Consider the following 44,148-nt stretch of genomic DNA (forward strand, 5'->3'; position numbering starts at 1 on the left):
GGCCCGATGGCTGGAACGCCACACTGCAAGGCTGGGACGCGGCCCCACCCGGCCCCCGCCATGTGGCCGAGTTGTTTGGCACCGTCGTCGCCGAAGCGGCGGCGCGTGTGGACCAGGCCCAGCAGTTCGCTGCCCGCGAGCGCGAACGGCAGCTGCAGGCGCGGCTGGCCGAGCTGGGTTCGCTGGCGGCCACCGTGGCACATGACATCCGCAACCCGCTGAACATCATCTCCATGGCCCTGGTCATGGCACCCAGCGACACCCGGCGCGAGGTGGCAGACCAGGTGGGCCGCATATCGAACCTGACCCACGACCTGCTGGACTACGCCAAGCCGTGGAAGCTCGCCACCACACGCATGGACCTGGCCGCCCAGGTGCGCGCCGCCGCGCTGCGCCTGCCCGACGTGGACCTGGGCGCCGGGCTGGACCAGCCCCTGCCGCTGGACGCCGACCCGCGTCGTGTGGAGCAGGTGCTGACCAATCTGTTCGAGAACGCGCGTATTGCCATCGCGTCGTCAACAGCGGATGGCGGCGCAGTATCCACCACGCATAGCCCCATGCACATCGACGCAGAGACCGTGGAGGGCGCCGTGCTGCTGCACATCTGCGACAACGGCCCCGGCGTGCCGGAAGAAATCCGCAGCCGATTGTTCGAACCCTTTGCCTCACGCAGCCCGGGTGGCACCGGCCTGGGCCTGGCCATCGTGGCGCGCATCATGGCCGCGCACGGCGGCTCGGTGGCGCTGACCGAACGGGCGCCCTGGCGCACCTGCTTCACGCTGCGGTTTCCGCGGACAACTCCATGACCACGATGACAGACGACTCTGCAACCACCCCTGAAACTGGCCACGTTTTGCTGGTCGACGACGAAGCCGCCTTCCAGCGCCTGGGCGGCAATTTCCTGCGTGGCATTGGCCACACCGTCACAGTAGCCGGTGATGGTGACCAGGCCCTGGCCGCCTTTGCCAAGCAACAACCCGAACTGGTGCTACTGGACCTGGCCATGCCGCCGCACATGGACCCCGAGATCGGCCTGGAGCTGATCCCGCGCTTCACCCGCGTGCCGGTCGTCGTGCTGACCGGCCATGGCGACCATGCGCTGGCGCTGCGTGCCACCGAGCTGGGTGCGTGGGATTTTTTGACCAAACCGATTGACCCCGACATGCTGCGCTTTGTCGTTGCCCGCGGCCTGCGCAAGGCGCGGCTGGACGCGGAGCTGACCGCCTTGCGCGCCGAACAGGCGGTGGACGATCTGGGCATGGTGGGCCAGGCGCCCGCCACCGTGCAACTGCGCGCGCTGGTGCGCCGCGTGGCGCAGACCACGGTCAGCGTGCTGGTGCTGGGGCCTACCGGTACCGGCAAGGAACTGGTCGCCCGCGCACTGCACGCCTGCAGCGCGCGCCACGCCGGGCCGTTTGTCGCCATCCACTGCGGCGCGCTGTCGGCCGAGCTGCTGGAAAGCGAACTCTTTGGCCACATGAAGGGCAGCTTCACTGGCGCCTACCGCGACCAGCCGGGCCTGGTGGAGGCCGCGCATGGCGGCACGCTGTTTCTGGACGAAGTGGGCGAGATGCCACCGCCGATGCAGGTCAAGCTGCTGCGCTTTTTGCAGGAGGGCGCGTTTGTGCCGGTGGGCGGCCGCGTGCAAAAACATGCCGACACCCGCGTGGTGGCCGCCACGCACCGCGACTTGGAGGCCATGGTGCGCGAGGGCACGTTTCGCGAGGATCTGTTCTACCGGCTCAAGGGCGTGGTGTTACGCACACCGGCGATTGCCGAGCGCCCTGCGGACATTCCGCTCTTGGCCACGCGCTTCTTGCACCGCGTAGCGCCGCGTGCGGGTCTGTCGGCCGGCGCCCTGGCCTGGTTGACGGCACGCGACTGGCCCGGCAATGTGCGCGAACTCAAAGCCGTGGTGGAGTCGGCTGGCGCACTATTGCTACCCGACCAGCGCGAGGTAGATGCGGAACTGCTGCGCCTGGCCAGCGGTGACATGGCCGATGCCACTGCGCCGCGCATCGAAACCGTGTCTCCTGGCGAAGGTGCCGGGCCGCTGGACGCAGCGCTGCTGGAACTAGAACTACGCCTGGTGCGCGACACGATGACGGCGGTGGGCGGCAACCAGTCCGAGGCTGCACGGCGCCTGGGCATCTCGCGCGTGGGGCTGATCAAGAAGCTGACGCGGCTGGGGCTGCGTTGAATGGCCCACGTTCGCTTGCACAACCAGCCAAGATTTCAGTCACCCACTCATTACTACACTTTTTATAGCGCACTGCATAGCATGCACGGGGGCTAGCGGTCATTTTCATTTAAGCCATAAACGCAAACCATGCAATTCAGATCCTTGCCCGAATCAACCCACCCGCTGGTGGTGCTGCGCCCCATCGCGTCCAGTGACCTCGCCGATTGGTTCAACTACCTGTCATTGCCTGTAGTCTACGAGCACACCAGCTGGGCCGTAACCTCCCCCAGCGATCTGGCGCCCTATGCGTGGTCGGCAGAGGCCGCTACGCCGTCCTCCGCCCTGCGCCTGGCCATCGCCGACCGGGTAAGTGGGCAACTGGTGGGGACTATCGGTTTTCATACCGTATCGGCGCAGAACCAAACTGCCGAGTTGGCCTATGACTTGGCACCCCCCATTTGGGGCAAGGGCATAGCAACACACCTCACCAAGGCATTCGTTGCATGGGGTCATGAACATGTGGGGCTCGTGCGGGTGCAGGCCACGGCGTTGGCGTCCAACATCCGTTCAGCCAAAGTCTTGTTGCGAAGCGGGTTTGTGCACGAGGGCCTGCTGCGCAACTACCGCATGGTGCGTGGCATACCGGGCGACTTCAACATGTATTCACACGTCCTACCCTCCGTCCACTGAACAACACACGCATCAGATGGCTATGGCCCCTCGCCCGGGCTGTAATGCGGCGCCTTGGCCCGCTCGATGAGCTGCAAGACCTGTTGCTGCGCGGCGCGGCGTTGTTCGGAGTCCAGCGTGCACCGGTAATCGCTCAAAGCCAGGGCGGTTTCTTCCAGCGCGTCGCGCAGGTCCAGCAGGCGTTGGACCAGGGCGGCGAGGTCGGGTCTTAGCGGCTTGTTCGGCTGCGGTGCATCGTCCATATTCCCTTCTCCCTCACCCCCAGGCTGGTTTACATGCCCAGGGACTTCAGTAGCTCGTCTTGGTCGGTGTTCGACTCTGGTGTGCTGGTGGCGGGGCCGGCGGCATGCCCTGCGGCGGCCTGCGCCAGCAGTGCGTCCGGGTCAATGGTCTCGTTGGCTTCGAAATCGTGGAGCTTGATGAACTCGGTACGGTCAATGGCCAATTCGAGATAGAAGATGTTGTTCTTGCCGGTGTAGAAGGTCACGCGGCGTGATTCGGGCTTGTCCAGCTGCGTGTCCACGCTCAACACCACCTGCTTGTTCAGCACCAGCATCTTGGGCTGGTTCTGCGTGATGTTGGTCTGCAACTCACGCCGTACCTTGCCGGTGAAATCCCCCACGATCTGATTCATGAGTTCTCCCATGATGTTGCTCACCTCATCGGAGGTGTGCGAGAGCGCCAATTCGCTCCGGGGCATCCCCATATTGACCATGTAGTTCTCGTAAAGTTCCATGGCCGTGGCACCGGAGAAATTGAGCACCACCAGGCCGGAAAAACCACCGTCAAACAGCACGAAACACCCGATGTCGGGCTTGAGGCAGGTCTTGCTGATGCGCTGCACCATGCCGGAGTAATGGATCTCCGACTGGGTCGCCACCGTCAGCACGCGGGTCACCGAATTGCACAAACTGGTCAGAATGTCTTCTGTCCCGTACACCACCGTCGATTCTTGCCAGGTCTTGTTGTCGCTCATAACCTACCTCGGTAGCCTAAAAGCCAAATGTACAACGGGTATGGGCTTTGTGGGGAAAACACAGCGGTGTGTGGAGCAAAAATGCGACGGGTCTTGTCAGGCCTCCGGGCGCTCCAACATGAAGGCCACAAAGGCCCGCACCTTGGCCGATAGATGCCGGTTGTGCGGGTACAGCAGCGAGAACGGCCGCGAGCGCCCACCAAAAGTCTGCAACACCTCGACCAAGCTGCCGTTGCGCACGTGCCGCTCGGCCACAAAGCGGTAGGCCTGCAGCAAACCACCACCGGCGATGGCATAGGACAGGCATCCCAGCACATCACCCTGCATGCTGGCACGGCTGCTGATGGGCAGGTCCACATCCTGCCCTTCTTGGCGAAACAGCCAGGGCAGACCGCGCCCGGTGCTGGGCATCACGAACTCGATGCAGTCGTAGCCATCGCCCAGCAGTTGCTGCGGCGTCTGCGGTGTGCCCTTGCGTGCCAGATACTCTGGCGCGGCGAAGATGCCGAACGCGGCGTCTTCCAGCTTGCGCGCCACCAGCCGTGAGTCATTGGGCGTGCCGCCGCGCAGGGCGATGTCGTAGCCGTCTTCCACGAAATCGATGTTGCGGTTGCTCAGGTCCATCTCCAACCTCAGCTTGGGGTAGCGCGCCATGAACTGCGGCAGCCGCGGCAGCACACGGTAATGGCCATAGGTGGTGGGCATGGAGATGCGCAGAACCCCCGTGGGCTCGGCCTGCCCGCCGTGGATGGCACGCTCCGCGCTCTCGATCTGGGCCAGCGCCTGGCGGCACTGCTCAAAGTAGGCGCGCCCCTCATCGGTCAGCCGCATCAGGCGTGTGGTGCGGGTGAACAGCTTGGCACCCAGGCGCTCTTCCAGCCGCCCCACCGAGCGACTGACCGCCGCCGCGGTCACGCCCAGGGCCAGGGCGGCGGCAGTAAAGCCCTGCAGCTCGGCCGCCTTGCAGAACATCTCGATGCTGCCCAGTTGCACGGGGTCAAAACTGCGAATCATAGTTACACGATGTAATTAGTAAATGTCAGCTTAGGCAGTTTATCTAATTAATTACAAGCAATACAGTCACTCCAGAGCCCAAACCCAGGCTTTGCGGCCACCAACCGCTACCCACTTTTTGAATGGAAAGAGAACCCCCGCCATGAGCACACCCAAACGCATTTTGATGATTGCCACCTCCAACACCGTGATGGGCGCCAGCGGCAAGCCCACCGGCATCTGGGCCGACGAATTGGCCGTGCCCTACTACCAACTGCGGGACGCCGGCGCCGAAGTCGTGCTGGCCTCACCCAAGGGCGGCCCGCTGACACTGGACCCCGGCAGCCTGAAACCCGTGGGCCAGAACGATCCGTTGGTGGACCGCTTCCTGACGGACCCTGCCGCGCAGGCGCAGGCCAACACCACCCACATCGCCGCGCAAATGGATGCCAACCAGTTCGACGCCGTGTTTTTCCCCGGCGGCCACGGCACCATGTGGGACCTACCCACAGACGCCGGCGTGACCCGTGCGGTAGAGACTGCATTCACCGCCGGCAAGCTCATCGCTTCGGTTTGCCACGGTGCGGCTGGCTTGGTGACTGCGCGCCGTCCGGACGGCGAATCAGTGGTCAAGGACAAGCGCATCAACTCTTTCACCGATGCCGAGGAAGACGCCGTGGGCCTGAGCAGCGTGGTGCCGTTCGCGCTGGAGTCGCGTCTGCGCGCCTTGGGCGCCCGCTTTGAAGGCGCCGACAACTGGGCCGCCTTCGCCGTGCGCGACGGCCAGTTCGTCACCGGGCAAAATCCGCAGTCGTCTGCGCTGGTGGCTCAGCACGTGCTGGAGGCCCTGGGTCTGCGCGCGGCAGAGCTGGCCCCATAAAGACCCGCGGTGCTGTTGCACCGCTGCTATGTGCCGCGCTAAGGCTAAGATGGTCCTGGCACCAGGACTCTCTCCAACAGGCGTGGCACATGGCAACCATTCTGATACCGCTCCCCAGCACCGATTTCGACCCCACCGAATCCGCCGTGCCCTGGCGCGTGCTGACGGATGCCGGCCACACGGTGCGCTTCGCCACGCCGGACGGCGCGCCCGGTGCGTGCGACCCCATCATGCGCACCGGCAAAGGCCTGGGTTTGCTGGCGCCGCTGCTGATGGCCGACGCCAACGGGCGCGCAGCCTACGACGCCACGGTACAAAGCCCGGCCTTCCAAAAACCGCTGCGCTACAGCGATCTGCAGTGCGCCGATTTCGACGCGCTGCTATTGCCCGGCGGGCACGCGCCGGGCATGAAGACCTATCTGGAATCCACCGTGCTACAGGCCTTGGTGGCGGCGTTCTTTGCCGCCAACAAGCCGGTGGCCGCCATCTGCCACGGCGTGCTGCTGGCAGCCCGCTCGCGCCAAACCAATGGGAAGTCGGTGTTGCATGGCCGCAAGACCACGGCGCTGACCAAGACGCTGGAACTCAGCGGCTGGGCGTTGACCTGTGCATGGATGGGCCGCTACTACCGCACCTACCCGCAGCCACTGCAGGACGAAGTGCGTAGCGTATTGGCCAAGCCCGACGATTTTGTGAGCGGCCCCATGGCAACCACGCGTGACAGCCCCGGCAATCTGGCACCCGGCTTTGTGGTGCAGGACGGCAACTACCTGTCGGCCCGCTGGCCGGGCGATGCGCACCGCTTTGCGAGCAGCTTCGCCGCTATGCTCGTGACCTGACCGCGCTGCCGCCGGCCGCTGGCGCAGCGCACAGCCCGCACAGTTGCAGCGCCAACCGGTGCAAGGCCTGCCAACCCGACGTCGGCCAGTCAGGCTGCTTCAGGCCTTTGACAATGCCATCCACCACATGGGCGCTTTGCACCAGATCCGACAGAGCCGTAGCGGATAGGCGCGGCAGCACGCGTTCAAACAGCCGCTCCTTGGCGCCCCAGACACGCTGCTCGCGCAGGGCCATGGGCAAGGGCCGTCCCTGGCCCATCGCGTCTTTAACGCGCTTCAGTGCGCGTATGTCTTCACTCAGCGTGTAGTGCACCAGCACCTCGGCCTCGCCCTCGGCCTGCAGGCCATCGAGCATGCGCTGCACGCGCAAAGCCTGGCCCCCGAGCACGGCCTCGCTGAGCTTGAAGACGTCGTAGCGGGCGACGTTCATCACCGCGCCCTCCACCTGGTCGAACGTCAACACACCGCCGCCGGGACCGTCTGCAGGGAACAGCAGGCTTAACTTTTGAATCTCCTGGTGCGCAGCCAGCAGATTACCTTCCACCCGGTCGGCAAAAAATTGCAGCGTGCGCTGACCTTCTTCGCCCGCCGCCACGCGCTGGCCCTGGGCGGACAGCCGCTGGGCAATCCACTGCGGCAGCGCGGCGCGCTCCACCGGTTCCACTTGCAGCGTGATGCCATAACTCTCCAGCGCCGCAAACCAAGCGCCGGACTTCGTCATCTTGTCCAGCTTGGGCAGCATGACGATGGTCAGCGTGGAGTCGTTGCCCTGGGACATTTCTGCCAGTTGCTGCAGGGCCGTGCTGCCATCCTTGCCCGGTTTGCCCGAGGGGATGCGGATCTCGACGATCTGCTTGTCGGCAAACAGGCTCAGCGAGCCGCCGGCCGCCAGCACTTCGCTCCAGTCAAAGTGGGCGCCGGCCACGGTGTGCGAGGTGCGCTCGGTGAAGCCCTGCTGCCGGGCCACGGTGCGGATGACGTCCAGCGCCTCTTGCAGCAGCAGCGGCTCGTCCCCATGCAGCGTGTAAAGGCCTTTGAGCCCGCGCTGCAGGTGCTGGCTGAGTTGGTGGGCGGCGACTTGCATGGGCTCAGTTTAGCCTGCGCCCGCTGCTCCATATTTTTGTCAAAAAAGGAGCGTAGTATGGAGGCGTCGCGCAGACGCATTCTGTTTTACTTGCCCAGCCTGGTACCGCCGCATGCCCACACCGACCCGTCTATCTCTGTTGCGGCGCGGCCTGCACCGCGCCTTCACTGCCGGGGGCCTGGTACTGGCCTTGGGCGCAGCCCAGGCCGCGGGCATTAGCGCAGCACCGCCCATTGCGAATGTGATCATCGGGGGCGCGGAGCAGCGCTGCTCCAGCTACACCGGTGCCGGCCAGGGCCGTGGATGCTCCGCCGACTGGGACACCATACTGGCGCAAGACCCCGCGTTCAAGGGGCTGCGCCGCGACGACATCAGCTTCGAATTTGACTACGCCGTCCCCCATTTCAGCTACAGCCTGACGCAAGCCCACCTGGACGCGCTGCGCAAGATACCAGACCGGTTGTTTGACCCGCAGCGCAAATCCCTGCTGCTGGCCCACCTGGCACCGATACTGGCCGAATCCGGCCCTCAGCAGCATGTGGCCTGGCCCGTGTTTGAGCAACTGCTGCTGCCGACCTCGGCTGCCACCGGCAACCCGGTGCACTTAAGCCTGGCCGAAGGCGCCATGCTGCGCTCGGCCTTCGTGGACCCGCTACCCGACTACCGGCGCAAATGGCAGGCTCGCTCCACGCCGTTTTCGTCGAACGCCTCCACCGTGGCCATCACCCAGGCCCTGGTCGCCGCGGCGCGGGCGGTGAACAAAGGACGCACGCCGCTGATCGGGGTGGTCACCGCCTCGGCCGGCCCCCATCCCTTTGTGGACCGTGACATCAATGTGTTCATGCTGCATTCGGCTGGTGCCGACGTGGTCTACCTGCCGCTGGAAGGAGGCTTCCGCCAGGCGCTGGACGCCGATGACTGTAGCAATCTGCGTTACTACTACGACAGCTACACCAACACCCGGCCCGAGCGCGTGGTCTACCACGCCGACCTGCTGTTCCCCGATCTGGCCGAGCAACAGCGCGGCTTCTGTGCGCACCACGGCCAAGCCCTGGACGCTGTGCTCAAGCGCTTGAACGGCATCTACTTTTCGGGCGGCAACCAGGCCCGTCACCTGGAGAGCCTGGTGGCCAAAGACGCCGCGGGCGACTACACGCTGACCAGCGCGCAGTTGGCGATCTTGCAGCGCCGCCACGCACAAGGGCAATTGGTGGTGGCTGGCACCAGTGCGGGCGACCATATCCAGGGCGGCGGACTGTGGCGGGGCAAGCCCGTGCCCATGGTGGGGGGCGGCAGTTCGTATGACGCGCTGAAGGGTGGCTTTGCCAAAGGCCAGGGTGCTGCCGGCGACACCATGGAATTGGGCCAGACCGAAGCCAGCACCAGCAGCAACGCTCCAGTCATCTACCCACTGGGTGGTTTGGGGGTGTTCCGTTTTGGCCTGCTGGATTCACATTTTTCGCGGCGCGCGCGCGAAGGCCGCCTGGTGCGCGCCACCTTCGACAGCGCCATGGACTATGGCTTCGGTGTCGACGAAAACACGGCACTCCTGGTCAGCCGGCCCGACGCGGCCGGTGCCACACACTTCTCGGTGCTGGGGGCCGGTGGTGTCTTCATTGCCGACGTACGCGCGGCCCGTGCCGCATCCAACAACCCACAGCAGCCCCTGCAGATATCCGGCGTGCGGGCCCATTACCTGCTGCCCGGTGACACGGCCCACATCGATGCCTCTGGGGATTTGCAAGTCCAGCTGTCATCGGGTGCGCCGTTGCTTCCACCAGCGCCAGCGCCTGAGGTGGCGGCGCAAGACCGTTTGCTGGACACCGGCGCGTCGAATTTTCTGAACCTGGCTACCCGCATGGGGCGAACCGGCGCCTGGCTGGGCTATGGCACCACGCAGAACAGCACAGACACGCGCGGTAAGCAGAACGCGCCCTACTACAGCGCGACCTTGACACGGGATGCGCAGACGGTGTTTCGCGGCGCCGTCATCACAGATGCCAAGGCGGCATCAGCCCCGGTTTCCTATACCGGGCTCAGCGTGCGATTCGCGCCCTGCGAAGACGCCTGCCAAGCGCCGGAGCCAGGTGATATGGCATCCCAATAGGCGGCATAGCGCAAGGGGCCTGCGCCGGTAGCACTCACAACGCGGCCAGATCAGCCCCGCGCAATCCCACCAACAAGGCCCGACCATCCGGGGTCACGCGGAACTCGCCATACTTCGCCTGGGCCCAGCGCTCGGCCTCGCCTTCCTTGAAGTACCAGGCATCGGTGACCAATACCCATTCGCCGTTCTTGGGCGATAACTCCACACGCATTTCGTCCGGGGCCAGTTCCCCTCCTAGGTCGGAGCGGAACTGCGTGACCACTCCGCGCGCATCGCGCTGGGCCACGACGTGCGGCCGCTGCCCCGCTGTCAACAAACCACCGTCTGCAAGGGCCGCATCACGGGGGATGGCGAAGCGCAGCGCCATGTAGTCACCGGCCATCAGCGATCGCGGGTCCACCGGAGCCAGCTCCACGAACAGGGGCTGCCCGTGGGCGATGAGGTTTTCTTTCTGCCAGATGCCTCCATTGGCCACCAGCAGCACCAACAGCGCGGCAAAGGCCAAGCCGGCTTGGGGTTTGTCCAAGCCTGCATTCGCCTTAGGACCGTTCGCAGAGGCCGTGCGGAATGCCTGGGTTGTGCGCGCGGCCCACCAGGCCAGGCCTGCCAACACTGCGCCTGCGCCGACCAATAGCAAGGCCTTGTCCGCCAGGGACCAGCTCAATTGGTAGTAGAAGGCACCGATGATCCAGGCCGCTGCTACGCCCGCAGCACTGGCCACACGCCAGCGCCCGCCCGAAACACAGTAGGCCATGAGCAGCAACACCGCGCCCAGCGACGGCATGAAGGCCGCCAGTGCTACCAGCACCAGCGCGACAACGGCGCACCAGGTATTGCGCACGCGCGGCCATCCGTAGGCCAACCAAGCCGCTGCCGCAGCGGCCAGCACCACGGAGCCCAGCCGCAGTGCCAGCAAGTCGTCCAATGCCGAGGTCGGGTTGGAACCCAGTTCCCGCGCGATCTCACCTGCCACACGGCCACCACCGCCCAGGCTGGCACCGACCAGAAACGTCATGCCGGCCCAAAACGCCAGCCCTGCCAGGGTCATCAATAACCAGCCAACCGATAGCGACTCCCAGGCTGCAGCCACACGCGCGTCTTCACCCGCGTGGAACACCGTGTGCTGCACCCAGGCGCCGACCAGGACCAAGGCAACCAGCAGATGCAGCGCCAGCCACACGCCCGGCCACTCAGAGCGGCCAAAGAAATTGAAGCTGATGGGCGCAGCCGCCAACCCGACCAGCCCCGCGGCACCAGCCCCCAGCAACACCCGCAGCCAGGGTTTGGGCACCGCCCATACGACACCGATCACCAGGATCGCGGACATGGCCGCCGCACCACGTGGAGGCATGTCGCGGAACAGCGCAAAGCCCAACAGGCTACCACCCACGATCAGCCCCGGCACGGCCAGTTGTTCGACAAACAGCGGCAGTTCACGGGCGCGCAAGACCACCACCGCACCCGCCAGCACCAGGCCACCAATCAGGTAAGTGCCTGCACCCCGGGTGGCCACTTCGCCGACCATCATGCCCACCACCCCCAATAAGGGCACGGCGGCCAGCCAGGCTCCCAGGGCTGTCAGCAGCACAACCGGCCAGGGCCGCGTGTCTTGCTCGGGACGGCGTGCGTCGTCCGGCAAGACGCCGGCGGCTATCGCTGTCTGCAGTACTTGTTCCAGGCGGTCGGCGCTCATGCTGCGCTCCCTTGCCCTGCATGGGCACGCGACAAGCGCAGCAGCAGGCTCACCGTTCCGGCCAACAAGCCGGCTGCCGCCAAGCCCAGTAGCAGCAGAGCGCCGAACCAGCCATCGCCATGCCTGTCGTGGAACAGCAGCTTGCCCAGACCGAAGATCAGCAGCACATTGAGTGCCAGGCCCACTGCGCTCAGACCAAAAATGTCAAATACGGCATCGCTGGCCAGGCCCACCGCGGCGACAGCCAGCAACCCCAGGCCCAAGGCATAGAGCGCGCCCATCTCGCGGTCAAACAAGGCACCCAACGCGGTGGTGGTAATCATGGTGGTGGCCAGCGTGATGGCCGTGCGCATGGCCCAGGGGCCGCTACCAGTCCAGCGCTGCAGCACGGGGCTTAGCGCCAAGACCAAGGCCAGGGCTGCAACCCAGGCCGCAGCGTAGACACGCAGGTCTTGCGGCTCCACGCGCCAGCGGTGCGAGGTATGGGCATAGACCCACAAAGAGATGCCGGTGGCTACCACCAGCGCCCACGGCGTCCACACCACATCGCTGCGCACGCTCAAGGCCAGCGGCAGGGCCAGCACGGCCCACACGGCAAACAGCTGCCAGGGGTCGGCGCCAGTCTGGTAGGTCTGGCCAAAATAGGCGAAGAGTCCGCCGATGGTGAGCAGCGCCAGCAAGCCCAGGGCGGTGCGCCCGGCCGGCTTCAGCGCCGCGGCCCCGCACATCACCAAAAACAAGACTTGCAGTAAGGCAAAGCGGCCGAAGCGCCCCAGCGTCTCCCAGTTGGCGGCTATCCACAGGATGACGCCAAAGCCACCCAAGGCGGCCGCCAGCACGGCCACACCGCGTGGCAGCCAGTAGGCCAGTTGTGCGGGCTCGCGGTTGAGTCCTGCGATTTCGGTGAGTTTGCGGGTCGCGGCGGCATCCAAGCGGTGCTGGGCCGTCAGTTCATACAGTGCCAGGCGAAGATCCATGGAACAAAACCTTTCGTGGGTACCGTGCCGCCACCCGCAGAGCCCAAGCGGCGGGAGCTATGCATTGTTCAGGCCGGATCCAGCGACTTGACTGCTGCCAGGCGGCGCAGCAACTGCTGCAGGATGTCGTTCTGCATGTCGCGGAACAGCAGCACCTCTTCGGCCTCCTTGGCCAACACGGCGGATTCGTTGAAGCTGATATCGCGCTGCTGCGCAATTTCGGTGGGGCCAATCAGCTCCCGCCCGTCGGGCAGGCGCATGCGGAACAGCAGCCGCAGCCTGAGCTGGAACTCGCGCACCTGGCCCGAGGCGTTAACGCCCACCACATTCTTGTCGCGTACCTCTTGCAGGATATCGACCACCACCTGCGGCGGCTCGGAACCGCGCACGGGTACCAGGGGCACGATGGACTTGCCAAAGTAGCGGATCAAATCGGCCGCGACCAGGCCGTTGCGCTCAGGCGTGACAGCCAGGGTCTGGAAGGCAAAGGTCTGGCTGCTGCGCAGCTTGAAGCCGCAGCCAGCCAAAACCGCGGCGCCCAGGGCTGCGGCAATGGCAGTACGGCGACTTGGCATGGGCTGCGGTCTAGAGGACCACATTGACCAGGCGACCCGGCACGATGATGACGCGCTTGATCGGCGCACCCGCGGCAAACTGCACAAAGGTTTCGTTGGCCAGCGTCAGCGCCTCGATGGCCTCCTTGGAGGCTCCCGAAGGCACCATCACCGAGCCGCGCAGCTTGCCGTTGACCTGCAGCATCAACTCCACTTCGTCTTGCTGCAAAGCGGCTGCATCGGCTGCGGGCCAGGGTGCGTCCAGCAGATCACCACCGGCTTTGGCGTAACCCAGTTCGCTCCACAGCGCATGGGCGATGTGGGGTGTGGCCGGGTACAACACGCGCAGCAGGATGGATAAGCCTTCGAGCACGGCGACTTGGCCGCCTTCAGCATCCAGCGCCTTGAAGTCTTCCAGCGCGTTGATCATCTTCATCGCGCCGGAGACCACGGTGTTGTACTGCATGCGCTGGTAGTCGTAGTCGACCTGCTTGAGCACGGTGTGCATCTCGCGCCGCAGAGCCTTGGCTTCCTTGCCGAAGTTTATGGCACTCTGACCGCTAGCCCTCGTCAAATCTGCGTGAGCCGCTTCCAAATCCATAGCAGACAGCTTGACACCAAAATTCCAAACACGGCGCAGGAAGCGGTAGCTACCCTCCACGCCGGCGTCGTTCCACTCCAGCGTAGCCTCGGGCGGCGCGGTGAACATGGTGTACAGGCGGGCGGTGTCGGCACCGTATTTTTCGATCAGGTCCTGTGGGTCCACGCCATTGTTCTTGGACTTGGACATGGTACCCACACCCTCGTAGTCGATGGCGGTGCCCACGGACAGCAGACCGTCCGCGCTGTCCACGGCCTTGGTCAGCTTGGCGCCGGTGATCTTGCCGGCGTCGTCAAACACATTCTCCACATCCTGTGGCCAGAAGTACTCCTTGCCACCCTTTTCGGTGCGGCGCGAGTAGATGTGGTTGAGCACCATGCCCTGGGTCAGCAGCTTGGTGAATGGCTCGTCCATCTTCACCAGACCCAGGTCGCGCATGACCTTGGTCCAGAAGCGTGCGTACAGCAGATGCAGGATGGCATGCTCGATGCCACCGATGTACTGGTCCATGCCGCTGCCACCGGTGGCTTGCTGCTGGTCGCGCATCCAATAGGCGGTACCCGCGCCGACCATGGCCTGCTCGTTCTTGGGATCGCAGTAGCGCATGAAATACCACGAGCTGTCGACAAAGGTGTCCATGGTGTCGGTCTCGCGGCGGGCGGCCTTGCCGCAGACCGGGCAGACCACGCCTGCGTGGAAGCCTTCGTGCTTGTGCAGCGGGTTGCCCGAGCCATCGGGCACGCAGTCCTGCGGCAGCACGACCGGCAGATCCTTCTCGGGCACCGGCACGGCACCGTGCTCGCTGCAATGGATGATGGGGATGGGTGTACCCCAGTAGCGCTGGCGGCTGACGCCCCAGTCGCGCAAGCGCCAGGTGGTTTTTTTCTCGCCCAGGCCCTTGTGCAGCAGCGCGCTGGCCACGGCGTTGACCGCGTCGGTGTAGTTCAGGCCGCTGAACACGTCGGAATTGACGGTGAAGCCGCGGGTCTTGTCGCCATACCATTCCTGCCAGTGGTCATGGTCGTAGCTCAGGCCGTCGATGTGGACCACGTCGTCGATGCGCAGGCCGTATTTCTTGGCAAAGGCGAAGTCGCGCTCGTCATGCGCTGGCACACCCATGACGGCGCCATCGCCATAACCCATCAGCACATAGTTGCCAACCCACACATCGACCGGATCGCCGGTCAGCGGGTGAATGACCTGCAGGCCGGTGGGCATGCCCAGCTTTTCCTTGACGGCCAGTTCGGCTTCGGTGGTGCCACCGGCCTTGCATTCTTCGATGAAGGCGGCCAGTTGGGGGTTGGTAGTCGCCGCGTGCTGGGCCAGCGGGTGCTCGGGCGCGACCGCGCAGAAGGTGACGCCCATGATGGTGTCGGCGCGGGTGGTGAACACGTACATGCGGCCGTCGCCGATGAGTGTGCCGTCGGCGCGTTGGATGTCGTGCGTGAACGCAAAGCGCACGCCGCTGGATTTGCCAATCCAGTTTTCCTGCATCAGCTTGACGCGCTCGGGCCAGCCTGGCAGGCCGGTCTGCACTTGGTCCAGCAACTCCTGTGCGTAGTCGGTGATCTTCAGGTAGTAGCCGGGGATCTCGCGCTTCTCGACCGTGGCGCCGGTGCGCCAGCCCTTGCCGTCAATAACCTGTTCGTTGGCCAGCACGGTCTGGTCCACCGGGTCCCAGTTGACGACCTGGGTCTTGCGGTAGGCAATGCCTTTTTCCAGCATCTTCAAAAACAGCCACTGGTTCCATTTGTAGTACGACGGGTCGCAGGTGGCGACCTCGCGGCTCCAGTCGATGGCCAGGCCCATGGCCTGCATCTGGCCCTTCATGTAGGCGATGTTCTCGTAGGTCCACTTGGCGGGCGGCACCTTGTTCTTCAGCGCGGCGTTTTCGGCGGGCAGTCCAAAGGCGTCCCAGCCCATGGGCATCAGCACGTTGTGGCCGTTCATGCGCAGGTAGCGCGCCAGCATGTCGTTGATCGTGTAGTTGCGCACATGGCCCATGTGCAGCTTGCCGCTGGGGTAGGGCAGCATGGAGCAGGCGTAGAACTTCTTCTTGGGCTTGCCATCTGCGCCAAGCGCGTCTTCGTTGACGCGGTAGGCATTCTGGCCGTTCCACAAGGGTTGCGCCCAATGTGCGTGTGCCGCTTTTTCGATATCCAGATGTTGGTATTTGTCTTGCATGGGTCTGAGGCCGCGAAAGGGCCGCCGAATGGAGTGCCTAGAGGGATTTTAGGTGCAGCCGCCATAGTGCCCACAGAACTTGGCGCAATGGCAATTTGCCGCCGGGCCGCCACAAGGCAAATTAGCCCCCATGGGGGGCAGCGACCCGCACAGCGGTGGAGCGTGGGGGTGTGCTCTCGTCGGCCACGAAACCGATGCGGTGCAGGCCGGCCAGATGGGCTTGCCCCATCAGTTCGACGACGCGGCCGTAGGGAACAGCGGTATCGGCGCGCAGGCGCACCTCGGTGTCCGGGTTGCGTTCACCCGCCTGGCGCAGCGCAGCGGCCACCGCGCGGGTTTCCAGCGGCTTGTCGTCAACAAAAACCTGACCAGACTTATCCACCGTCAGCGCAATGAATTTTGGTGCTTCCAGCGAAGCCGCGCCCGCCGTCTTGGGCAAATCCACCTTGACGGCACTGACCAGTAGCGGCGCGGTGATGATGAAGATGACGACCAGTACCAGCATCACATCCACCAGCGGCGTCATATTGATGTCGCTCATGGGCTGGGGCCCCGTGGTGCGTTCCAGCCTACCGAAGCTCATAAGACCTTCTGTGTAATCAACAGCTCGCGCAAATCACGCGCAAAGCCTTCCAGGTCGGCTTCGATGCGGCCGATGTAGCGACCCAGCACGTTGTAGCCCAGTACGGCGGGAATGGCGACGGTCAGACCCGCGGCGGTCATGATCAAGGCCTCGCCCACGGGCCCGGCAATCTTGTCGATGCTGACCTGGCCCGCGCCCGAAATGCCGATCAGCGCGTGGTAGATGCCCCATACCGTGCCCAACAAGCCCACAAAGGGGGCCGTGGAGCCCACGGTGGCCAGCAGCACCTGGCCGGATTGCAACTTGAGCAGCACGGCATGCAGCGCATCGCGCAGCAGGCGGGTGAGCTGTTGGGATTTGTCGCCCGCACCGGCCAAGGTACCAGCGGTATCGACCTGGCTGGCTTCCACCAGCGGCATGACCAGGACCTCGCGGTCAAACAATTGCACCGACTTCAGACCGGCGTCCAGCGTGGGGGCTTGCCAAAAGGCGGCGGTGCTGCGGGCCACATCGCGGTGTGCCCGCAAAAGCAGCCAGGCCTTCCACAAAATCACGATCCAGCTGGTCACCGACATCACCAGCAATACCAGGGAGACGCCGTTGCTGACCGCGTCGCCCTGGCGCAGCAGCTCCCAGGCGTTCACCGCAGGCCCAGCACGTCGTACATGTCAAACAGGCCGGTCTTCTTGTCGGCCAGGAAGCGCACAGAACGCAGGCTGCCCTGGGCGTAGGTGACACGGCTGGAGGATTTGTGGCTGATCTCGATGCGCTCGCCAATACCGGCAAACAGCACGGTATGGTCGCCCACGATGTCGCCGCCGCGTATGGTGGCAAAGCCGATGGAGGACGGGTCACGTTCGCCGGTCACGCCTTCTCGGGCATAGACGGCGCAATCTTTCAGGTCGCGGCCGATGGCCCCGGCAATGACCTCTCCCATCTTCAGCGCAGTGCCGGACGGCGCGTCCACCTTGAAGCGGTGGTGGGCTTCGACAATCTCGATGTCATAGCCAGTGGCCAGGGCCTTGGCGGCCATCTCCAACAGCTTGAGCGTGACATTGACGCCCACGCTCATATTGGGCGCCAGGACGATGGCGATGTCTTTGGCGGCGGCCGCGATCTCGGCCTTTTGTGCATCGGTAAAACCGGTGGTGCCGATGACGGCGGCCACACCCAGTTCGCGGCAGACCTTGAGGTGGGCCAGCGTGCCTTCCGGGCGGGTGAAGTCGATCAGCACCTGGCTGGGCTGCAGGCCGGCGCGCAGATCGGCGGTGATCGTCACGCCCACGGGCTTGCCAGACTGTGCGCCAGCATCCTGGCCAACGGATGGGCTGTCTGCCCGATCCAGCGCGCCGGTCAGGCTGCAATCGTCAGCGGTACGGATGGCGTCGACCAACATCTGCCCCATACGGCCCGATGCGCCGGCCACAGTGATCTTGTGGGTCATGTCACGGTGTCTTTCAGCTACGGAGAATTAGGGGCGCACGGCTTCCAATGGAGGGTAGTCGGTCGTGCCGCCAAGAATGGGTGCCGTGATGGCCACGGGCTTGGGCGCAGGGAATTTCTTCAGGCTTTCTTCCGATGCTTCCAGACTGGGAATGGAGCCTGGCAGCGATGGCGATTTCAGCGTGGCCACAAATTCGGCTTCGGTAGGCAATTCGTCAGCCTCAAAGCGCTCGACGGCGTCGCCCTTGAAGAAGATGGCGACCTTGCGGGCTTGTGGTGCCACACCTTGCTGCTTCAGCGTGAACACATAGTCCCAGCGGTCGGCGTGGAACACGCTGGTCAGCAGGGCGGTGCCCAGGATGTCGCGCACCTGGGCGCGCTGCATGCCGGGCTTGATGAGTGCCATTTGCTCACGGGTCACGACATTGCCCTGCACGATGTCGACCTTGTACGGGGAGATGATGCTAGCCACGCGCGCGCTGGCGCCGTCAAAGCTGCTGCAGCCTGCGAGGCCCGCTATGCTGGCAAGGGCCAGGGCTACCAGGGGCTGAATAGGGCTACGGCAATGAATGTCGGACATGGCAGGTTACGCGAGATATGATCGTGGGATTGTAGCGGTTGAGCACCGCGCCTCCCTCTGAGCGCACCCGGCGGAAAGATGCCCATGACCAACATCGACGAACTCAAAAACACGGGTCTCAAAGCCACGATACCCCGGCTGAAAATCCTGGAGGTGTTTCAGCGCAGCGCGCAACGCCATCTGACAGCCGAAGATGTGTTCCGCGTGCTGCTGCAAGACCGCTCCGATGTGGGGCTGGCCACCGTGTACCGGGTGCTGACCCAATTCGAGCAGGCCAGTATTCTGAGCCGCAGCCATTTCGAAAGCGGCAAGGCGGTCTACGAACTGAACGAAGGCCAGCACCATGACCACCTGGTATGCCTGGATTGCGGCATGGTGGAAGAGTTTTACGACGCAGAGATTGAAAATCGCCAGCACGAGATCGCCAAGGCCAAGGGCTTTGCGATTTCCGACCATGCGCTGAGCCTGTATGCCCACTGCACCAAGGACAAATGCCCCAACCGTGCGGACCGAGACAAGCAGCGCGGCGGTGGCGGGGCCTGAGCTAGCAGCCCACCTGCTGCGTCTTTTTTAGTTGCCGTCGGCCATCGCCTTGCGGTGGCGCTCGACAAACTCCTGGTAGGTGTCGATGCCGCGCAATTGCAGGATGGTATTGCGTACCGCGGCCTCGACCAACACGGCGATATTGCGGCCAGCCACCACTTGAATGACAACCTTGCGCACCGGAATGCCCAGGATGTCCTGCGTCAGCGGTTCGTAGGGGATGCGTTCGTACTCACGCTCCAGCGTTTCACGGCGCACCAGGTGCACGATGAGTTTGAGCCGCATCTTGCGGCGCACCGCGGTTTCGCCAAAGATGCCGCGGATGTCCAAGAGGCCAATACCGCGCACTTCCAGCAGGTTTTGCAGCAACTCCGGGCAGCGCCCTTCAATGGTCGTCTGGTTGATGCGGTACAGATCGACGGCGTCATCGGCCACCAGGCCATTGCCGCGGGAGATCAGCTCCAGGCCCAGTTCGCTCTTGCCCAGGCCGGATTCGCCGGTGATCAACACGCCCAGGCCCAGGATGTCCATGAACACGCCATGCATGGACGAGCGGTCGGCGAAATGCTTGGACAAATAAGCCCGCAGCACATCGATGACAAAGGCCGAGGACTCCGCGGTCGCAAACATCGGTATCTGAGCCCGCTCGCACATCGACAGCAGGGCCTGTGGCGCCGTCTGCGCATCGGCCAAAACCAATACCGGCGGTTCCAGCGTCACGATGCGGGCAATGCGCCGGGCGCAATCCTCGGGCGTGGCACTGGTGATGTAGGCAATCTCGCGCTCACCCAGAATCTGCACGCGGTAAGGGTGGATGTAATTCAGGTAGCCCACTAGGTCGGCACCCGAGCGCGCAGCACGCACGGCCACTTCGTCAAAACGGCGCTCCGAGGCACCCAGGCCTGCGACCCATTCCCAGCGCAGGCGGCCGCGGAACTCTTCAAAGAGGACGTCGGCGCTGACTACGGTAGGTTTCACTGGGCAACGCGGCGCTTAGGGCCTGGCTTAGGCGACCTGGGCCGATTGCCAGCCCGCAATCAGGGAATGCAATTGGGCTGCGTCGCTGCTGTGGAGCATGCGCTCGCGCAGTTCTGCGTCGCTGAGCAACTCAGCAATCTCGGACAAGATTTCCAGGTGTTTCTGGGTCGCCGCTTCGGGCACCAGCAAGAAGATCAACAGGCCGACCACGACATCGTCGGGGGCGTCAAAACCAATAGGGTTGGCCAGCTGGAAAACCGCGGCCATGGGGGCCTTCAGGCCCTTGATACGACCATGGGGAATGGCGACACCATGGCCCAAACCGGTGGAACCTAGCCGTTCACGGGAGAACAGGCTGTCGGTCACCAGCGCACGGCTCAGGCCATGCAGGTTCTCGAACAACAGGCCAGCCTCTTCAAAAGCACGTTTTTTGCTGGTGACGTCAACGTGCGCGAGCACTTGCTCGGGCGACAGGATACTGGCTAGTCGGTTCATGGTGTGGGCCGATTATGCACAAAAAAACCGCCCTATGAAGGGCGGCTGCTCTAGTGCCGAATGGCGGTAAAGCGCTTACATCAGCCGCTTGGGGGCCTCGTGGTGGTGGTCTTGCATGCGATCCTTGTGGCGCACCACTTGGCGGTCGAGCTTGTCGACCAGATCATCTACAGCAGCATACAAGTCCTCGTGCGAGCTTTCAGCAAACATGTCGTTGCCCTTGACATGGATGTTGCACTCGGCACGCTGCCGTCGTTCCTTTTCCTTTTGCTTCTCAACGGTTAGAAGTACCTTGACATCGACCACTTGGTCAAAATGTCGCATGATTCGATCGAGCTTGGTCGTAACGTAACTGCGCAGGGCCGGGGTAACTTCAAGATGGTGACCGCTGATCGTCAAATTCATAAATAGCCTCCAGTTGCTCACAAGTTGAAAACCTTGCCGCTGCATTCCAAGAAAAAGCGCGACAAGAACGGCCACCAAAATGGTCTAAATCGATAACCGTTAAACCACTATGCGCCCGAACCCCGGGAAATGCAATGCCTTTTTTTCGTAACGCGTTGCAACACAAAGCCCCGAGCAAACCCTGGCTTTTTGCCTGCTTGGCGGCTGCAAACCCGGTGCGATAATTTGCGCAGTAGCGCTTTCAGCTAATTGGGGTCAGATTCCAATTAGCTGAAAACGGCAGCGACCCACAATTGTTCGCGTTGGACAATTGGAATCTGACCCCGATTGAATCGCCATGCTCAACATTTTCACGCTCGCCAACGGACGGCTGTTTCAAGAAGAGATCGAGTCGTTAGAAGAGCTGTCGCAGTTCCAGCCTATCTGGGTGGACCTCGAATCGCCGACGGTGGAAGAAAAGCGCTGGGTCAAGCAGTACTACGGCCTGTCCATCCCGGAAGATGCGATGGACGAGGACATCGAAGAATCCGCCCGCTTCTACGCCGAAGACAACGGCGAGCTGCACATCCGCAGCGACTTCTTGATTGCCGATGACCACGAGCCGCGCACGGTGCGGGTAGCCTTCATCCTGAACCAGTTCAACGAAGAGCTCAAAAGCAGGGGCGTGCTTTTCTCCATCCACGACGAAGACGTACCGGTGTTCCGTTTGCTGCGCATGCGGGCCCGCCGCGCACCCGGCCTGATCGAAGACGCCAAGGAGGTGCTGCTCAAGCTGTTCGACGCCGATGCCGAATACTCCGCCGACACACTGGAAGGCATCTACGACGAGCTGGAAAAGGTCAGTACCCAGGTGCTGTCCGGCGACGTGACCGACGCGCTGGCCAGCGAAGTGCTGGGCGCCATCGCCCGCCACGAAGACATGAATGGCCGCATCCGCCGCAACGTGATGGACACGCGCCGCGCGGTCAGCTTCATGATGCGCAGCAAGATGCTCAACGGTCAGCAGTTTGAAGAGGCGCGCCAGATCCTGCGCGACATCGACTCGCTGGATTCGCACACGGCCTTCCTGTTTGACAAAATCAACTTCTTGATGGACGCCACCGTCGGTTTCATCAACATCAACCAGAACAAGATCATCAAGATCTTCTCCGTGGCCAGCGTAGCCCTGCTGCCACCTACCTTGATTGCCAGCATTTACGGCATGAACTTCAAGGCCATGCCCGAACTGGACTGGGCTTGGGGCTACCCCTATGCATTGGCGCTGATGGTGGCCAGTGCCTTGGGACCCATGTGGTACTTCCGCAAGCGCGGCTGGCTGAAGTAGTTTCAAAAGAATTAGGCGCTAGCCCTCGTGGAATATACGCATAGCGCTACGTTTTTGATAGTGAATCGAGCAACACAGCGATGATGCGGTCGGCGTAGACGCTGGCCACATCGCGCACAAAGGCGGAGAAGTCCACATGCGCCGTGTCATCGGCCCGGTCAGAAATGGTACGCACCGCGGCAAACGCAACGCCGTAGTCGCCGCACACCTGGGCCACCGCCGCGCCCTCCATCTCGACCGCCAAGGCGCGGTGCCCGTGCGACAACAACGCGGCCTGCAAGTTAGCCACTTCCTGCGCACTATTCACAAAGCGGTCGCCCGTAGCGATCAACCCCCGGTGCACGACTGGCAAGTGCCCGGCATGGAGCTGCAGGCCCACAAGACCGGTTTCACAGGCGCGCTGCAAATGCCCCGTCCACGCCGCATCGGTGGTCCACAGCGCGCGCCCGGTCAGTGGAATCTCGTAACGCGGAAACAACGGCGATGCATCCATGTCGTGCTGCACAAAGCCCGAGGCCACCACCACATCTCCCACGTGTACGCCATCGCCCACACCACCCGCCACACCAGTGAACACTATGGCGCAAACACCAAAGTGCTCAACCAACGCAGCAGCGGTCGTAGCCGCCGCCACCTTGCCGATGCGCGACAGCGCCAGCACGACCTGCTGGCCGTGAAGCAGCCCCAACCAGAACTCCCGCCCCGCGTGGTGCACACAATGGCCGTTGTGCAATTGGGCGATCAGACCTTGCTGCTCTTCGGCAAGGGCGCTGAGGATGGCGATGGGGGATTGAGAGGTCATATGCATTCATCGATAGCCACCAACGAGGCGACCGATCACATTTCTATAGCCACCTGAAAGAAGCAAGGATTTGCTAGGCCAAATGGCGGGGCGTGTATGCATCCAAGTCTGCACAGACTCGTTTCAACACCCCAGTCCAGTCCCCATCTGTGGCTTGGCGATACAGTCGCACGGATGCATACCATGGGCTGTCCTCGCGGTCCAGCAGCCAGCGCCAATCCGGCACAAAGGGCAGCAAAATCCATGTGGGCTTGCCTAAGGCTGCACTCAGATGGGCGACACTGGTATCGACACTGACTACCACATCCATCAGTTCGCACAACGCGGCCGTGTCGCCGAAATCCCGAAGCTCATCACCAAAATGGTGGATGTTGGTGCAGGCATTCAAGGCGGGCACATCTTCGGCACGCACCTCTTTTTGCAAGCTGAACCAGTCCCAAGTGTCGGGGAGATGCTGCAATAGCGACTCCAGGGCCAAACTCCGGTTGTAATCAATGGCATGCTGCGGATTGCCACTCCAAACAAGGCCGACCCGCGGGCGACTCCGCGAACCCAAACGGGCCTCCCAGGCCCGCACCGCATCGGGACGGCTACGTATATACGATGGCGCCTGCGGGATCGTGGCCAAATCGGACCGGAAGGCCAGCGGCAAGGAAAGCAGCGGGCAATGAAAATCAAAAGCCGGCAGCGGGGCGCCGGTCACCACCATCTCGTGCACACCCTCCAGTCCGTCCAGCAGACTAGCCAGGAGCTTGGGAACCTCCAAAATGACATGCGCCCCGCGCTCAGCTACCAACTTGGCATAGCGACAGAACTGAAGCATGTCGCCCAGGCCCTGCTCCCCATGCAGCAAGATGCGCTTGCCTTCCAGCGAGGCGTCTCCCAGCCATATCGGCTGTGCAAATGGACGAATGCGGGGAATACTGTCTTCCGTCTTCCAGCGCCACTCATACAGTCTCCAGCCCTGCGCAAAGTCTCCCTGCAGCAAGCGGGCCGTTGATTTGAATAAATAGGCATCGGCATAGTTCTCGCGCAACGCAATCGCCTGGTCATACGCTGAAACTGCCTGATCAAGACGCTTCAGCGCCTGCAAGGCGCCACCTCGGTTGAAATGGGCTTCAGGGTAGTAGGGGTTGAGGGCGAGTGCTTTGTCGTAGCAACTCAGTGCCAAGTCAGGCCGCTTGGATTGCTGCCAAGCTACGCCGCGGTTGACAAGCGCCTTCACGTAATCTGGACGCAGCGCAATAGCGGCGTCCAGACTCACTACCGCTTGAGTCAATTGCTTGGCAGTCAACAGCGCACTGCCCCGGTTGAAATGGGCTTCTGCGTAATCGGGACGTAGCGCGATGGCTTGGTCATAGCTGGCGATGGCTTCGTCCAAACGCGCGAGGCGTTGCAATGCTACGCCCCGGTTGTTAAAGGTATCGGCCTGACGCGGATTAAGTGCCAGTGACTGGTCGTACGCAAGAAGCGCCTCATCCAACCGCCCCAACTCTTGCAGGGCAAACGCTAGTTGGGCATGCAACTCTGCCGGTGGCGCCGTCTGCGCCCGAATGGCTTTGTTATACCAATCAACCGCCTGCGCAAACTGCCCCGTCTGCGCAGCAACCGTCCCCAGCATTTGCATCGACAACGCATGCTGGGGTTGCACTTTCAAAATACGCTCGTACAGAGCGTTGGCTTGCGGCAACTGTCCTTGTCGGTGCAGAGCAATGGCTTGCTGCAACACGGCAGGTACCTGCGCGGGCGTAAGTGCCTGGCTAGGTTGCGTTCGGTACTGGGGAAGGAAAACGGGTTTCATGCAAGGTTTTTTGCCACGACTCGCGCCTGACACTGTATACCCACGTAGCACGCCGAATACAGGCTGAAAACAAAAAGGTCGTGGATTGCTCCACGACCTTGCCGGCAGATGGTCCAGTTGATTATGGCCTATTTGTCTCGCAACTCCCGCCGCAGAATCTTGCCAACCGGCGTTTTCGGCAATTCGGTGCGGAACTCAACAACCTTGGGCTGCTTGTAACCGGTGAGGTTTTCCTTGCAGAAGGCACGCACATCAGCTTCAGTGATGTTGGGGTCCTTCTTGACGATCACCAGCTTGACGGCTTCGCCGGACTTGGAGTCGGCCACGCCCACGCAGGCACACTCCAGCACACCCGGCATTTGCGCCAGCACGTCTTCCAGCTCGGTGGGGAAGACATTGAAGCCGCTGACCAGGATCATGTCCTTCTTGCGGTCCACAATCTTGAAATAGCCGCGCGCATCGACCACACCCACATCGCCAGTCTTGAAGTAGCCGTCGGCCGTCATGACCTTGGCGGTCTCGTCGGGGCGCTGCCAGTAGCCGGCCATGACCTGCGGACCCTTGACCGCAATCTCGCCCGACTCGCCGGCGGCGACCTCATTGCCGTCATCGTCCAGCAGCTTCACATAGGTGTTGGGCAAAGGCAGGCCAATGGTGCCGGTGTACTCGGTGGCCGTCACGACATTGCAACTCACCGAGGGTGAGGCCTCGCTCAAGCCGTAGCCTTCACAAATGGGGCAGCCGGTCTTCTCGAACCACAGCTTGGCCACGGCGCCCTGCACAGCGGTACCGCCACCGACCGACACCTTGAGGTGGCTCCAGTCCACGGTGTTGAAATCCGGGTGATTGGCCAGGCCGTTGAACAGCGTGTTGACGGCAGGGAAGGTGTGGATGGTGTGGTTGCGCAGTTCCTTGAGCACCCCCCGGATGTCTCGAGGGTCAGGGATCAAAATCAGCTTGCCACCCATACGCATGGACAGCATCATGCTGACAGTAAACGCGAAGATATGGTACAGCGGCAACGCACACACACCGGTGGCTTGTTCATTGGCGGGGATGGTGCTCATCACCGGGTTGTTCCATGCCTCGGACTGCAATACATTGGCAACCACATTACGATGCAGGAGAACTGCACCCTTGGACACGCCAGTGGTACCGCCGGTGTACTGCAACACCGCGACATCATCAGCTTTGATGTCGGGTTTCTTGAACGAGGACTTCGCGCCAATGGCAATGGCGGTGTTGAAGCGCACGGCCTCGGGCAGACTGAAGGCCGGCACCATCTTCTTGACCTTGCGCACCATGTAATTGGCAATGGCACCCTTGAGAAGGCCCAGCTGATCTCCCGCTGCGCACAGCACGATGTGCTTGACCGGCGTGGCCGACAGACACTTCTCCAGCGTGGTGGCAAAGTTCTCGATGATGACGATGGCCTTGGCGCCTGAGTCCTTGAGCTGGTGTTGCAGCTCGCGCGGCGTGTACTGCGGATTGACATTGACCACCACAAAACCGGCGCGCAGGATACCTGCCACGGCCACCGGGTACTGGGGCACATTGGGCATCATGATGGCAACGCGATCGCCCTTGACCAGGCCCAGGCCTTGCAGATAGGCCGCGAAGGACTGGCTCAGCGTGTCGGTTTTGGCATAGCTGACTTCCGTGCCCTTGAAGTTGTAAGCCGCACGATCCGCATACTTCTGGAAGCTGGCTTCCATCAAGGCCACCAAGGAGGTGTATGCCGCCACATCAATATCGGCGGGCACATCTTTGGGGTAACTATTGAGCCAAATGCGATCTGTCATGCTTGCCTATCCCAACTGTAAAGAGAGCAGCGGATATTCTGCCCGCGAATGTCTAGGGTGGGCACTCGTGATGCTCTTGGTGTTTTCCCTAGCCTCTCAATGCAGTCAGCACCTCATCCAGCATCTTCTTCGCATCGCCAAACAGCATGCGGTTGTTCTCTTTGTAGAACAGCGGGTTGTCGACCCCAGCGTAACCCGAGGCCATGCTGCGCTTCATGACGATGGAGGTCTTGGCCTTCCAGACTTCCAGCACCGGCATGCCGGCGATGGGGCTGGTGGGGTCTTCCAGGGCGCTGGGGTTCACGATGTCGTTGGCGCCAATAACCATGGCCACATCGGTGTCGGGGAAGTCGTCGTTGATCTCGTCCATTTCCATGACGATGTCGTATGGCACCTTGGCCTCGGCCAGCAGCACATTCATGTGGCCGGGCATGCGGCCCGCCACGGGGTGGATGCCGAAGCGCACGTTGACGCCTTTTTCGCGCAGGGTCTTCGTAATCTCGAACACCGTGTGCTGGGCCTGGGCCACGGCCATGCCATAACCGGGAACGATGATGACGTTCTTGGCATCGCGCAGCAGTTCGGCCGTCTCGGTCGCGCTCACGGGTACCGCTTCACCCTGGGGCTGGGCCGCCTCGCCCGATTTGGCGGGAGTGCCAGCGCCGGAGCCAAATCCGCCGGCGATCACGCTGATGAAGTTGCGGTTCATCGCATTGCACATGATGTAGGACAGGATGGCACCCGATGAGCCCACTAAGGCTCCGGTCACGATCAGCAAGTCGTTGCTCAACATGAAGCCGGTAGCCGCGGCCGCCCAACCCGAATAGCTATTGAGCATGGAGACCACGACCGGCATGTCGGCGCCGCCAATGGCCATGACCATGTGCACGCCAAACAGCAGTGCGATGGCGGTCATGACGACCAGGGGCGTCATGCCGGCAGCCACATCGTGCGCAGCCAAAAATTCACGGCCAAACCAGATGACCACCAACAGGCCCGCCAGGTTGAGCCAATGGCGGCCGGGCAGCAGCAAAGGCTTGCCACCGATCTTGCCATTGAGCTTGCCAAAGGCAATCAGGGAGCCCGAGAAGGTGACGGCGCCAATCAGGATGCCGATGTAGATCTCGACCTCGTGGATCATCTTTTCGGCGCCCTGGAACTGGATGGAGGTATCCACATAGCTGGCGAAACCCACCAGGCAGGCCGCGAGACCCACCAGGCTGTGCATCAGCGCGACCAGTTCGGGCATCTGCGTCATCTTCACCACTTTCGCGGCGTACAAGCCCACGCCGCCACCGGCCACCAGCGCGGCGACGATCCAGGCCATGCCGGACGGGCTGACGCGCGGGCCGAACACGGTGGCCAGCACGGCCAGTGCCATGCCCACCATGCCGAAGACATTGCCGCGGCGCGAGGTTTCGGGGTTGGACAGGCCACCCAGGCTCAGGATAAACAGAATGGCGGCACCCAGGTAGGACACCGTTGCGAGACTTTGGGACATGGTCATTTTTCCTTTTTTTCTCGTTGTTGTTCTTATTTGCGGAACATGGCCAGCATGCGGCGGGTGACGGCAAAGCCGCCAAACATATTGACCGCCGTCAGCGCCAGGCCCACGACCGCCAGCCAGCGGATCAGGTCGTCCGGCCGCCCGGCCATGCCGATTTCGGGCGGCGCGACCTGGACCAGCGCCCCGATAGCGATGATGCTGGAGATGGCATTGGTCACGCTCATCAGCGGCGTGTGCAAGGCCGGCGTGACATTCCACACCACCATGTAGCCAATGAAGCAGGCCAGCACAAAGACGGTGAAGTGGCCCAGGAAGGCCGTGGGCGCGTAGGCGCCAATGAACCAGAAGACCACGGCGGCCACCGCAAACACGATGGCCAGCGTCTTGGCAGCCATGGGCTCGCTGCTGCCATGTCCATGGCCGCCCTTTTTCTTCTCGACCACCGGTGCGGCGGGCTTGGGGGCCGGCACGGCGGCTGGCTTCAAGGGTGGGGCCGGCCAGGTGATGGCGCCGTCCTTGACGACCGTCAGGCCGCGGATGGCATCGTCTTCCATATTGACATTGACCACACCGTCCTTGGTTTTGCACAGCTCTTCGGTCAGGCGGAACAGGTTGGTGGCATACAGCGTGGACGACTGCTTGGACAGGCGCGAGGCCAAGTCGGTGTAGCCCACAATGGTCACGCCATGCTTGACGACGGCCTGGCCGGGCTCGGTCAGCTCGCAGTTGCCACCCTGCTCGGCCGCCATGTCCACGATCACGCTGCCGGGCTTCATGCTTTGCACCATCTCAGCGGTGATCAGCTTGGGCGCGGGCTTGCCGGGGATGAGTGCGGTGGTGATGATGATGTCCACCTCGCGGGCCTGCTGGGCATACATGGCGCGTTGCGCGGCCTGAAAGCCTTCTGACATGACCTTGGCGTAGCCACCGCCGCCCGAGCCTTCTTCTTCGTAATCGACCTTGACGAACTCACCGCCCAGTGACACCACCTGGTCCGCCACCTCGGCGCGGGTGTCGTTGGCGCGTACGATGGCGCCCAGGCTGGCGGCCGTGCCGATGGCGGCCAGACCGGCCACGCCGGCGCCGGCGATAAAGACCTTGGCGGGCGGCACCTTGCCCGCGGCCGTGATCTGGCCATTGAAGAAGCGGCCAAAGGCATTGGCCGCCTCGATAACGGCGCGGTAGCCGCTGACACCGGCCATGGAGGTCAGCGCATCCATCTTCTGCGCGCGGGAGAGTGTGCGGGGCAGTGCGTCAATGGACAGCACCGTGGCCTTCTTGGCGGCCAGCTGCTGCATCAGTTCGGGGTTTTGCGCGGGCCAGATGAAGCCGATCAGGCTGCCGCCTTCGCGCATCAAGGCGACCTCGTCCGGGCTGGGCGGGCGAACCTTGAACACGATATCGCTGGCGGCCCACAAAGCAGCTGCGCCCTCGACGATCTGGGCACCGGCAGCACGGTAGGTGTCGTCGCTGCAATTGGCCAGTGCACCGGCGCCGGATTCGACCGACACCGCAAAGCCGAGCTTGATGAGCTTCTCGACCACCTCGGGCACTGTGGCCACGCGTTTCTCGCCGGGGAAAGTTTCGCGCGGTACGCCTATGCGCTGTGCCGTCGTTGTTCCTGTAGGTCCACCAGTTTGCATGCAGCAACTCCTCAGCTAAAAATTTGCAACAGTCCAACGCGAGCACGGACAAGTTCTAAGCCCGGCAAACGGTCGGCGCCGTGCAGCTTAACTGAATTTCCCCCGCAAACCGCACGGCGAAAGCGGTTTTGCGGCAAATGGCCTGCGCGGGGCGGCTGCCCCCGGGGTTTCCCTTTGATTTCCTTCGGATAATGGGGTATGGACACACGCTGGAAACCCCATGTCACTGTCGCCGCGGTGATAGAAAACGACGGCCGCTTCCTGCTCGTAGAGGAAGAAACCGCCGACGGACTGCGCCTGAACAACCCCGCCGGCCACCTGGACTGTGGCGAAACACCCGAGCAGGCCTGCATACGCGAAACATTAGAGGAAACTGCCTACCACTTCACGCCGCAGGCCCTGGTGGGCATCTACCTGTCGCGCCAGCACGGGCCCGCCGGCCGCGACACCACCTACCTGCGCTTTGCCTTCTGCGGCAGCCTGGCCGGCTTCGATGCCCAGCGCACGCTGGATACCGGCATCGTGCGCGCGCTGTGGCTGACGGCCGACGAGATACGCGCCAGCGCGGCGCGCCACCGCAGTCCGCTGCTGGTGCAATGCCTGGACGACTACCTGCGCGGTGCACGCTATCCGCTGGCGCTGGTGCAGGCGGATGCCAGCGTCACACGCCCAGTCTAGTCACTATCAAAACAGTAGCTACATATATAGTGAATACGAGGGCTTCAGGCCCATTTTACTCACAATCCAACCAAACAAACCCATTTTAGGTTTTTAAAAGGCTTCCGCGCGTTTATCGCGTTTGCCATCGCCCAGGCTTGCGCGCATACTGCGTCCACACATACAAACCAATCAGGCCTCAGCAGAAGTGCCTCCCGGGACGGCGTTGGAATTCATAACACCGTATTTCCATCGTCCAGGGAGGATTCCATGAAGCGTTTCAAAGATCGGCCTATTGCCACGCGCATGCGTTTTGGCTTTGCGCTGCTCATCATCGTCAGCATTGCCGTGGCCCTGTTCGGCCGACTGGCACTGCAGCAGGTGGGTGCCCAGGTGCGCGAGTTGACCGACCACAACCTGGTCATCGTGACCGTGCTGGCCAATATCAAGGACAACGTCAACCTGACGGCACGCGCCGCACGCAACATCGCGCTCTTGACCGACGACAAGAGCAAGCAGGCCGAAAAGGCCACGATAGACGGCAACCGGGGCTCCACCCGCGCCCTGCTGAAGCAGTTGGAAGAGCTGCTGGCCGCCGAGGACGAGCGCGCGCAATTACAGACGGTGACCAGCGCCCGCCTGGCCTATGTCGCGCAGATGGACCAAGCCCTGGCACTGGGCATGCAAGGCCAGAACGAGGCCGCCCGCGACGCCTTGATCGGTGCGGTGGCGGGTGCGCAGACCACCTACTTCTCGGCACTGGACGCCCTCATCCACCTGCAGCGCCAGCGCATGGACCAGGCCCGCCAGAGCACCGATCTCACCGTGCGCCAGGCCGGTTGGGCCATGCTGGCTTTGCTGGGCCTGGCTGCGGTCCTGGGCGCAATGATCGCCACCTGGATGGCTCGCAGCGTGACCCGCCCGCTGCTGGCCGCCGTGCATGTGACCGAACGCATCTCCCAGGGCGACCTGAGCACCCAGGTCGTCACCGAGGCCGAGGACGAAGTGGGGCAGCTCACCAATTCGCTGCGCGCCATGCAGGAGTCCTTGCGTGAACTGGTGGGCATGGTGCGTGCCAGCAGCGATTCGGTGGCCATTGGTGCCGCAGAAATTGCCATGGGCAATGGTGACCTGTCGCAGCGCACCGAGCGCCAGGCTTCCAGCCTGCAAGAAACTGCCGCCGCGATGGAGCAAATATCGGACATGGTCCGTAACAGCGCCGAGCGCGCCCGCGAAGCCAACGACTGCGCCGTCGTGGCCAATGGCGCCGCGCAACGCGGCGGCGCGGTCGTCAGTGAAGTGGTGCAAACCATGGCGCACATCAACGAGGCCTCGCAGCGCATCTCCGACATCGTCAGCGTCATCGACGGCATTGCCTTCCAGACCAATATCCTGGCGCTGAATGCCGCGGTCGAGGCGGCGCGCGCTGGCGACCAGGGGCGCGGCTTTGCCGTGGTGGCCGCCGAGGTGCGTAGCCTGGCGCAGCGTTCGGCCACGGCTGCGCGCGAGATCAAGTCGCTGATCACCAGCAATGTCGCCAAGGTGGAGGCCGGCTCGCGCCTGGTTGGCACTGCGGGCAACAACATGGAAGACATCCGCGCCCAGGTGGCCCGCGTCGTGGCCCTGATCACCGAGTTGGGCGAGATGTCGCAGTCCCAAAGCCGCGACATCGTGCAGGTCAACCACTCGGTGTCACAACTGGACCAGGCCACACAACAAAACTCCGCCCTGGTGGAACAGTCGGCCGGCGCCGCCGACAGCCTGAGCCAGCAAGCGCGGCTGTTGGTGCAGGCCGTCAGCGCCTTCCGGCTGGAACCGCGCCTGGCCTAGGCGCTGCGCGGCGCGGCCTCCGGCGCGGCGGTGCACCGCGCTAGATGCACGGCCATGGCGCCCATCGCCAGCATGCACAGCAAGGCCACGTCGCCCAGCCAGACGGCTAGGGCCGCCAGCAGGCACAGTTGGATGCAGGCCGCCAAACCCAACCACAGCTCCTTGGCCGCCGCATAGACCAGCGGGGTTGCGGACGCCTGGATGTTGCGGTGGATGGCCGTGTTCCACGCGCTGGCAAACAGGTTGTTGCTGACTTGGAACGCCAACTGGCATGCAAACGCAGTGAGGCTGCTGCGCGCCAATACCGCATAGGCCCCATAGGCCATCGACAGCGCCCAGGTAGACCGCGCCAATGCCGCCTGGTTGCCGGCACGGTCGATATGTCGACCATGCCATAGCGTGACGATCGCTTCCACCACCAAGGCCCCACCCACCACCAGGCCCATGACGTCGAAGTGGCGGACGGTCAGGTACAGAAACAGTGGCGCAACCACAAAGCGGTTGGCCGACAGCGTGGCCTCCGCGCCGAAGGGGACCCAGTTGGCGCGGAAGTCCGCACCGGCCAAAAAGCGGTAGGGCTCGGCAAACTGCGGCACGGCCGCCGGGGCCACGGCCAAGGAGTGGCACCGCACGTACCAGGCAAAGGGCAGCGCACTGGCCAGCGAAAACGCCGCGGCCAGACTGGCGGTGACCAGGGGCCGCCCGTGCGCCAAGCCCATACCCGCGAACAGAGCGCCAAGTGCGCCGCCGACACTGGTCATCACCTGTTCCAGCGTGTGCTGCCGCCCCCGGTGGGTGTTGCGCACCAGCAGGGCGTTGAGCGCATGCTTGCACGGGTGGTAAAGCGCGCGCGACAGGGCATACAGTGCAAAGCACGCAAAGGCCGCCTGGGCGTGGTGGCCCGCCAGCGCCAAGGCCAGGAAGAACAGTGCCGACAGGGCCCCCGCCGCCAGCAAGGTGAACGCCACACCCCAGCGGGCCACAAACATTGCGCCCAGTGGCGACAGCGCGCCACGCAGCCCGTATTCGCAGGCGAAGAACAGCAGCACGCCCGGCAGTGGCACCCCCAGCGTATAGAGATAGGCCGCAACAAAGAAGGAGAACACCGCGTCACCCAGCTTGTTGAGCAGCACGGTGGCGTAGAGCACGTTGTAGGCCGTGTCGCCAAAGTAGGCCTGGGTATGCGAGGTGGAAGGGACGGCGGAAGACTGCGTGGATGGAGATGAAGACATGGATGGATTGCAAAGGCTTAGTGGTGTGCAGGCATTGAAGCCTTTGCCCATCCATTTGTAAAATGAAAATTTAGTCGCAAACTCATAACTACCTGGAATGGAATACAAGCTGCTACGCGCCTTTCTATGCGCAGCCGATACCGGGCACTTTGGCCGCGCCGCCAGCCTGCTGTGTGTCACCCAGCCCGCCCTGAGCAAGCAGGTCATGGCGCTGGAAGAGGCACTGGGCGCGCGCCTGTTCGAGCGGGGTCGGCACGGTGCGGTGCTGACCGCCTTTGGCACGCAGTTTCTGGACGACGCCCGCGCCCTGGTCGGCCAGGCAGACGCCGCCCTGCTGCGGGCCCGGCAAGCCAGCCAGGGTGCGCGCGGGCATCTGAACATCGGCTTCGGTCTGGCATCCCTGACACTGGCGCCCCAGTGGATCGCCGGGTTTCGCGCGCGCTACCCCGATGTGGGCATCACGCTGAACGACCTGCCCTCGGCCGAGCAGGCGCGGCAATTGCTGTCGGGCCAGCTGGATCTGGGCTTTTTGCGCCTGCCCACCGCGGTCGGGCTGCAGTCGCTGCCGCTGCTGCACGACCAGCTCGCTCTGGCGGCGCCCGCATCCAGCACCTGGCGCCGCCTGCCCCGCCAGTTGGAGGTGCTGAACGACGCCGGTTTTGTGGCGCTGGCCCGTGTGCGCGGGCCCGGCCTGGCGGCCCAGATCGACCGCTGGAGCACATTCCATTCTTTTGTGCCACGCATACGCCAGGTCGCCGACGACGTGCAGACCGTGCTGGCCCTGGTCGCCGCCGGCCTGGGCGTGGCCTTCGTGCCCTTGCGGTCCAGCAATCTGCAGAGCCAGGGCGTGCGTTTACTCCCTTTGGATGGCAAGGCGGCCCGTTGGCAGATCGGGCTGGCCTGGCATGCCAAACGCGAGCATGCCGTCGTGCACAATTTTGTGGATTGGGCCCGGCAGGCAGGTCCCTTGGCCTGACGGTGTGCGCAAGGGCCACCGTAAACTTGCGCCATGCACACCACGCCATTGCAAACCCAGTCTCCCGCCTTCCGCATCGTTGACCTGCTGCAGGAGGACGAACTGTCGGCCATGCGCGACGCCATCCACGAGACCATCGACAACGTGGCCCGCGCGCTGCGCACACCCTATGCCGACAGCGCGCCCGAGCAGGACATTTTCCACCGGCTGCAGACCATCGCGCTGAGCAACCCGGTTTATGCATCGGCCCTGCTGACCGCCGTGTATGCAGACACCCACCTGGACCCACGCATTGCCGATCTGCAGCACAAGCCCAAGCTGCTGGACGCCATCGCCCAGGTGAGCGGCCCCTTTGAGCCCACCGGCATGACGATACGCGTGCGCGTCAACGTGCCCGCCATGCCGCAGACCCTGCACGGCTGGCATTCGGATGTGGCCATCCCCCGGCCCGTGCGCGCGGACTCCACCTGCCATACGCTATTGGGCGCCTGCTGGATGCCGCTGTGCGATACCGATGCCGACAACGGCGGGCTGGAACTGGTGACCACGCCGCAGAGCGCGCCGTTGGAGCACACCCGCACCGAGACCGGCCGCTTTGTCATCCCCGACGCGCTGCTGGACGGCCTGCCGCGCCACGCACCCGCGGTGCGCGCTGGCGAGGCGGCGGTCATCAGCCGCTACACGCCCCACCGCTCACTGCCCAACACCGGCCAGCGCGTGCGCTGGAGCGTGGTGGCCTGGGTCAAAGGCGCGCAGACCTGAGGCCCACCCAGATTGCTACCAAAATAGTAGCGCAACACATAGAACCGACGAGGGCTAGTGGTCGAATTTCCTTTAGGTACACCGGGAAAACGCCCCCCGGTAAAATCGCCCTATATGAGTAGCAAGCAACGCGTAGTAGTGGGCCTGAGCGGCGGTGTGGATTCGGCGGTGACCGCCCACCTGCTAAAGCAGCAAGGGCACGAGGTCATCGGCATCTTCATGAAGAATTGGGAAGATGACGACCGCGCCGCAGATGCCGACAGCGACGACCCTGGCTACTGCACCTCCAACATCGATTTTGTCGACGCCGCCGCCGTGGCCGATGTCATTGGCATCGAGATTGAGCACGTCAACTTCGCCGCCGAGTACAAGGACCGGGTATTTGCCGAGTTCTTGCGCGAATACCAAGCGGGGCGCACGCCCAACCCCGACATCCTGTGCAACGCGGAGATCAAGTTCAAATCCTTCCTGGACCATGCCATGCGTCTGGGGGCCGAGAAGATTGCGACCGGCCACTATGCACGGGTGCGGCAGAACCCGCACACCGGCCTGCACGAGCTGCTCAAGGGCCTGGACCCGTCCAAGGACCAAAGCTATTTTCTGCACCGCCTGAACCAGGCCCAGCTGTCCAAGACGCTGTTCCCGGTGGGCGAGCTGCACAAGACCCAGGTGCGCCAGATTGCCGAAGAAATCGGCCTGCCCAATGCCAAGAAGAAGGACTCCACCGGCATCTGCTTCATTGGCGAGCGGCCGTTCCGCGAGTTCCTGAACCGCTACATCGCCAAGGAGCCCGGCCCCATGCGCGACGCCAAGGGCCGCCTGCTGGGCGAGCACCAGGGACTTAGCTTTTACACGCTGGGCCAGCGCCAAGGCCTGGGCATAGGCGGCATCAAGGCCAAGGGGGCCCAAAAGGGCGGCGGCGAGCACGCGCCCTGGTTTGTGGCCCGCAAGGACATACCGACCAATACGCTGTGGGTGGTGCAAGGCCATGACCACCCCTGGCTGCAGTCCCACAGCTTGCAGGCGCTGGATGCGAGCTGGACCAGCGGCAACGCCCCCGCGGCCGGCCGCTTGGCTGCCAAGACCCGCTACCGCCAAAGCGATGCGGCCTGTACCGTGGGCGAGGCCAGTCCGCAAGGGTTTTCCCTGGCGTTTGGCGACGCCCAGTGGGCGGTGACGCCGGGGCAATCGGCGGTGCTGTACGACGGCGACATCTGCCTGGGTGGTGGCGTGATCGCCAGCGCGCCCACGCTGGCCTAGCGCTCGCAGCGGGCCCGGCCTGCATTCCGGGCCGGGGCCTGTGCTGCGTGGCTAGTGGGTGCTAATATGCCTGCAGGGCTTCAAAGGCCCCTGTGCAGGCCTAGAACTTTTCCAGTTGGACTGAACCCTATGTTTCATGTGTCCCGCAATGCAGATGGTTCCATTCAGTCGGTATCCCGACAGCCGCAATCCGGCAGCGAAGCCCTGGAAGAAAACCACCCGGACATCCTGCAATTCTTCGGCGCGCCGAAGAGTGCCGAGCCGGCTTTCGATGCCGTGGACGCAGGCTTTGTGCGGGTGCTGGAAGACTTGATCGACACGCTGATACTGAAAAACGTGATCCATCACACCGACCTGCCGGAAGCGGCGCAAAAGAAGCTGATGGTGCGCAAAGGTTTGCGCAACCGTATCCATGGTGCCTTGAACTTGCTGGGACGCGACGACCGACTCTTATAGAGCCCAGGCCGTGACAGAATCGAAGCCCACGCAATATGCAAGACCCCATGCCCCTCAGCGAGACCCTCAACCCGACGACTGCCCAACGCATTGGTGAGCACAACGTCCGGTTCGATCCGCTTCTGGACAGCGTCATCGCCATCGCCAAGATTTTTGGCATCACCACCACGCTGGAGGCCCTGTCGGCCGGGCTGCCGCTGGAAGGCAACCGCCTCACGCCCGACCTGCTGCCCCGTGCTGCCGCCCGGGCCGGGCTGACCGCCAAGCTGGCGCGACGCCCCTTGAGCGCCTTGCGCCCAGGCCTGCTGCCGGTGGTCCTGCTGCTGAAGGAAAGCCAAGCCTGCGTGCTGCTGGAGTGGTTGGAGTCGGGCGACGCCCGCGTGCGCTTTCCCGAAAACGGGGAGTCATCCGACGTCCTGACACGCGAGGAATTGGACAACCTGTATGCCGGCATCGCCTGCTTTATCCGGCCCATCTACAAGTTCGACCCGCGCACCGAGGACAGTGGCAACCTGAAATCCCAGCACTGGTTCTGGGGTGTGGTGTTCCAGAACTGGCGCCTGTACCGGGACAGCCTTCTGGCCGCGCTGCTGATCAACATCTTCGCACTGGTCATGCCCATGTTCTCCATGACGGTGTACGACCGCGTGGTGCCCAACCGGGCGGAAGAGACGCTGTGGGTGCTGGCGGTGGGCGTATTTCTGATGATGTGCTTCGACACACTGCTACGGGTGCTGCGCTCCTACATATTGGATACGGCGGGCAAGCGCATCGACGTGACGCTGTCGGCCCGCATCATGGAGCGTGTGCTGGGCCTGGGCATGTCCAACCGACCAGCTTCGGTGGGCTCGTTTGCGGCCAACCTGCGTGCTTTTGAGTCGGTGCGGGAGTTTGTGGCCTCGGCCACCATCACCACGCTGGTGGATATTCCCTTCGTGTTCGTGTTCTTTGTGGTGATTGCGTGGATCTCGCCGTGGCTGATTCTGCCGCCGCTGTTCTGCATCATCATTCTGATCGTGGCCTCCATGGTCGTGCAGCAGAAGATGCAGGAGCTGGTCGAAGTAACCCAGCGGGCGACCTCACAACGCAATGCGACGCTGGTGGAAAGCCTGGTCGGCATCGAGACCGTGAAGTTCATGGTGGCCGAGAGTGCCTTCCAGCGCAAATGGGAGCAGTCCACGGTTTTCATTGCGCAAACGGGCACCAAACTGAAGCTGCTGTCCTCCACCATCATGAGCTTGGTGCAGATGTTGTCGCAACTGGTGTCGGTGGTGGTGGTCATCGTCGGCGTCTACCTGCTGGTTGACAACCAGATCAGCATGGGCGGCATCATCGCGGCGTCCATGCTGGCGGGCCGTGCCATGGCGCCGTTTGGCCAGGTGGCGGGCTTGCTGATGCAGTACCACAATGCCAAGAGCGGGCTGGCCTCGGTCGAGAAGCACATGCAGACGCAGCCGGAGCGGGCCGATGCGTCGGTCTTTTTGCACCGCAATGGTTTCCAGGGCTCCATCGAGTTCAAAAACGTCAGTTTTTCCTACCCCGGCCAGCAGCAGGCCGTGCTGCGCAATGTGTCGTTCAAGATCCAGGCCGGAGAAAAGGTGGCGTTCATTGGCCGTGTGGGCTCGGGCAAATCCACGATCCAGCGCCTGATCCTGGGCTTGTACCAGCCGACCGAGGGCGCCATCCTGATCGACGGCATAGACCTGCGCCAGATCGATCCGGCAGAGTTGCGGCGGGCAGCGGGCTTTGTGTCGCAGGATGTCAGCCTGTTCTTTGGCACGCTGAAGGAAAACATTGCGCTGGGTTCGCCATTTGCCGATGACCAAGACGTGATTGCGGCCGCCGAGGTGGCCGGCGTCAGCGAATTCGCCAACCGCCACCCACGGGGCTTTGACATGCTGATTGGGGAGCGCGGCGAATCCTTGTCGGGCGGTCAGCGCCAAGCCGTGGGCATTGCGCGGGCCGTGCTCAACGACTCCCCCATCCTCCTGCTAGACGAACCCAGCAGCGCCATGGACCACCAAAGCGAAGACCTGCTCAAGGCCCGCTTGGGACGGTTCAGCAAGGGCAAGACCGTGATTCTGGTGACGCACCGCACCTCGCTGTTGGAGCTGATTGACCGTCTGGTCGTCATTGACAATGGCAAGGTCATGGCCGATGGGCCCAAGGCCCAAGTGATTGACGCGCTGCAAAGCGGCAGAGTAGGCAGGGCCGCCTGATGGAACAAACAACCACTGTTGAAGCACCCAAACCGCCCCACCGGCTGGTCGCAGCCTGGCGGCGGTTTTACCAAGTCTGCTCCCGCGGCATAGACAGCGGCATGGCGCTATTGGCCGGCAAACACGAGGATGCACTGGACGGCGATTTCGACGCCAAGGCGGATTGGGCCATTGCCGAGCAAACGCCCCATGGCGCCCGGGTGCTGGTGTGGATCAGCGTGGTGGCGGTCTTTGTGCTGCTGATCTGGGCGAACTTTGCCGTACTGGACGAGGTGACACGGGGCGAAGGCAAGGTCATCCCCTCCCGCCAGGTGCAAGTGCTGCAAAGCCTGGACGGCGGCATCGTGTCCGAAATCCTGGTCAAAGAGGGGCAGACCGTCAAAGTCGGCGATCTGATGCTGAAGGTGGACCCGACCCGCATGGTGTCGTCGCTGCGCGAAAACCGCTCGCAATACTATTCCCTGTTGGCCAAGGCCGCGCGGTTGAAAGCGTTAGCCGAGGGCTCGCGCTTTGTTGCGCCCGAAGAGGTGGTGACCGAGGCGCCAGAGATTGTGGAGCAGGAGCGAGCGCTGTATGAGTCCCGCAAGGCCGAGTTGGACGCCACGATAGGCGTGTCGCGGCAACAGGCCACACAGCGTTCGCAGGAGTTGATCTCCGTGCGGGCCAAACGCGAGCAGGCCTCGCAAAGCTACAACCTGACGGCCAAAGAGCTGGATATGACACGCCCGCTGGCCAAATCGGGAGCCATATCGGATGTGGAACTACTGCGCCTGGAGCGGGATGTGGCCCGTTTCCGCGGCGAGCGAGACAGTGCCAATTCCGACATCCCCCGTCTGGAATCTGCTGTAGCCGAAGCCAGCCGCAAGATCCAGGAAGTGGAACTAACCTTCCGCAACATCGCCCGGTCCGAACTCAGCGAGACCAATGCCAAGCTCAACGCCCTGCTGGAAGGTAGCTCGGCGCTGGAAGACCGGGTCAAGCAAACCGAAATTCGCTCGCCGGTCAACGGGACGATCAAGCAGCTCAAGGTCAATACCGTGGGCGGTGTCGTCCAACCAGGCAAAGATTTGGTGGAGGTAGTGCCATCGGACGACGCCCTGCTGCTGGAAGCACGGGTGCTGCCGCGGGACATCGCCTTTTTGCACCCAGGCCAAAAAGCCCTGGTGAAATTCACAGCCTATGACTTTGCGACCTATGGCGGGCTGGACGCGACACTGGAATTGATCAGCGCGGACACGGTGCTGGACGAAAAAGGGAATGCCTTTTTTGTGGTTCGCGTGCGCACTCTTTCCAGTAGCATTGGGCAACAAAAATTCCCCATTATTCCTGGCATGGTGGCCGAGGTAGATATTTTGACCGGAAAGAAGTCAGTACTCGCATACCTCATGAAGCCCATACTAAGAGCCAAAGCAAAGGCCATGACGGAGCGATGAAGCGAAATCCGGCGACAATTCTACTCACACAGGACAAGGGCTTGCTGGCACATTGGCAAAAGGCTTTTGGAAGCACTAAGCAGACGGTGGCTGTCGACTGGGGGGCATTCTTCCAATTCGGCGCAACGCCAGCCGTTTCTGTGGCCTGGATAGATCTGTCGCTCCCCGGACGCCCTTCCTGGTCAGACGGAGTATGGCGTGGCGTGCTGCAAAGTGACCAACTTCGCGTCGTTGCCGCCAGTTCCAACCCCAGCGATGAGGAAGCCATGCTGGCATTGGACGCGGGTTGCGCCGCCTACTGCCATGCTTTTTCCGATGCCGCCACGCTCAAGCAGGTGCGGGAAGTCGTGGATGCCGGCCATGTCTGGATCGGCAAATCGCTGATGCAACGCCTGCTACACGGGGTCAATCGCATGGTCCCACCCCCGCCCGCCCAGGATGGCGGCTGGCGCGAGGCGCTGACCCAACGCGAGATTGAGGTTGCCGTCCTGGCGGCTAATGGCGCCTCCAACAGCGCCATTGCATCCCAATGCCAGATATCGGAAAGAACGGTCAAGGCCCACCTGAGCGCGGTATTCACCAAGCTCAATATCACCGACCGCCTGCAGTTGGCGCTGCGGGTACACGGCATCCATTGAAGCGGGCTCCATACAGTCTGGCTACCTGTACCCAAGGACAATAGACCCGGTGCCCTGGCTTCTTTAGAGTACGGCAATCTAGTGTTGCTGTATTCGAAGGATTCCCCATGGCTACCAATCAAGTCTCCGCTCAAGCCCGTGGCATTGTCGTTATCTTGCAAGGCAAGGCCTGGGTAGTCGACGCCAGTGGCAACCGCAAAGCGCTGAGTCTGGGTGATGAGGTGCAGGAAGGCCAAACGGTCGTCACCGAAGACGGTACACGCCTGGAACTGGCTCTGCCCAATGGCCAGCCCTTGATCGTGACCTCCGGGCGCGAATTGCTGATCGACGCCAACCTGCTGGGGACAGTCCATACCGATAAGACAGAGGCATCGCTGGTTGACTTGAACAGCGGCTCGGCGGAGGTCGCCAAGATTATTGCCTCGGGCGGAGACCTGTCCACACAGCTGGAATCCACCGCCTTGGGCCTGAGTGGCGGCGATGGCAGCGATGCGCACAGCTTTGTCCGCCTGCTGCGTATCCAGGAAGACGTCGCGCCTTTGTCCATTGACAGGGCCGGCCAACCGGTAGACGGACAAACCGATACAACGCCTGCATCTGTGGTGCAACCCCAGAGCATCCCGGTCCCTCCGTCTACGGAAGATACAACCCCGGTTACACCAACTCCGGTACCGACGCCGACACCTACGCCGGATCCCACACCAGTACCCACACCCACGCCGACCCCAACGCCCACACCGACACCTCCACCGGTCACGCCGGTCAAGAGCGTTCCCGTTGCTGCGAACGATGCCGCCTCCATCACCGAAGACGCGACGCCCAATACGGTTGCCGGCACGGTCTTGGCCAATGACAACGTCGGAACCGATGCCAACCCGACACCTGTCACGGCGGCCAATGTTGCGCTGAACTACGGCACCTTGGTGTTGAATAGCGATGGCACTTACACCTATGCGTTGAACAACGCGCTGCCCGCTGTCAATGGCCTCAAGAACGGCCAGACACTGACCGACAGCTATACCTACACACTGACCGACGGCGACGGCGACACTACGACAGCCACGCTGACGATCACGATCAATGGCCATACGGATGGCGTACCCAGCATCGTGCCCATCGATGGCAATGGCGCAGCGACAGGCCAAGCGACCGTCAATGAAATCGGCTTGTTGACCATCGCCAATACCAGCGAGACGACTGCGGGCGTCATCACGGTGACGGCCCCGGATGGGCTCGCCAGTATTGTGGTGGCCGGCACAACAGTGACCGCCACGCAGCTGGGCACGCTGGGTACTACGCCGGTTACGGTAGACACCGGCGAAGGCACGTTGACCTTGACCGCCTACAATGCCGGAACCGGTGCGCTGACCTATAGCTATACGCTGAAGGCAGCCTTGAACCAACCTGCCGCCACAGAAAGCGTCGACACCATTGCCCTGGTCGTGAATGACCTGGGCGGCGGCACCAACACCGGCACACTGACCGTACGCATCGTGGATGACACGCCAACCGCCGTGGCGGATAACGTCTCCATTACCGAAGATGCAACACCCAATACGCTGACCGGTTCGGTGCTGACCAATGACACTGTGGGTGCCGATGCCAATGCCAACCCGGTCACCGCCGCCAGCGTCACGCTGGCCCACGGCAACCTGGTATTGAACACCAATGGCACGTACACCTATACGCTGAACAATGCCGATCCGGCTGTCAACGCTCTTAAGAACGGCCAGACGCTCACCGACAGCTACACCTATACGATCACCGACCAGGATGGCGATACCAGTACCACGGTCATTACTGTCACCATCAATGGCCATACCGATGGTCCACCCAGCATTGTTCCAACCGACGGAAATGGCGGCGCGACTGGCCAGGCTACCGTTAATGAGTTGGGTCTTATCAGTGTCAGCAACACCACCGAGACGACCACGGGCACGATCACCGTCAGCGCACCCGATGGTTTGTCGCAAATCACGGTGGAGGGCACGCCCGTTACCGCCAGCCAGCTCAGTGCGCTGGGCAGCACGCCCGTGACCATTGACACAGGCGAAGGCAGCTTGACACTGACGGGCTTCAATGCCGCCACTGGCGCGCTCACATACAGCTACACACTGAAAGCTGCGCTCAACCAATCCGGTGCCACCGAAAGCACAGACTCCATTGCACTGACCGTGACCGATCTAGGTGGAGACACCAACGCCGGTACATTGACCGTGCAAATTGTGGATAGCCTGCCCGTGGCCCTCAATGACAGCGCCTCCATCACCGAGGACGCAACACCCAACACCGTCAGCGGCAATGTCGTCACCAATGACACCGTGGGTGCCGATACCAATGCCAACCCGGTCACCGCCGCCAGCGTCACGCTGGCCCACGGTAGCCTGGTCTTGAACGCCAATGGCACCTACACCTATACGCTGAACAATGCGGACCCTGCCGTCAACGCCCTGAACAATGGCCAGACGCTGACCGACAGCTACACCTATACCCTGACCGATGGCGATGGCTCCACCACCACCGCCACCCTGAACATCACCATCAATGGCGCCACCGATGGTGTGCCCACCATCACCGTGCCCGGCCCTGGCGGCTCCAGCAGCGCCCCGGACATGACCCTGCCCGAGACCGATGGCGCAACGGCAGGAACTTTCAGCATCGCGGCGCCGGCCGGTATCGCCAGCATCACCGTGGGCGGCACCAGCTTCACGCTGGCCCAGTTGGGCAATGGCGCCTATCTGGCTTCCCACCCCATCACGACGCCAGACGGCACCTTGGTGCTCACCGGCTTCAATGCCGGCACCGGCGTGGTCAGCTTCACCTATGACCCCAATGTGCTCACCCACACCGGCTCGGCTCCCATTGCCGACCATGTGGCCCTGACCATCACCGATGCCAATGGCGTCACCGGCTCCAACAGCATCGATGTGTCCATCACCGATAGCCTGCCCGTGGCCCTCAATGACAGCGCCTCCATCACCGAGGACGCAACACCCAACACCGTCAGCGGCAATGTCGG

39 protein-coding genes (1 of these 39 running past the window's edge) are annotated in these 44,148 nt (G+C 63.0%); 18 read left to right on the forward strand and 21 right to left on the reverse strand.

Annotation, left to right across the window (positions count from 1 at the left end; translation table 11 throughout):
- The 3 genes from AC07OO_RS08705 to AC07OO_RS08715 form a co-directional block, all read left to right on the forward strand.
- Positions 1-806, forward strand: the end of a protein-coding gene (locus tag AC07OO_RS08705; protein WP_495081650.1) for an ATP-binding protein. It extends 1,036 nt beyond the left edge of the window; the window shows 806 of its 1,842 coding nt (coding positions 1,037-1,842); its start codon lies beyond the left edge, outside the window; the stop codon is at positions 804-806.
- Positions 803-2,200: a sigma-54-dependent transcriptional regulator gene (locus tag AC07OO_RS08710; RefSeq protein WP_495081651.1), complete on the forward strand. Its 1,398-nt coding sequence runs from the start codon at positions 803-805 to the stop codon at positions 2,198-2,200. Before AC07OO_RS08705 ends, AC07OO_RS08710 begins: the two co-directional genes overlap by 4 nt.
- A gap of 129 nt (positions 2,201-2,329) precedes the next feature.
- Positions 2,330-2,872, forward strand: coding sequence for a GNAT family N-acetyltransferase (locus tag AC07OO_RS08715; protein WP_495081652.1), 543 nt, complete (start codon positions 2,330-2,332; stop codon positions 2,870-2,872).
- A gap of 20 nt (positions 2,873-2,892) precedes the next feature.
- On the opposite strand, the gene AC07OO_RS08720 is transcribed toward AC07OO_RS08715, so the two are convergent.
- The 3 genes from AC07OO_RS08720 to AC07OO_RS08730 form a co-directional block, all read right to left on the reverse strand.
- On the reverse strand, positions 2,893-3,114 hold the full coding sequence (locus AC07OO_RS08720; protein ID WP_495081653.1) for a hypothetical protein: 222 nt from the start codon (positions 3,112-3,114) through the stop codon (positions 2,893-2,895).
- A gap of 29 nt (positions 3,115-3,143) precedes the next feature.
- On the reverse strand, positions 3,144-3,848 hold the full coding sequence (locus tag AC07OO_RS08725) for a DUF3334 family protein (RefSeq protein WP_495081654.1): 705 nt from the start codon (positions 3,846-3,848) through the stop codon (positions 3,144-3,146).
- 96 nt (positions 3,849-3,944) lie between these two features.
- Positions 3,945-4,862 (reverse strand): LysR family transcriptional regulator, encoded by a 918-nt coding sequence (locus AC07OO_RS08730; protein ID WP_495081655.1) that lies wholly within the window; start codon positions 4,860-4,862, stop codon positions 3,945-3,947.
- Between the two features lie 142 nt (positions 4,863-5,004).
- Between AC07OO_RS08730 and AC07OO_RS08735 the strand changes: the two genes are divergently transcribed.
- On the forward strand, positions 5,005-5,721 hold the full coding sequence (locus tag AC07OO_RS08735) for a type 1 glutamine amidotransferase domain-containing protein (protein WP_495081656.1): 717 nt from the start codon (positions 5,005-5,007) through the stop codon (positions 5,719-5,721).
- 89 nt (positions 5,722-5,810) lie between these two features.
- Positions 5,811-6,560, forward strand: a complete 750-nt coding sequence (locus AC07OO_RS08740; RefSeq protein ID WP_495081657.1) for a type 1 glutamine amidotransferase domain-containing protein — start codon at positions 5,811-5,813, stop codon at positions 6,558-6,560.
- Here the strand turns inward: AC07OO_RS08740 and holA are convergent.
- Positions 6,544-7,644 (reverse strand): DNA polymerase III subunit delta, encoded by a 1,101-nt coding sequence (holA, locus tag AC07OO_RS08745; protein WP_495081658.1) that lies wholly within the window; start codon positions 7,642-7,644, stop codon positions 6,544-6,546. The two genes, AC07OO_RS08740 and holA, sit on opposite strands and share 17 nt — an antisense overlap.
- Before the next feature lie 112 nt (positions 7,645-7,756).
- On the opposite strand from holA, the gene AC07OO_RS08750 reads away from it, so the two are divergent.
- Positions 7,757-9,751, forward strand: coding sequence for a hypothetical protein (locus AC07OO_RS08750; RefSeq protein WP_495081659.1), 1,995 nt, complete (start codon positions 7,757-7,759; stop codon positions 9,749-9,751).
- Between the two features lie 34 nt (positions 9,752-9,785).
- Here the strand turns inward: AC07OO_RS08750 and AC07OO_RS08755 are convergent, their stop codons facing one another.
- The 8 genes from AC07OO_RS08755 to AC07OO_RS08790 all read right to left on the reverse strand — a co-directional run bounded on the left by AC07OO_RS08755 (position 9,786) and on the right by AC07OO_RS08790 (position 18,366).
- Positions 9,786-11,444, reverse strand: coding sequence for a GDYXXLXY domain-containing protein (locus tag AC07OO_RS08755; protein ID WP_495081660.1), 1,659 nt, complete (start codon positions 11,442-11,444; stop codon positions 9,786-9,788).
- Positions 11,441-12,421 (reverse strand): DUF2157 domain-containing protein, encoded by a 981-nt coding sequence (locus AC07OO_RS08760; protein WP_495081661.1) that lies wholly within the window; start codon positions 12,419-12,421, stop codon positions 11,441-11,443. The genes AC07OO_RS08755 and AC07OO_RS08760 overlap by 4 nt, the downstream gene beginning before the upstream one ends.
- Before the next feature lie 68 nt (positions 12,422-12,489).
- Positions 12,490-12,996 (reverse strand): LPS-assembly lipoprotein LptE, encoded by a 507-nt coding sequence (locus AC07OO_RS08765; protein ID WP_495081662.1) that lies wholly within the window; start codon positions 12,994-12,996, stop codon positions 12,490-12,492.
- A gap of 10 nt (positions 12,997-13,006) precedes the next feature.
- Entirely contained in the window at positions 13,007-15,760 is a 2,754-nt protein-coding gene (gene leuS, locus AC07OO_RS08770; protein ID WP_495081663.1) for a leucine--tRNA ligase, read from the reverse strand.
- 121 nt (positions 15,761-15,881) lie between these two features.
- Entirely contained in the window at positions 15,882-16,343 is a 462-nt protein-coding gene (locus AC07OO_RS08775) for an ExbD/TolR family protein (protein ID WP_495081664.1), read from the reverse strand.
- Positions 16,340-16,987, reverse strand: coding sequence for a MotA/TolQ/ExbB proton channel family protein (locus tag AC07OO_RS08780; protein WP_495081665.1), 648 nt, complete (start codon positions 16,985-16,987; stop codon positions 16,340-16,342). Before AC07OO_RS08780 ends, AC07OO_RS08775 begins: the two co-directional genes overlap by 4 nt.
- Entirely contained in the window at positions 16,984-17,787 is an 804-nt protein-coding gene (dapB, locus tag AC07OO_RS08785) for a 4-hydroxy-tetrahydrodipicolinate reductase (protein WP_495081666.1), read from the reverse strand. The genes AC07OO_RS08780 and dapB overlap by 4 nt, the downstream gene beginning before the upstream one ends.
- Positions 17,788-17,814: 27 nt before the next feature.
- A complete protein-coding gene (locus AC07OO_RS08790) occupies positions 17,815-18,366 on the reverse strand; it encodes an outer membrane protein assembly factor BamE (protein ID WP_495081667.1) in 552 nt (183 codons plus the stop codon).
- An 84-nt stretch (positions 18,367-18,450) separates the two neighbouring features.
- Between AC07OO_RS08790 and fur the strand changes: the two genes are divergently transcribed.
- Entirely contained in the window at positions 18,451-18,909 is a 459-nt protein-coding gene (gene fur / locus AC07OO_RS08795) for a ferric iron uptake transcriptional regulator (protein ID WP_495081668.1), read from the forward strand.
- 27 nt (positions 18,910-18,936) lie between these two features.
- On the opposite strand, the gene hprK is transcribed toward fur, so the two are convergent.
- The 3 genes from hprK to hpf form a co-directional block, all read right to left on the reverse strand.
- Positions 18,937-19,887 (reverse strand): HPr(Ser) kinase/phosphatase, encoded by a 951-nt coding sequence (hprK, locus tag AC07OO_RS08800; RefSeq protein ID WP_495081669.1) that lies wholly within the window; start codon positions 19,885-19,887, stop codon positions 18,937-18,939.
- Positions 19,888-19,914: 27 nt separating this feature from the next.
- Positions 19,915-20,382, reverse strand: coding sequence for a PTS sugar transporter subunit IIA (locus tag AC07OO_RS08805; RefSeq protein ID WP_495081670.1), 468 nt, complete (start codon positions 20,380-20,382; stop codon positions 19,915-19,917).
- 75 nt (positions 20,383-20,457) lie between these two features.
- Positions 20,458-20,787 carry a ribosome hibernation-promoting factor, HPF/YfiA family gene (gene hpf, locus AC07OO_RS08810; RefSeq protein WP_495081671.1) on the reverse strand — a complete coding sequence of 110 codons (330 nt, stop codon included), beginning with the start codon at positions 20,785-20,787 and terminating at the stop codon, positions 20,458-20,460.
- A gap of 337 nt (positions 20,788-21,124) precedes the next feature.
- Between hpf and corA the strand changes: the two genes are divergently transcribed.
- Entirely contained in the window at positions 21,125-22,111 is a 987-nt protein-coding gene (gene corA, locus AC07OO_RS08815) for a magnesium/cobalt transporter CorA (protein ID WP_495081672.1), read from the forward strand.
- A gap of 46 nt (positions 22,112-22,157) precedes the next feature.
- Here the strand turns inward: corA and AC07OO_RS08820 are convergent, their stop codons facing one another.
- The 5 genes from AC07OO_RS08820 to AC07OO_RS08840 form a co-directional block, all read right to left on the reverse strand.
- Positions 22,158-22,913, reverse strand: a complete 756-nt coding sequence (locus AC07OO_RS08820; RefSeq protein WP_495081673.1) for a 5'-methylthioadenosine/adenosylhomocysteine nucleosidase — start codon at positions 22,911-22,913, stop codon at positions 22,158-22,160.
- Positions 22,914-22,986: 73 nt separating this feature from the next.
- Positions 22,987-24,714: a tetratricopeptide repeat protein gene (locus tag AC07OO_RS08825; RefSeq protein WP_495081674.1), complete on the reverse strand. Its 1,728-nt coding sequence runs from the start codon at positions 24,712-24,714 to the stop codon at positions 22,987-22,989.
- 128 nt (positions 24,715-24,842) lie between these two features.
- On the reverse strand, positions 24,843-26,516 hold the full coding sequence (locus tag AC07OO_RS08830) for a long-chain-fatty-acid--CoA ligase (protein ID WP_495081675.1): 1,674 nt from the start codon (positions 26,514-26,516) through the stop codon (positions 24,843-24,845).
- Positions 26,517-26,604: 88 nt separating this feature from the next.
- A complete protein-coding gene (pntB, locus tag AC07OO_RS08835) occupies positions 26,605-28,017 on the reverse strand; it encodes a Re/Si-specific NAD(P)(+) transhydrogenase subunit beta (protein ID WP_495081676.1) in 1,413 nt (470 codons plus the stop codon).
- Between the two features lie 32 nt (positions 28,018-28,049).
- A complete protein-coding gene (locus tag AC07OO_RS08840) occupies positions 28,050-29,666 on the reverse strand; it encodes a Re/Si-specific NAD(P)(+) transhydrogenase subunit alpha (RefSeq protein ID WP_495081677.1) in 1,617 nt (538 codons plus the stop codon).
- Positions 29,667-29,864: 198 nt separating this feature from the next.
- On the opposite strand from AC07OO_RS08840, the gene AC07OO_RS08845 reads away from it, so the two are divergent.
- Entirely contained in the window at positions 29,865-30,344 is a 480-nt protein-coding gene (locus AC07OO_RS08845) for an NUDIX hydrolase (protein ID WP_495081678.1), read from the forward strand.
- Positions 30,345-30,593: 249 nt separating this feature from the next.
- On the forward strand, positions 30,594-32,153 hold the full coding sequence (locus AC07OO_RS08850; RefSeq protein ID WP_495081679.1) for a methyl-accepting chemotaxis protein: 1,560 nt from the start codon (positions 30,594-30,596) through the stop codon (positions 32,151-32,153).
- Here the strand turns inward: AC07OO_RS08850 and AC07OO_RS08855 are convergent.
- Positions 32,150-33,385 (reverse strand): MFS transporter, encoded by a 1,236-nt coding sequence (locus AC07OO_RS08855; RefSeq protein ID WP_495081680.1) that lies wholly within the window; start codon positions 33,383-33,385, stop codon positions 32,150-32,152. The two genes, AC07OO_RS08850 and AC07OO_RS08855, sit on opposite strands and share 4 nt — an antisense overlap.
- A 97-nt stretch (positions 33,386-33,482) precedes the next feature.
- Here AC07OO_RS08855 and AC07OO_RS08860 point away from each other — a divergent pair, with 97 nt between their 5' ends.
- From AC07OO_RS08860 to AC07OO_RS08895, 8 genes are all read left to right on the forward strand, one after another.
- Positions 33,483-34,361, forward strand: coding sequence for a LysR family transcriptional regulator (locus AC07OO_RS08860; RefSeq protein WP_495081681.1), 879 nt, complete (start codon positions 33,483-33,485; stop codon positions 34,359-34,361).
- Positions 34,362-34,394: 33 nt separating this feature from the next.
- Positions 34,395-35,123, forward strand: coding sequence for a phytanoyl-CoA dioxygenase family protein (locus AC07OO_RS08865; RefSeq protein ID WP_495081682.1), 729 nt, complete (start codon positions 34,395-34,397; stop codon positions 35,121-35,123).
- Between the two features lie 114 nt (positions 35,124-35,237).
- Positions 35,238-36,383 (forward strand): tRNA 2-thiouridine(34) synthase MnmA, encoded by a 1,146-nt coding sequence (mnmA, locus tag AC07OO_RS08870; RefSeq protein WP_495081683.1) that lies wholly within the window; start codon positions 35,238-35,240, stop codon positions 36,381-36,383.
- 129 nt (positions 36,384-36,512) lie between these two features.
- On the forward strand, positions 36,513-36,839 hold the full coding sequence (locus AC07OO_RS08875) for a hypothetical protein (protein ID WP_495081684.1): 327 nt from the start codon (positions 36,513-36,515) through the stop codon (positions 36,837-36,839).
- Between the two features lie 35 nt (positions 36,840-36,874).
- Positions 36,875-39,058: a type I secretion system permease/ATPase gene (locus AC07OO_RS08880; RefSeq protein ID WP_495081685.1), complete on the forward strand. Its 2,184-nt coding sequence runs from the start codon at positions 36,875-36,877 to the stop codon at positions 39,056-39,058.
- Positions 39,058-40,491: an HlyD family type I secretion periplasmic adaptor subunit gene (locus AC07OO_RS08885; RefSeq protein ID WP_495081686.1), complete on the forward strand. Its 1,434-nt coding sequence runs from the start codon at positions 39,058-39,060 to the stop codon at positions 40,489-40,491. The genes AC07OO_RS08880 and AC07OO_RS08885 overlap by 1 nt, the downstream gene beginning before the upstream one ends.
- 203 nt (positions 40,492-40,694) lie before the next feature.
- Positions 40,695-41,129, forward strand: coding sequence for a response regulator transcription factor (locus AC07OO_RS08890; RefSeq protein ID WP_495081687.1), 435 nt, complete (start codon positions 40,695-40,697; stop codon positions 41,127-41,129).
- A 107-nt stretch (positions 41,130-41,236) separates the two neighbouring features.
- The coding region (locus AC07OO_RS08895; RefSeq protein WP_495081688.1) for a retention module-containing protein at positions 41,237-44,148 on the forward strand (2,912 nt) is incomplete at its 3' end.

The sequence above is a fragment of the Rhodoferax sp. GW821-FHT07G04 genome (genome assembly GCF_059418585.1).

Coding starts and splice junctions, on each gene's coding strand:
- AC07OO_RS08765 (WP_495081662.1), bottom strand. CDS start 12,996: ATGCCAAGTCGCCGTACTGCCATTGCCGCAGCCCTGGGCGCCGCGGTT.
- AC07OO_RS08860 (WP_495081681.1), top strand. CDS start 33,483: ATGGAATACAAGCTGCTACGCGCCTTTCTATGCGCAGCCGATACCGGG.
- corA (WP_495081672.1), top strand. CDS start 21,125: ATGCTCAACATTTTCACGCTCGCCAACGGACGGCTGTTTCAAGAAGAG.
- AC07OO_RS08825 (WP_495081674.1), bottom strand. CDS start 24,714: ATGAAACCCGTTTTCCTTCCCCAGTACCGAACGCAACCTAGCCAGGCA.
- dapB (WP_495081666.1), bottom strand. CDS start 17,787: ATGACCCACAAGATCACTGTGGCCGGCGCATCGGGCCGTATGGGGCAG.
- AC07OO_RS08775 (WP_495081664.1), bottom strand. CDS start 16,343: ATGAGCTTCGGTAGGCTGGAACGCACCACGGGGCCCCAGCCCATGAGC.
- AC07OO_RS08725 (WP_495081654.1), bottom strand. CDS start 3,848: ATGAGCGACAACAAGACCTGGCAAGAATCGACGGTGGTGTACGGGACA.
- AC07OO_RS08740 (WP_495081657.1), top strand. CDS start 5,811: ATGGCAACCATTCTGATACCGCTCCCCAGCACCGATTTCGACCCCACC.
- holA (WP_495081658.1), bottom strand. CDS start 7,644: ATGCAAGTCGCCGCCCACCAACTCAGCCAGCACCTGCAGCGCGGGCTC.
- AC07OO_RS08735 (WP_495081656.1), top strand. CDS start 5,005: ATGAGCACACCCAAACGCATTTTGATGATTGCCACCTCCAACACCGTG.
- AC07OO_RS08805 (WP_495081670.1), bottom strand. CDS start 20,382: ATGAACCGACTAGCCAGTATCCTGTCGCCCGAGCAAGTGCTCGCGCAC.
- AC07OO_RS08845 (WP_495081678.1), top strand. CDS start 29,865: ATGGACACACGCTGGAAACCCCATGTCACTGTCGCCGCGGTGATAGAA.
- AC07OO_RS08830 (WP_495081675.1), bottom strand. CDS start 26,516: ATGACAGATCGCATTTGGCTCAATAGTTACCCCAAAGATGTGCCCGCC.
- AC07OO_RS08880 (WP_495081685.1), top strand. CDS start 36,875: ATGCAAGACCCCATGCCCCTCAGCGAGACCCTCAACCCGACGACTGCC.
- AC07OO_RS08885 (WP_495081686.1), top strand. CDS start 39,058: ATGGAACAAACAACCACTGTTGAAGCACCCAAACCGCCCCACCGGCTG.
- AC07OO_RS08755 (WP_495081660.1), bottom strand. CDS start 11,444: ATGAGCGCCGACCGCCTGGAACAAGTACTGCAGACAGCGATAGCCGCC.
- AC07OO_RS08710 (WP_495081651.1), top strand. CDS start 803: ATGACCACGATGACAGACGACTCTGCAACCACCCCTGAAACTGGCCAC.
- AC07OO_RS08720 (WP_495081653.1), bottom strand. CDS start 3,114: ATGGACGATGCACCGCAGCCGAACAAGCCGCTAAGACCCGACCTCGCC.
- AC07OO_RS08750 (WP_495081659.1), top strand. CDS start 7,757: ATGCCCACACCGACCCGTCTATCTCTGTTGCGGCGCGGCCTGCACCGC.
- mnmA (WP_495081683.1), top strand. CDS start 35,238: ATGAGTAGCAAGCAACGCGTAGTAGTGGGCCTGAGCGGCGGTGTGGAT.
- AC07OO_RS08840 (WP_495081677.1), bottom strand. CDS start 29,666: ATGCAAACTGGTGGACCTACAGGAACAACGACGGCACAGCGCATAGGC.
- fur (WP_495081668.1), top strand. CDS start 18,451: ATGACCAACATCGACGAACTCAAAAACACGGGTCTCAAAGCCACGATA.
- AC07OO_RS08730 (WP_495081655.1), bottom strand. CDS start 4,862: ATGATTCGCAGTTTTGACCCCGTGCAACTGGGCAGCATCGAGATGTTC.
- pntB (WP_495081676.1), bottom strand. CDS start 28,017: ATGTCCCAAAGTCTCGCAACGGTGTCCTACCTGGGTGCCGCCATTCTG.
- AC07OO_RS08850 (WP_495081679.1), top strand. CDS start 30,594: ATGAAGCGTTTCAAAGATCGGCCTATTGCCACGCGCATGCGTTTTGGC.
- hpf (WP_495081671.1), bottom strand. CDS start 20,787: ATGAATTTGACGATCAGCGGTCACCATCTTGAAGTTACCCCGGCCCTG.
- leuS (WP_495081663.1), bottom strand. CDS start 15,760: ATGCAAGACAAATACCAACATCTGGATATCGAAAAAGCGGCACACGCA.
- AC07OO_RS08855 (WP_495081680.1), bottom strand. CDS start 33,385: ATGTCTTCATCTCCATCCACGCAGTCTTCCGCCGTCCCTTCCACCTCG.
- AC07OO_RS08875 (WP_495081684.1), top strand. CDS start 36,513: ATGTTTCATGTGTCCCGCAATGCAGATGGTTCCATTCAGTCGGTATCC.
- AC07OO_RS08820 (WP_495081673.1), bottom strand. CDS start 22,913: ATGACCTCTCAATCCCCCATCGCCATCCTCAGCGCCCTTGCCGAAGAG.
- AC07OO_RS08865 (WP_495081682.1), top strand. CDS start 34,395: ATGCACACCACGCCATTGCAAACCCAGTCTCCCGCCTTCCGCATCGTT.
- AC07OO_RS08715 (WP_495081652.1), top strand. CDS start 2,330: ATGCAATTCAGATCCTTGCCCGAATCAACCCACCCGCTGGTGGTGCTG.
- AC07OO_RS08760 (WP_495081661.1), bottom strand. CDS start 12,421: ATGGATCTTCGCCTGGCACTGTATGAACTGACGGCCCAGCACCGCTTG.
- AC07OO_RS08790 (WP_495081667.1), bottom strand. CDS start 18,366: ATGTCCGACATTCATTGCCGTAGCCCTATTCAGCCCCTGGTAGCCCTG.